Source organism: Microbulbifer thermotolerans (assembly GCF_001617625.1).
Taxonomy (GTDB): Bacteria; Pseudomonadota; Gammaproteobacteria; order Pseudomonadales; family Cellvibrionaceae; genus Microbulbifer; species Microbulbifer thermotolerans.
The window spans coordinates 1,020,539-1,078,209 of record NZ_CP014864.1 but is presented as its reverse complement, the minus strand read 5'-3'; the positions used below and the strand labels follow the sequence as shown (position 1 = coordinate 1,078,209).

Annotated in this window: 51 protein-coding genes (2 of these 51 running past the window's edge); 18 read left to right on the top strand and 33 right to left on the bottom strand. The window is 53.9% G+C overall.

Annotated features, from left to right (window positions below; translation table 11 throughout):
• Both A3224_RS04505 and A3224_RS04500 read right to left on the bottom strand, forming a co-directional pair.
• On the bottom strand, positions 1 to 2,825 hold the 5' end (the start) of the coding sequence (locus A3224_RS04505) for an RHS repeat-associated core domain-containing protein (protein ID WP_067152030.1). Its footprint begins 7,048 nt before the window's first position; the window shows 2,825 of its 9,873 coding nt (coding positions 1–2,825); the start codon lies at positions 2,823 to 2,825; the stop codon falls past the left edge of the window.
• A 437-nt stretch (positions 2,826 to 3,262) separates the two neighbouring features.
• A complete protein-coding gene (locus tag A3224_RS04500) occupies positions 3,263 to 6,166 on the bottom strand; it encodes an outer membrane protein assembly factor BamB family protein (protein WP_197463049.1) in 2,904 nt (967 codons plus the stop codon).
• Positions 6,167 to 7,113: 947 nt separating this feature from the next.
• On the opposite strand from A3224_RS04500, the gene A3224_RS04495 reads away from it, so the two are divergent.
• A complete protein-coding gene (locus A3224_RS04495) occupies positions 7,114 to 7,704 on the top strand; it encodes a hypothetical protein (protein WP_407939274.1) in 591 nt (196 codons plus the stop codon).
• A gap of 602 nt (positions 7,705 to 8,306) precedes the next feature.
• Here the strand turns inward: A3224_RS04495 and A3224_RS04490 are convergent.
• Complete coding sequence (locus A3224_RS04490; RefSeq protein WP_067152026.1) at positions 8,307 to 8,885, bottom strand: hypothetical protein; 579 nt, start codon at positions 8,883 to 8,885, stop codon at positions 8,307 to 8,309.
• A 2-nt stretch (positions 8,886 to 8,887) separates the two neighbouring features.
• Complete coding sequence (locus tag A3224_RS04485; protein WP_067152025.1) at positions 8,888 to 9,409, bottom strand: hypothetical protein; 522 nt, start codon at positions 9,407 to 9,409, stop codon at positions 8,888 to 8,890.
• Between the two features lie 251 nt (positions 9,410 to 9,660).
• Between A3224_RS04485 and A3224_RS04475 the strand changes: the two genes are divergently transcribed.
• A protein-coding gene (locus A3224_RS04475) for an IS3 family transposase (RefSeq protein ID WP_407939252.1) occupies positions 9,661 to 10,790 on the top strand; the annotation gives its coding sequence in 2 pieces (ribosomal slippage) (positions 9,661 to 9,919 and positions 9,919 to 10,790; 1,131 coding nt in all).
• A 3-nt stretch (positions 10,791 to 10,793) separates the two neighbouring features.
• Positions 10,794 to 11,777: a transposase gene (locus tag A3224_RS04470; protein WP_067152021.1), complete on the top strand. Its 984-nt coding sequence runs from the start codon at positions 10,794 to 10,796 to the stop codon at positions 11,775 to 11,777.
• 300 nt (positions 11,778 to 12,077) lie between these two features.
• Here the strand turns inward: A3224_RS04470 and A3224_RS04465 are convergent, their stop codons facing one another.
• Both A3224_RS04465 and A3224_RS16790 read right to left on the bottom strand, forming a co-directional pair.
• The gene (locus A3224_RS04465) at positions 12,078 to 12,434 is read right to left on the bottom strand and encodes a hypothetical protein (RefSeq protein WP_067152019.1); all 357 of its coding nucleotides are present in this window, start codon (positions 12,432 to 12,434) and stop codon (positions 12,078 to 12,080) included.
• Positions 12,428 to 12,907 carry a hypothetical protein gene (locus A3224_RS16790; RefSeq protein ID WP_156481425.1) on the bottom strand — a complete coding sequence of 160 codons (480 nt, stop codon included), beginning with the start codon at positions 12,905 to 12,907 and terminating at the stop codon, positions 12,428 to 12,430. Before A3224_RS16790 ends, A3224_RS04465 begins: the two co-directional genes overlap by 7 nt.
• A gap of 452 nt (positions 12,908 to 13,359) precedes the next feature.
• Between A3224_RS16790 and A3224_RS04460 the strand changes: the two genes are divergently transcribed.
• On the top strand, positions 13,360 to 13,932 hold the full coding sequence (locus A3224_RS04460) for a hypothetical protein (RefSeq protein ID WP_331709196.1): 573 nt from the start codon (positions 13,360 to 13,362) through the stop codon (positions 13,930 to 13,932).
• Positions 13,933 to 14,332: 400 nt separating this feature from the next.
• Here A3224_RS04460 and A3224_RS04455 read toward each other — a convergent pair whose 3' ends face one another.
• On the bottom strand, positions 14,333 to 14,968 hold the full coding sequence (locus tag A3224_RS04455; protein WP_067152017.1) for a hypothetical protein: 636 nt from the start codon (positions 14,966 to 14,968) through the stop codon (positions 14,333 to 14,335).
• 231 nt (positions 14,969 to 15,199) lie between these two features.
• On the opposite strand from A3224_RS04455, the gene A3224_RS17460 reads away from it, so the two are divergent.
• Positions 15,200 to 15,622 carry a hypothetical protein gene (locus A3224_RS17460; protein ID WP_323054285.1) on the top strand — a complete coding sequence of 141 codons (423 nt, stop codon included), beginning with the start codon at positions 15,200 to 15,202 and terminating at the stop codon, positions 15,620 to 15,622.
• Positions 15,606 to 16,178: a hypothetical protein gene (locus A3224_RS17455; RefSeq protein ID WP_331709195.1), complete on the top strand. Its 573-nt coding sequence runs from the start codon at positions 15,606 to 15,608 to the stop codon at positions 16,176 to 16,178. The genes A3224_RS17460 and A3224_RS17455 overlap by 17 nt, the downstream gene beginning before the upstream one ends.
• Positions 16,179 to 16,588: 410 nt before the next feature.
• Here the strand turns inward: A3224_RS17455 and A3224_RS04445 are convergent, their stop codons facing one another.
• Complete coding sequence (locus A3224_RS04445) at positions 16,589 to 17,086, bottom strand: PaaI family thioesterase (protein WP_067152015.1); 498 nt, start codon at positions 17,084 to 17,086, stop codon at positions 16,589 to 16,591.
• Between the two features lie 273 nt (positions 17,087 to 17,359).
• On the opposite strand from A3224_RS04445, the gene A3224_RS04440 reads away from it, so the two are divergent.
• Together A3224_RS04440 and A3224_RS04435 are read left to right on the top strand one after the other, a co-directional pair.
• Positions 17,360 to 17,809 (top strand): hypothetical protein, encoded by a 450-nt coding sequence (locus tag A3224_RS04440; protein ID WP_067152012.1) that lies wholly within the window; start codon positions 17,360 to 17,362, stop codon positions 17,807 to 17,809.
• 331 nt (positions 17,810 to 18,140) lie between these two features.
• Entirely contained in the window at positions 18,141 to 18,995 is an 855-nt protein-coding gene (locus tag A3224_RS04435) for a hypothetical protein (RefSeq protein WP_067152011.1), read from the top strand.
• Between the two features lie 279 nt (positions 18,996 to 19,274).
• Here A3224_RS04435 and A3224_RS04430 read toward each other — a convergent pair whose 3' ends face one another.
• From A3224_RS04430 to A3224_RS04400, 10 genes are all read right to left on the bottom strand, one after another.
• The gene (locus A3224_RS04430) at positions 19,275 to 19,580 is read right to left on the bottom strand and encodes a hypothetical protein (RefSeq protein ID WP_156481424.1); all 306 of its coding nucleotides are present in this window, start codon (positions 19,578 to 19,580) and stop codon (positions 19,275 to 19,277) included.
• A 66-nt stretch (positions 19,581 to 19,646) separates the two neighbouring features.
• Positions 19,647 to 20,273, bottom strand: a complete 627-nt coding sequence (locus A3224_RS16445) for a DUF3885 domain-containing protein (RefSeq protein WP_082817379.1) — start codon at positions 20,271 to 20,273, stop codon at positions 19,647 to 19,649.
• A gap of 136 nt (positions 20,274 to 20,409) precedes the next feature.
• The gene (locus A3224_RS16785) at positions 20,410 to 20,883 is read right to left on the bottom strand and encodes a hypothetical protein (protein ID WP_156481423.1); all 474 of its coding nucleotides are present in this window, start codon (positions 20,881 to 20,883) and stop codon (positions 20,410 to 20,412) included.
• A gap of 432 nt (positions 20,884 to 21,315) precedes the next feature.
• Positions 21,316 to 21,699, bottom strand: a complete 384-nt coding sequence (locus A3224_RS04425) for a hypothetical protein (protein ID WP_067152007.1) — start codon at positions 21,697 to 21,699, stop codon at positions 21,316 to 21,318.
• Between the two features lie 96 nt (positions 21,700 to 21,795).
• Positions 21,796 to 22,149 carry a hypothetical protein gene (locus tag A3224_RS16780; protein WP_156481422.1) on the bottom strand — a complete coding sequence of 118 codons (354 nt, stop codon included), beginning with the start codon at positions 22,147 to 22,149 and terminating at the stop codon, positions 21,796 to 21,798.
• Positions 22,130 to 22,462: a hypothetical protein gene (locus A3224_RS04420; RefSeq protein WP_067152005.1), complete on the bottom strand. Its 333-nt coding sequence runs from the start codon at positions 22,460 to 22,462 to the stop codon at positions 22,130 to 22,132. The genes A3224_RS16780 and A3224_RS04420 overlap by 20 nt, the downstream gene beginning before the upstream one ends.
• Before the next feature lie 90 nt (positions 22,463 to 22,552).
• Positions 22,553 to 22,867, bottom strand: coding sequence for a hypothetical protein (locus tag A3224_RS16440; RefSeq protein WP_074900445.1), 315 nt, complete (start codon positions 22,865 to 22,867; stop codon positions 22,553 to 22,555).
• A gap of 1,035 nt (positions 22,868 to 23,902) precedes the next feature.
• Positions 23,903 to 24,139 carry a hypothetical protein gene (locus A3224_RS04410; RefSeq protein ID WP_067152001.1) on the bottom strand — a complete coding sequence of 79 codons (237 nt, stop codon included), beginning with the start codon at positions 24,137 to 24,139 and terminating at the stop codon, positions 23,903 to 23,905.
• Positions 24,140 to 24,607: 468 nt separating this feature from the next.
• On the bottom strand, positions 24,608 to 25,807 hold the full coding sequence (locus A3224_RS04405; protein WP_067151999.1) for a pyridoxal phosphate-dependent aminotransferase: 1,200 nt from the start codon (positions 25,805 to 25,807) through the stop codon (positions 24,608 to 24,610).
• Positions 25,804 to 27,246 carry an amidase gene (locus tag A3224_RS04400; protein ID WP_067151998.1) on the bottom strand — a complete coding sequence of 481 codons (1,443 nt, stop codon included), beginning with the start codon at positions 27,244 to 27,246 and terminating at the stop codon, positions 25,804 to 25,806. The genes A3224_RS04405 and A3224_RS04400 overlap by 4 nt, the downstream gene beginning before the upstream one ends.
• 434 nt (positions 27,247 to 27,680) lie before the next feature.
• Here A3224_RS04400 and A3224_RS04395 point away from each other — a divergent pair, with 434 nt between their 5' ends.
• The 4 genes from A3224_RS04395 (at position 27,681) to A3224_RS04385 (ending at position 31,200) form a co-directional block, all read left to right on the top strand.
• Positions 27,681 to 28,295 (top strand): DUF2799 domain-containing protein, encoded by a 615-nt coding sequence (locus A3224_RS04395; RefSeq protein ID WP_175487724.1) that lies wholly within the window; start codon positions 27,681 to 27,683, stop codon positions 28,293 to 28,295.
• A 346-nt stretch (positions 28,296 to 28,641) separates the two neighbouring features.
• On the top strand, positions 28,642 to 29,796 hold the full coding sequence (locus tag A3224_RS16775; RefSeq protein WP_156481421.1) for a DUF6152 family protein: 1,155 nt from the start codon (positions 28,642 to 28,644) through the stop codon (positions 29,794 to 29,796).
• A 453-nt stretch (positions 29,797 to 30,249) separates the two neighbouring features.
• Complete coding sequence (locus A3224_RS16770) at positions 30,250 to 30,702, top strand: hypothetical protein (protein WP_139223097.1); 453 nt, start codon at positions 30,250 to 30,252, stop codon at positions 30,700 to 30,702.
• Positions 30,703 to 30,714: 12 nt separating this feature from the next.
• A complete protein-coding gene (locus tag A3224_RS04385; RefSeq protein WP_067151991.1) occupies positions 30,715 to 31,200 on the top strand; it encodes a DUF6644 family protein in 486 nt (161 codons plus the stop codon).
• Between the two features lie 21 nt (positions 31,201 to 31,221).
• Here the strand turns inward: A3224_RS04385 and A3224_RS04380 are convergent, their stop codons facing one another.
• Both A3224_RS04380 and arfB read right to left on the bottom strand, forming a co-directional pair.
• Entirely contained in the window at positions 31,222 to 32,289 is a 1,068-nt protein-coding gene (locus tag A3224_RS04380; RefSeq protein ID WP_067151990.1) for an Ldh family oxidoreductase, read from the bottom strand.
• A gap of 204 nt (positions 32,290 to 32,493) precedes the next feature.
• Positions 32,494 to 32,910, bottom strand: coding sequence for an alternative ribosome rescue aminoacyl-tRNA hydrolase ArfB (gene arfB, locus A3224_RS04375; protein ID WP_067151988.1), 417 nt, complete (start codon positions 32,908 to 32,910; stop codon positions 32,494 to 32,496).
• A gap of 105 nt (positions 32,911 to 33,015) precedes the next feature.
• Here arfB and A3224_RS04370 point away from each other — a divergent pair, with 105 nt between their 5' ends.
• Complete coding sequence (locus A3224_RS04370; RefSeq protein ID WP_067151986.1) at positions 33,016 to 35,019, top strand: BCCT family transporter; 2,004 nt, start codon at positions 33,016 to 33,018, stop codon at positions 35,017 to 35,019.
• 13 nt (positions 35,020 to 35,032) lie between these two features.
• Positions 35,033 to 35,563: a GNAT family N-acetyltransferase gene (locus A3224_RS04365; protein ID WP_231902456.1), complete on the top strand. Its 531-nt coding sequence runs from the start codon at positions 35,033 to 35,035 to the stop codon at positions 35,561 to 35,563.
• Between the two features lie 213 nt (positions 35,564 to 35,776).
• Here A3224_RS04365 and A3224_RS04360 read toward each other — a convergent pair whose 3' ends face one another.
• The 3 genes from A3224_RS04360 to A3224_RS04350 form a co-directional block, all read right to left on the bottom strand.
• The gene (locus A3224_RS04360) at positions 35,777 to 37,483 is read right to left on the bottom strand and encodes a sodium:solute symporter family protein (RefSeq protein ID WP_067151982.1); all 1,707 of its coding nucleotides are present in this window, start codon (positions 37,481 to 37,483) and stop codon (positions 35,777 to 35,779) included.
• A gap of 9 nt (positions 37,484 to 37,492) precedes the next feature.
• Positions 37,493 to 37,810, bottom strand: a complete 318-nt coding sequence (locus A3224_RS04355) for a DUF4212 domain-containing protein (RefSeq protein ID WP_067151980.1) — start codon at positions 37,808 to 37,810, stop codon at positions 37,493 to 37,495.
• Between the two features lie 132 nt (positions 37,811 to 37,942).
• Positions 37,943 to 39,256, bottom strand: a complete 1,314-nt coding sequence (locus tag A3224_RS04350; RefSeq protein WP_197463047.1) for a DcaP family trimeric outer membrane transporter — start codon at positions 39,254 to 39,256, stop codon at positions 37,943 to 37,945.
• A gap of 277 nt (positions 39,257 to 39,533) precedes the next feature.
• Here A3224_RS04350 and acs point away from each other — a divergent pair, with 277 nt between their 5' ends.
• Entirely contained in the window at positions 39,534 to 41,492 is a 1,959-nt protein-coding gene (acs, locus tag A3224_RS04345) for an acetate--CoA ligase (protein ID WP_067151979.1), read from the top strand.
• A 228-nt stretch (positions 41,493 to 41,720) separates the two neighbouring features.
• A complete protein-coding gene (locus tag A3224_RS04340; RefSeq protein ID WP_067157432.1) occupies positions 41,721 to 42,425 on the top strand; it encodes a response regulator in 705 nt (234 codons plus the stop codon).
• 95 nt (positions 42,426 to 42,520) lie between these two features.
• On the opposite strand, the gene A3224_RS04335 is transcribed toward A3224_RS04340, so the two are convergent.
• Positions 42,521 to 46,024 (bottom strand): PAS domain-containing hybrid sensor histidine kinase/response regulator, encoded by a 3,504-nt coding sequence (locus A3224_RS04335; RefSeq protein ID WP_067151976.1) that lies wholly within the window; start codon positions 46,022 to 46,024, stop codon positions 42,521 to 42,523.
• A gap of 148 nt (positions 46,025 to 46,172) precedes the next feature.
• On the opposite strand from A3224_RS04335, the gene A3224_RS04330 reads away from it, so the two are divergent.
• Together A3224_RS04330 and A3224_RS04325 are read left to right on the top strand one after the other, a co-directional pair.
• Positions 46,173 to 46,463, top strand: coding sequence for a DUF1540 domain-containing protein (locus tag A3224_RS04330; protein ID WP_175487723.1), 291 nt, complete (start codon positions 46,173 to 46,175; stop codon positions 46,461 to 46,463).
• 244 nt (positions 46,464 to 46,707) lie between these two features.
• Entirely contained in the window at positions 46,708 to 48,078 is a 1,371-nt protein-coding gene (locus tag A3224_RS04325; protein WP_067151973.1) for a glutamate decarboxylase, read from the top strand.
• A gap of 90 nt (positions 48,079 to 48,168) precedes the next feature.
• Here A3224_RS04325 and A3224_RS04320 read toward each other — a convergent pair whose 3' ends face one another.
• The 9 genes from A3224_RS04320 to mrdA all read right to left on the bottom strand — a co-directional run.
• Complete coding sequence (locus A3224_RS04320) at positions 48,169 to 50,334, bottom strand: prolyl oligopeptidase family serine peptidase (RefSeq protein ID WP_067151970.1); 2,166 nt, start codon at positions 50,332 to 50,334, stop codon at positions 48,169 to 48,171.
• 440 nt (positions 50,335 to 50,774) lie between these two features.
• Positions 50,775 to 51,773, bottom strand: a complete 999-nt coding sequence (gene lipA, locus A3224_RS04315) for a lipoyl synthase (protein WP_067151967.1) — start codon at positions 51,771 to 51,773, stop codon at positions 50,775 to 50,777.
• Positions 51,766 to 52,482 carry a lipoyl(octanoyl) transferase LipB gene (gene lipB, locus A3224_RS04310; protein WP_067157426.1) on the bottom strand — a complete coding sequence of 239 codons (717 nt, stop codon included), beginning with the start codon at positions 52,480 to 52,482 and terminating at the stop codon, positions 51,766 to 51,768. The genes lipA and lipB overlap by 8 nt, the downstream gene beginning before the upstream one ends.
• Positions 52,482 to 52,757: an HP0495 family protein gene (locus A3224_RS04305; protein ID WP_067151963.1), complete on the bottom strand. Its 276-nt coding sequence runs from the start codon at positions 52,755 to 52,757 to the stop codon at positions 52,482 to 52,484. The genes lipB and A3224_RS04305 overlap by 1 nt, the downstream gene beginning before the upstream one ends.
• A gap of 172 nt (positions 52,758 to 52,929) precedes the next feature.
• Positions 52,930 to 54,075, bottom strand: a complete 1,146-nt coding sequence (locus tag A3224_RS04300; RefSeq protein ID WP_067151960.1) for a D-alanyl-D-alanine carboxypeptidase family protein — start codon at positions 54,073 to 54,075, stop codon at positions 52,930 to 52,932.
• A 42-nt stretch (positions 54,076 to 54,117) separates the two neighbouring features.
• Entirely contained in the window at positions 54,118 to 54,975 is an 858-nt protein-coding gene (locus A3224_RS04295) for a septal ring lytic transglycosylase RlpA family protein (protein ID WP_067151957.1), read from the bottom strand.
• Between the two features lie 188 nt (positions 54,976 to 55,163).
• Positions 55,164 to 56,153 (bottom strand): lytic murein transglycosylase B, encoded by a 990-nt coding sequence (gene mltB / locus A3224_RS04290; protein ID WP_231902455.1) that lies wholly within the window; start codon positions 56,151 to 56,153, stop codon positions 55,164 to 55,166.
• 53 nt (positions 56,154 to 56,206) lie between these two features.
• On the bottom strand, positions 56,207 to 57,352 hold the full coding sequence (gene rodA, locus A3224_RS04285; protein WP_231902454.1) for a rod shape-determining protein RodA: 1,146 nt from the start codon (positions 57,350 to 57,352) through the stop codon (positions 56,207 to 56,209).
• A protein-coding gene (gene mrdA / locus A3224_RS04280) for a penicillin-binding protein 2 (protein ID WP_067151948.1) crosses the window boundary here: on the bottom strand, positions 57,345 to 57,671 show its end. The gene runs 1,572 nt beyond the window's last position; only the last 327 of its 1,899 coding nucleotides appear in the window; its start codon lies beyond the right edge, outside the window — the gene reads right to left on this strand; its stop codon occupies positions 57,345 to 57,347. The genes rodA and mrdA overlap by 8 nt, the downstream gene beginning before the upstream one ends.

Genomic DNA, 57,671 nt, shown 5'->3' with positions numbered 1-57,671 from the left:
TGCTCCAATCCGGGGAAGGCTCGGGCATAAAGGGCGTCCACAAAGGCGGCGCTGCCCTGGGTGGGTGGGAAGTTGGCTTTGCCCGTATCAGATTTCAGGAAGGCATTGGCCACTTCCTCCACGCCGGCACCATTGACCAGCGCAAAAGTCCAGAAAGTGAGTACATCGCGGCTCAGGTTCAACGGCGGCTGCAAAAGCAATTTGTACAGACGCGCAGCCGTCTGGTATTCGGGCAGCTCACTCTCACCTGGCTGCCAGTTCTCATCCTCCAGTTTTTCGCGCAGCAATGATTCGTCGCTGCTCTCCCAAACCAGCTGATCCGGGCCCAGGATACCGCGTCCCAGGGCGTAGACCTGACTGCTGCCAACAGTGGTGAAATAAAGGGTGCCATTACCGGCCAGCACCGGCGTCTCGGCGATACCGGCGCCAGCGGCATAGGTCCACTGGATAGCACCGTTCTGCGCCTGCACCGCATAGAGCACACCGTCCATCGAGCCTTGGTAGAGAATGCGATTTTCGTCCAGTACTGCGGAGGCCACCAGATCGCCACCGGTCTTCAGGCGCCACTGCTCCAGGCCCAGGGGCGTGAGCGCATAGAGATTGTCATCCAGGGAGCCTACGTAGATATTGCCGTTGACGGAATCGACCGCAGGCGTGGCCTTGACTAGATCCCCGGTTGAGAAAGGCCAGCCGGACACCACCGAGCCATCTTCCGGATTCAGGGCGTAGACCCTGTTGCCAGAGCCCACATAGATGGTGCCATCGGCGCCGACCGCGGGCGCCGAGTCTATCTGGCTCAGGCGTTCTATGGTCTTGTCACCATAGGCATTGATGCCACTGCGCTCGCCGTTGGCATTTTCCACCGAGACGCGCAGGCCTTTTTTCTCGGGGTCGAAGAGCACCGAGCGCATCGCGTCACTGAGCGCCAGGTGCGCGTAGGTTGCGGGGTCGGTTTCGTCGGGCGCCGTCCAGCTGACCGCGCTCTTGTCCAGCACTTCCTGGGCGCCGCTCTCGCGGTCAGTCAGGGTAAAGATGGAATCCGGGTCCAGACCGCTGCCGCTCACAAGCAGGCAAGCTCCGTCGCAGCCGGGTTCTGCACTGAGCAGGCTCGGCGGCAGCACAGCCACGGTTGCGACTTCGCTGGCAGCACTGCAATCGTAAGCGTTGCAGGCCCTGACTCGGTAGCTGTAAGTACCGGATGGTTTGTCGGTGATCTCAAATTTTGCAACCGAACTGCCGAGCTTTAGCACCCGCCATTCATTCGCCGAATCAGCACCGCCCTCTATCTCCTCGAACTGGTAGTAATCGGGCTTGGGTTCGCTGGTCACCAGTTGCCAGGTCAACGAATAGGTGCCGGTAAGATCGAACTCACTGTGCTTTTTCTGCAACGTCAGGCCGATGGGTGCCTGGGGCGCAGATAGCACCACATCCACAGAGATCTCGCCACTGAAGTCGCCACAACCGGCCGCGTTGCAGGCCGCCACGCGATAGCGGTAACTGCCCTGAGTCTGATTGGGCAGATAGACAGACAAGGCTCCGCTCGGTACGGATACATCCTTGAAATCGTCGTCGACGCCCACCATCAGCTGCTGCAGCAGGTAACCGTGGGTAGCACCAGCCACTTCGTTCCAAGAGACGGTGTAATAGCCGCTTACATTGTCCGGTATCGGCGCCAGCTGATCGTCGATCCTAATCTGGGTCGGAGGCTTGGGCGGCTCCAGCGCAGTAAAGTGGACATCGTGGTGGGTTTCGGCCGTAGCACCTTCGTCGTCGGTCGCGCGGGCACCGAGGCGATAGTCACCGGCGGCGGGCACCGCCCACAGATATTCATAGACATTCCAGCCGGATTCGGTGCGGCTGTATGTTCCAGAGCCGACAACGGCACCGCCGACGAGAAACTCAACGGATGCGATTCTGCCGTCGGAATCCCGCGCCCTAGCCACCAGTGTGATGTCTTCACCGGCAACTATCTCTTCCGGCAATGCGTCCAGATCGAAACCGACCTCCGGAACAGCATTGGTGCTGACGCTGACAGGAATTGTGGCTGTCCCCTCCTTGCTCGCGTCATTTTCGGCCACCGCAATCAGCTTGGTGGTACCGGCCGATACCGACGGCCAGTTAGCGGCATAGCAGCCGCCGCACTGGTTGTCTGGGTTTACCGGATAATCGAGCAAATTGTTGGAGCTTACCGAATTGCGATAAAACTTAACCGATACAATAGGCCTGTCGTCGGTGACCTGAACTCTGAGCGTCTGGAAATCGCCGGCCCTTAGCAAGGCGCCAGCTGTCGGCGTGCGCCAGGAGACTTGCGGATCGGGAATCGGCTGCACATTGACAGTTTTGACCGCGCTGGGGTCGCCGCATTGCAGGGCGTTGCAGGCGAATACACGATATTGATAAGAGCCCACCGGCCGGTTGTTGACCGAATAGCTGCGCGGGGAGGAAACGGAACTTTTTTGCGCATAGCAGATGCCGTGTTCTTTTTTCTTCGTGTTGTAGGGGTTATTGTCAGCGCACCAGTCTGGCCCCCCGGCTTTCTTTTCCTGGACTAGATAGTAATCAAAATCGCCGGTCTTGGGGGCTTGCCAGCCTATGCTATAGGCGCCGTCTTCGGCTTCTAAATCGTTTGGTAAGGAGTTTATTGTTGGTTTACCAGGATTTTCCGGTTTGTTAACAACTATAGATTTTACAGAAACATAATCATAGTCATTCGGATTCTGACCTTCTATTTGATACCGCACGACGACTGTCAGTTTGTACTCATAAGTGCCGTTACTTCTCTCGATAGGAACCTCTACCGGTTCTTTAAGCAAATTATTATACAATTGATCTACTTGCTCATGTAGCAACACTACAGAACCATTTTGCGAGTACTCTTTCAGCGTATAAGAAACAACTCCGCAAAACATAGGTATACTTATGCAGTTTGTAACGTCAACAGAGTCCACAGTTATCGTATAAACACCATCATTGCTTTCTGCTCCATCATCAATACTAAATTGCCCTGGTGGCCAACTAGCGTGCGCAGACACTGAAATGCCAGAAAACAGAAGAATCAAAGCACTCAGCACGAATCTGAAACCACGTATCAATCCATTTTGCATTTCGATTTAGCCTTATCGATTCTTTTGCGGCACTCGGTGCCTTGCCTCAAATTATTGGTATCTTTTTTTGGGAGCGTGGGGTCGGCGGACTCCTATCGCTGTTATAGGTGACTCCTACGGGGCCTGCCCCTCCAATCAGGGGCTCGGCGCTCCCAGCGTTATTCGAGGTTTCTGTTCCAGAGGAGACGTTCACCCGCTGGCTGGACATTGGCATCCAGCGCAAAAACTTTTTTCTCTTCCGTATGCACTATCAGACTCTGCCCGGATAGTGCGGGGCGGGCGGCGATTGTCTGTTCGCCAGGCAGCCGAAAATGCCACAATTGCGCACCGCTTTGCGTATCCAACGCATAGATATGTCCGCTGTAGGTGGTGATATAGGTGGTGCGCTTGTCAGCACTTAATATAGGGCTTGCGACAACGGCACCCGCAGTGTCGAAGCTCCACAGAATCGTCTTTTCCGAATTAAGGGCGTAGACACGGCCCTCACTTTCAAGATGGCCGCTGCCACCAGTATTGGCGCCGACGATAATGCGGTCGCCGGTGATGGCAGCCTTGCCCATCACCAAGCCAACATCTTCCAGGACCCAGGCCACCTGGCCGGAGGGGCCAACCTTATAAAAGTTGCCATCGAAGGCACCCACATAAGCGCTGCCGTCGTCGGCTACGGCGAGGGAGGTGGCTATCTGTTCCTGCACCGGAATGCTCGGCGCCGTCCAGCGTTCCGGCGGAGGCGGTAGATCCAGTTTCACCGTGACACTTTGGCTGATTTCGCCAGCGGGACCAGTTGCGGTCAGTGTATAGCTGGTGGTGATCTGTGGATTGACGGCTAGTGAGCCCTGGCTCTCCAGGCCCTCCGCAGTTTGCTCGCCGCTGTCGCTACTAACCACGACTTCCCGGGCGCCTATTACCTTCCAGCGCAGCTCCACCGGCTCGCCCTTGCTATCAATAGTCGACGGCGACGCAACAAAGGCTTCTATCACCAACGGCGGGAAGCTGCTGCCGTCTTTCGGATCGCTGCCCGCAGCGATTTCGTCGGCGTCGCTGACGCCGTCGTTGTCGCTGTCCCGCTGAGAGGGCGCACAACCGTCGCCGTCGGCCGTCTGGGTACCAGGGGTATCGGCACAGAGATCAGCGTAGTCCGCCACTGAGTCGCCGTCGGTGTCGATGGCAGTGATGATCGTGGTCTCGCTACTGTTGCCGGCCAGGTCTTGAACCGACGCGCTGAGTGTCATTTCGGCGTCAGCGGAAAGCGGTTCGGTGAGAGTGCAAGTGGCGATATTGCCGGCGATTTCGCAACTGGCTACTGCATTGTCCGTTGCAGTGACGATGAGACTATCAGGATCCAGGGCCAGATTGTCGGAAAGCAGCAATTTCAGTTCCGGTCGCGGCTCCCGCAACAGGGCGCCATCCGCCGGGGAGATAAAGCTAATTTCCGGCGGCGTCTGGTCCAAGTTGATGGTGATGTCGAAAGTGGCAATATTGCCAGCGATATCCATAGCCGTGCCACTTACCACCTGCCCGGCACCATCGCCGGCGAGACGCATTGGCTGCGGGCAACTGGCGATACCACTCAGGTTGTCGCTGCACTGGTAGCTGACGATGACTGGCGCATTGTGCCAACCGTTAGTGTTGGGAGGCTCAGAAAGTTGCACACTAACCGTCGGCGCCGTGGTGTCGAGACTGAGCCGCACACTGGAGCTAGCCACATTGCCGGCGATATCCGTGGCGCTCACCGTTATTTCTCGATTGCGCCCCTCTCTCGATTCAACGCGCTCTTGCGGGCAATCAGCTACGCCGCTCAGGTTATCACTGCATTGGTAATCGAGAGCCACCGGGGTCTTATGCCAGCCGGCTGCGTTGGCCGGCGGAGAAATACTGGTGACGATTTCCGGTGGAGTCAGATCAAGACTAATAGCGCTATGTAATTCTGTGCTGTTGCCGGCGATATCTACGGCAGTGGCGACAACCAACTGATCGGCGCCCTCCGTACTCAGGCGCTGTGTCTCCGGACAGTGGGCTATACCGCTTAACCCGTCCTCGCAATAGTAGCTAATGGTGGCAGTTTCCCGGTGCCAGCCGGCCTCGTTGGCGGGCGGTGTAATGGTGGAGGTCAGCTGCGGCGCTGTCTTATCGAGACTAACAGTCACTTGCGTTTCGGCGCTATTACCGGCCCTGTCTAGAGCTATACCGGTAATCTTCTGGGCGGCGCCCTCCTCGCTAACCAGCACCGGTTCGCTGCAACTTTCGAGTCCGCTCAGTGCATCGCTGCAGGTAAAAGTCACTGTAGTATCGGTCCTGTGCCATCCGGCACTGTTGGCCTTCGGGTCTACCGATGCAGAGATCAACGGCAGGCCGTTGTCCACACCAACGACCTCCAGTGTCACACCACTTTGCCAGTGGCCGAACAGCTTGAGGGTGAGAGTATTTTTCAGGCCCAAGGTAAGGGGTAGCTGGATTTCGTGGGCCTCGTCGCAGGGATTACCGAAGCCCGGACGCCAAGGAGCGTAGCTGTTCCAATATTTATTTCCGTGTTTTCTGTCGCCCTTGCGACAGAAGAATTTTTGTAGTGCAAAATCCTGCGGGTTCAGCAGTTCTCCGCCATTCAGCCACACCCATCCGCTAGTCACCGGCAGGAGGTTGCCGTCACCGTTGCGCAATCGCAGTAGATAATGAGCGCCGGCCACCGGGGCCTCAAATACAATTTCCTGTTCCTGGGGCCAGCCGAATAGCGGAATCAGAGTGTGCGGCCCCGTTACCTGAAACTCATTGAAGTAGGGATTTTCGTCACCAACGCTGAGCACTTCCAGGCGCAAACCACTACCAGCGCGCCCTTGCAGTCGCACGGTCAATTCATTAGTAAGTTCGAGATATAGTGGAACTTCCACCACCCCGTCGCCCTGTGGCTTTCGGCAATGGGATTTCCAAAAGGGGCAGTCGAAAGGCTTTTGCCAGCGCGAGTCGCGCCAATGCAGCTCGGCGAGGTTAACGACCTTTTTTCCGTTAACAGTAATCCAGCCGGATTTTACCGGGTGCAGCTCACCGGGACCGTTGTGAATACGCAACAGATAGTATTTCCCCGGTAGCGGAGCCTGAAATTTGATGACCTGCGTCTGCGGGAGGCCGCGCTCGCGAACAAGATCTCGCGGGCCAGTGAGGGAATATTCGGATGCCTGAGCCGTCGATAGAAAAAAAGTAAAACCCAGTACGCACAAGGCAAGAGCCCGCGCGCGGAAAGACCATCGCGACTGCATATTCCCCCCAAAACGAAAATCAAAAATTTTCCATTATTATGCCGGCATTTAAAATTTAATTTTCCGGCCGCAGCTTTGGCGGGAAATATAACCACAAATCGAGGCAAATTTCCAAGGATGGAATACGCACAAAAATTAAATTCGCGCCATTCTTTGACATTAGTACCAACTGGTTCGCGGATTGACAATCGCATTTCAAGTATTGCCGCACAGCAAAGGAAGCACTTATTAACTGGGCAGGCCAGATGACCTGGACTCTACTTAGCGAGATGCCGGAGCCAGCCCGGATTTTGCACCACATCAGATACAAGAATGGCGGAAAGTCTTATCATCACTGGCGCTCAAGACAGTCCGATAAGAAATTCCGCCGTGACAGATTGCGACATTCTCTATCGCATAGAAAATACTGTTTATCCATACCGGTATATAGATTGTCAAAATGGGACACCCGTGCAAATCCCTAATCTCTCTTGAAGCTAGTCCCTACTATCACTGCGTCTCCCGCTGCATGCATCGCGCATTCCTGTGTAGCTGGGATGAGCGCACCGGGCGCTGCTTCTAGCACCGAAGGCAGTAGATCGAAGATCGACTGTTGGAACTGGCCGGGGTATTTGCGCTGGATATCTGAGCTTATGCAATGCAGTCATGAGTAACCACTACCATGTGGTACTGCATATCAATGCAGCACAGGCTGATGCCTGGACAGTGCGGAACTGGTCCGACTGGAGGAGGTAGCTGCAGAATGGCGAGCAAGGCTAATGGATATCAGCTGGTTTATGCGGATGCTCAATGAATCCATTGCCCGCCAAGCCAATCGAGAGGATGGCTGCACCAATCGCTTTTGGGAAGGTAGATTCAAATCCCAGGCACTGCTCGACAAGCGAGCTCTGGCGGCCTGTATGGCCTATGTAGATCTGAACCCTATCCGGGCCAAAATGGCTGATACGCCCGAAACTTCAGACCACACTTCCATACAACGGCGTATTTCGGCAGCTCGGGATGGCAAACAGCCGCAGCGGCTCTTTCCCTTTGTTGGTAATCCGCGAGAGTCCATGTCAGTGGGACTGCCGTTTCAGTTACAGGACTATCTGGAGCTGGTGGACTGGAGCGGCCGTTGCCTTCGTGAAGACAAGCGCGGCGCTATCGACGAACAACTACCGCCAATTCTCGAGCGGTTGCAGATCGACCCGCGGCACTGGCTCTACTTGAACCGAAACTTCGAAAGCCGCTTCAAATCTCTGGTTGGTACCGCCCATTCAGTGCGCTCTGCCTGCAAGCAGTTCGGAAAACGTTGGGCCCACGGAATCCGAGACTGCGCGCGCTATCTCTCCCCGCCGATCACTTCCTAAAGTTTTGCCTTTCTTTGAAAAAACTTCATCGCGAGCTTCTGCGAAGGACTGCTGCACCACAACAAAACGGTTTGGCGCAATTCCACACGGAACGTCAGCGCTACTTACTCGAATAGCAAGCTATGGCAATAGCGGACTGAATATGCAGCAACTTTCCCACCAATTTTTCAATTAGTGGGTGTCCAATTTTGTTTCTATCTATCTCCGCCGATCACTTCCTAAAGTTTTGCCTTTCTTTTGAAAAACTCCATCGCGGGCTTCTGCGAAATACTACTGCGCCATAACAAAACTGTTTGGCGCAATTCCACACAGGACGTCGGGTCTACTTGTCCGTATAGCAAGCTCTGGCAATAGTGGACTGAATATGCAGCAGATTTCCCACCAATTTTTCAATTAGTGGGTGTCCAATTTTGTTGATTAGTGGGTGTCCAATTTTGTTGGCCAAATAGCACATTTTGGCAACAGCGGACTGAAGCACATTTTGGCAACAGCGGACTGAATATGCAGTAGCATTCTCATCAATTTTTCAATTGGTGGGTGTCCAATTTTGTTTTAGATGGCTCTGCCGGGGCTTCAGTTCTACTTTTCAGCTTTAATCAGATTCAGTGATTACTACTTTTTAATTGTCGAACAGTCTTCTCAACGGCCTTTAACGGAAAATAGGAATAAACCACAATAGACTGTTTATTCGTAATATCACTAGCATCCTGATAATCAACTAAAGCCTTATCCTCAACAAGCCCAGGAATTACTGGATCCCTAATTGCTTCCCAACGAACAGCTCTAAAATCATGGAATGAGTTCGGCTCTGCAATTTCTAAAGCCAAAGATCCCACGTAGCTTACCGGCTCACCGTTGCTATCTACATCTTCGCCCCTCGAAAGAAAAAGCAAGTATGGCACTCCAATCTTCAACCCTGCCCGAGCAAAGAAGCAAACTGAATCACCTTCATATTCTCCAGAGATAGCCCGTTCTGCATGAGCACAATACTTAGGGGGAGTTTGGAAACCCGTCTTGGTAAAATCCCGAGCAGCAGTCTTCCCTTCATAAATAAACCCTATGGTTACCACATCCGCCTGAGAAATCACCTTGTCAAAGGTGAGAGGCCGAACAGTAGTTGCCTCAACCTTTAACTGAACAACCACAGTCAAACAGAAAATCGTCAGAAAACTCCATTTCATAATTATTTACCCCCCAAAGCCTTATAGCTCCGATAAGCCTTATAACCGTAATTTTCCGCCTCCAAGTGAGGGTAGACTGCCGAACCTACATCCACTCCCATCGTATGAGCTGCCTCGTGTCCCATCGCCCAAACAACACTGCCAGCAGGAGACGTATTTAGGTTACCAAGAATAGTTGGATTTGAATCCGGCCCCATGATTACCGCAGCTTCCATGGGAGTGAATGCTCCACGGTAGAGAACAATTTTACTGCTGTCTTGGAAATATTCTCCGCCCATCTCAAAGCGGCTAACATTATCGACTTGAGTACAAGGGCCATCACATATAACGCGGCCAAAATTGTTGTCGTACATCATATACTCATCGACATATTCAAAAGATGTACCGTCCGCAGCCTCTATCCCAAACATCCCTTTATTTTCCCAAACCCAATTTGCGTACTGCTCTCGCCCTTCAACCGTACTCAAATCGAAATCAGGAATTTTCTGTCTGGATTGAGCAGCTGCACTTATCGCAAACGCCATCGCCGCAGTAGCCGCCCCATTCGCAAACTTCCCACCAGTAGCCCGAGATGCGATTCATGGACACCCACAAAACAAAAAGCTTTCAACGCCAGTCATATTGCAACATTCTCTACCTTATAGAAAATACTGTTCATCCATACATATTAATGGATAGCCCAAATGGGACACCCGCGCAAATCCCTGTGACCTGCTCCCCACTTTCTAGTCCACTTCAATCCTAGTAATGTTCATCACCAATGAGGACGATGAACATGAAGAAACGTTTTACTGAAGAACAGATTATCCCAATCTTGAAGGAAGCTGAGGCCGGTATCCCGGTGAAAGAGCTTTGCCGCAAGTACAGTATTTCGGATGCCACTTTTTACACCTGGCGTAAGAAGTATGGAGGTCTGGAGGTATCTGAGGCCCGGCGGCTCAAGGCCTTGGAACAGGAGAATGCCCGCCTTAAGAAGCTGCTGGCGGAGTCTCTATTGGATCAGGAAGCATTGAAGGCTGCCCTTAAGGGAAAGTACTAACCGTCGGCAACAAGCGCGAGGCCGTACAAATCATGCGGTCGGAAACGACTATCTCAGAACGTAGGGCCTGTTCGCTCGTCGGGTTATCTCGCGCGTCCATGCGATACCAGTCCAAAAAGGCTACAGAGTCTGAACTGGCTGAACGTATCAAGGAAATAGCACTCGAGCGACGGCGATTCGGCTACCGGCGAGTGCACCAGATGCTGCGTCGGGAAGGGCTGAAAGTGAACCATAAGAAGGTCTATCGGTTATATCACGAGGCGGGACTAGCCGTCCGCAAACGTAGGCGTCGCAAGGGCGTTATGGTTGAGCGACAGCCTCTATCGCTACCGGAAACCCCGAACCATACGTGGTCGATGGACTTCGTGATGGATGCTCTGGCCAATGGCCGTCGTATCAAGTGTCTGACCATTGTCGATGATTTCACCAAGGAGTGTCTCGATATTCAGGTAGCCAGCGGGATATCTGGAGAGCAGGTGGTGAGGAGTTTGGATGCCATAGCGGCCTTCCGTGGTTATCCCAAAGCCATCAGGACAGATCAAGGGCCGGAGTTTACCGGCAAAGCGCTTGATCAGTGGGCCTATCGCAACGGGGTTGAGCTAAAGTTGATCCAGCCAGGGAGGCCGACACAAAACGGATATATCGAGAGTTTCAACGGCAAATTTCGGGATGAATGTCTCAATGAGCACTGGTTTCGGGACTTGGCTCATGCTCGGGGGCTGATCAGCCAGTGGCGGCAAGACTACAACGAGCAGCGGCCACACTCATCGCTGGGCTATCAGACACCGGCGGAATTTGCTGCAGCGTTCAGGTCGCACAAAAAAGAATCTATCAACACGAACATTACTAACACGAGGTTGGATTAAAAATTGGGGGCAGGTCACCTGATCTCTCTCGATGCGACGCCCTACTATCATTGCGTCTCTCGGTGCGTGCGCCGTGCATTCCTGTGTGGCAGGGATGAGCGCACCGGGCGCTGCTTCGAACATCGGAGACAGTGGATCGAAGATCGGTTATTGGAGCTGGCCGGAGTATTTGCATTGGATATCTGTGCTTATGCAGTCATGAGCAACCACTACCATGTGGTACTGCATATCAATGCCGCACAAGCTGAAGCCTGGACACTGAGAGAGGTGGTAGACCGATGGCATCAACTCTGTAAAGGCTCCCCACTCTCCCAACGTTATGCCCATAACGAAACCTTGAACGCTGCAGAACTGGCCCGGTTGGAGGAGGTAGCTACAGAATGGCGGGCACGGCTGATGGATATCAGCTGGTTTATGCGGATGCTCAATGAATCTATTGCCAAGCAAGCCAATCAGGAAGATGGCTGCACTGGTCGTTTCTGGGAGGGCCGATTCAAGTCTCAAGCATTGCTCGACGAACGGGCCTTGGCGGCCTGTATGGCCTATGTGGACCTGAATCCAGTTCGGGCCAAGATGGCTGATACGCCCGAAACCTCAGACCACACTTCCATACAACGGCGTATTGCGGCAGCTCGGGATGGCAAACAGCCACAAGAATTCTTCCCCTTCGCTGGTAACCCACGAGAACCGATGCCAATAGGACTGCCGTTTCGGTTACAGGACTATCTGGAGCTGGTGGACTGGAGTGGCCGTTGCCTTCGTGAAGACAAGCGCGGCGCGATCGATGAACAACTGCCGCCGATTCTCGAACGGCTACAGATCGACCCGCGGTATTGGCTCTATCTGAACCGTAACTTCGAAAGCCGCTTCAAGTCTCTGGTTGGAGCTGCGCACTTGGTGCGCAGCGCCTGTGAGCAACTCGGAAAACGCTGGTCTCACGGTATCCGTGACTGCGAGCGCTACCTATCCCCGCCGATCACTTCCTAAAGTTTTTCCTTTCCTTGAAAAATAACATCGCGGGCTTCTGCGAAGGACTGCTGCGCCACAACAAGGCTGTTTGGCGAAATTCCACATAGGACGCAGGTTCTACTTGCCCGAATAGCAAGCTATGGCAATAGTGGACTGAATATGCAGCAGATTTCCCACCAATTTTTCAATTGATGGGTGTCCAATTTTGTTACAACAGGCTTCGTAAAGTCAGAGCCAAAACGACAAAGCTCCGGCAGATGGCTCTGCCGGAGCTTTCTGAGTTTTACAAAAACTATTTAGTGGTGCGGCCACCTTGACTCAGTTTCTCACAGCCTTGTAATGCTCCACCAACTCGGACGTACATGTGTCAAAAACAAAAACATAGCTTTCTTCACTCATGGCATAACGCCCATCTACTCTATTAATTGGAGAGAGTATTATTTTAGACTTCCCTCGGGGTGAGACTATCGCGGGTTTCTCCACATTAAAGTAAGGAAACAGATCAGCAACTTCCTCCTTTAGCAAAGGCGACACAACCTCGCGCTTAATCTCATTTGTGTATTCAAAGCTGCATTTCCTGAAAGCATTATTTTGGGCGCAGCCAAGAACAGAGACCGAACTCACCCCAAACACCGCCAGTAAACCCACGAGCTTTACAGATTTACCATTCAGCATTGATCAGCCACCTTGCATTGACCTTGATAGTAGGTTGTCCGATATGAGCTTCCGCAACTATACCAGATGGCTCCGGGAACTCTATACCTTGCACTGCTGATATAGTCGCTCGAAGATGGAAGGCTAGTCCCGCCAGGGTGCGGATGCCAGTCAAAGGCATGTTTAAATCCTTGATAGGGAATCGGATCAGGAAGGTTCATACATGTAGAGCTACCATTAGAACAAGGCTGCCCCTGAACAGTTGTCATGTAGTACTCAGACTCGCCCACCTGATAAACGCGGATCATTTCAGTCTCACGACCAGAAGCCACAGCCTCATTAAATATTCTGGTTGCTTCTACTTGGAAACTTTCATCTGCCATCAAGGCTTTTACGATCGCCCTATCTTTGGCAGAAATTTTACTAATATCCACTCCAGCAGCTTCTATTTCAGCAAGATATTCTTCGTAGGCTGAAAAGTCATGGACACCCACAATGAAAAGTCATGGACACCCACAAAACAAAAAGCTTTCAACGCCAACCATATTGCAACATTCTCTACCTCATAGAAAACACTGTTTATCCATACAGTCACGCAAATGGAGAAAATGGGACGCCCGCGCAAATCCCTGATCTCTCTTGACGCTACGCACTACTATCATTGCGTCTCCCGCTGCGTGCGTCGCGCATTCCTGTGTGGCCGGGATGAGCGCACCGGGCGCTGCTTCGAACACCGAAGGCAGTAGATCGAAGATCGACTGTTGGAACTGGCCGGGGGTATTTGCGCTGGATATCTGAGCTTATGCAATGCAGTCATGGGTGACCACTACCATGTGGTACTGCATATCAATGCAGCACAGGCTGATGCCTGGACACTGCGGAACTGGTCCGGCTGGAGGAAGTAGCCACAGAATGGCGTACACGGCTGATAGATATCTGTTGGTTTATGCTGATGCTCAATGAGTCCATTGCCCGCCAAGCCAATCAAGAGGATGGATGCACCGGTCGTTTCTGGGAAGGTAGATTCAAGTCTCAGGCTTTGCTCGACGAGCGGGCCCTGGCTGCCTGTATGGCCTATGTGGATCTGAACCCGATCCGGGCCAAAATGGCTGATACGCCCGAAACCTCAGACCACACTTCCATACAACGGCGTATATCAGAAGCTCAGGATGGCAAACAGCCACAAAAACTCTTCCCCTTCGTTGGTAACCCACGAAAACCTATGCCAATGGGACTGCCGTTTCAGTTGCAGGACTATCTGGAGTTGGTGGACTGGAGCGGCCATTGCCTTCGTGAAGACAAACGAGGCGCTATCGACGAACAACTACCACCAATTCGAGAACGATTACAGATCGACCCTCGGCACTGGCTCTACCTGAACCGAAACTTCGAAAGCCACTTCAAGTCTCTGGTTGGTGCCGCCCATTCAGTGCGCTCTGCCTGTGAGCAGCTCGGCAAACGCTGGGCACAGGGTATTCACGACTGCGAGCGATATCTATCTCCTCCGATCACCTCCTAAAGTTTTGCCTTTCCTTGAAAAATAACATCGCGGGCTTCTGCGAAGGACTGCTGCGCCCCAACAAAACTGTTTGGCGCAATTGCACACAGGACCTTGTGGTCTACTTGTCCGTATAACAAGCTCTGGCAATAGCAGACTGAATAGGCACTAGACTTCCCATCAACTTTTCAATTAGTGGGTGTCCAATTTTGTTTTTGCCGGACGAGGACCAGCAGGTGCTGATCGTGATGATGGACAGTTTGATGAAGAAGGCCAGCCTAACTAAAGTCATGGGCAAGACGGCCAACCGATAGGGCGAGCCGCCAGATACGACAAAGCCCCGGCAGGGCAATCTGCCGGGGCTTTGGTGTTTTTACGGATAAAAATTTGGATCTATTCAGATGCAGAGGCTCTTCTAGATTTATTTTCTAGAAGACAAATCAAGCAGCTCTTTCTCAAAAATTTTCCAAGAGATACGCCAATAAGACAACGCCTCTAGGTACTCTTTAGGAACTTGGCCGCTACTGAACTCAACTTTCTCAGCTTTCAGAGACGATAAGAATGGGGCTTCTACAACAGCCTTAACAGCAGCCTCCCCTGTTACTGTTTCCCATAATGAATCAAATTCAAATATCTTACCATGGAAGCCACTGGCATACAAAGAGCCCCCTTCAGTACACGCTTCGTAACCAACCAAATCCCTCTTTCCCATCGATAAATAGTCAACGCGGGCATCCAAATATTCTGAACTCAAAAAGAGTAAATATTTATTTCCGACCAATAACGGATAAGCGGATCTAAACACCACCTCTGCACCCTCACCTTTAAAGTTTGAGAGCACCTCCGCCCTGTACTCTAATCCGCAATCATAATCTTTACCGTCAATACTGATAATGATCTGATCCGCACCAACAATTCTTACCTTAGAAATTTTCGCCGATTCATAAAACAGCTCTTGCAAGCTTTTCTGTCTCACCTCGTATGCAAATAAGTCTACAGAAAAAAGCAAAACAAAAAATCCAACAAGGCTTGCCGTCGTTATCTCTGTCAATTTCATTTTGAATTTCTCTTCCAAATATCTACAACACCGCGCGCCATTCGAGTATCCTACTTCTGAGCAATAATCTTACCGAAGCCACCATCCTTCCAACGAGCCTGATTTCCCGGCTCCAAATGATAGATTTCGTGCGCTTGAATTCATGCTCCCATAAAACAAAATGCTTTCACTGCCAATTATATTGCAATATTTCCTACCGATTATAAAATACTGTTTATATATACAGTAAAAATGGGAAATCCGCGCAAATCCCTGATCTCTCTCGAAGCTACGCTCTACTATCATCGCGTCTCCCGCTGCGTGCGCCGCGCATTCCTGTGCGGCAAGGATGAGCGCACCGGGCGCTGCTTCGAGCATCGGAGACAGTGGATCGAAGATCGCCTATTGGAATTGACCGAGATATTTGCGCTGGATATCTGTGCTTATGCAGTAATGAGCAACCATTATCATGTGGTACTGCATATCAATATTGGAGAGGCTGAATCCTGGACGCTAAGCGAGGTGGTGGATCGCTGGCATCAACTCTGTAAAGGCTCTCTGCTCTCCCAACGTTTTAACCTTGAACGCTGCGGAACTGGCTCGGCTGGAGGAAGTAGCCACAGAATGGCGTACACGGCTGATAGATATCAGTTGGTTTATGCGGATGCTCAATGAGTCCATTGCCCGCCAAGCCAATCGAGAGGATGGCTGCACCGGTCCTTTCTGGGAGGGCCGATTCAAGTCTCAGACCTTGCTCGACGAACGGGCCTTGACTGCCTGTATGGCGTATGTAGATATGAACCCAATCCGAGACAAAATGGCCGATACACCCGAAACCTCAGACCACACTTCCATACAACGGCGTATTTCGGCAGCTCGGGATGGCAAACAGCCGCAGCGGCTCTTTCCCTTTGTTGGTAATCCGCGAGAGTCCATGTCAGTGGGACTGCCGTTTCAGTTACAGGACTATCTGGAGCTGGTGGACTGGAGCGGCCGTTGCCTTCGTGAAGACAAGCGAGGCGCGATCGACGAACAACTACCACCAATTCTAGAACGGTTGCAGATCAACCCTCGGTACTGGCTCTACCTGAACCGAAACTTCGAAAGCCGCTTCAAGTCCTTGGTTGGCGCCGCGCACTCGGTGCGCAGTGCCTGTGAGCGGCTCGGAAAACGCTGGGGGCAGGCTATTCGTGAGTGCGAGTGGTATCTCTCACCGCCAGCTTCTCCCTGAACTTTTATTTTTTCTGCAGAGTCCATCGCCGGCTTGTGGCGAAAGATCTCTCTTTACGCCAAATACCACGTTTGGCGCGAGATACCACCAAAATCAGACAGCTTCCCCACCTCGTAAGCTTCCGTATAGCTGTGCTGCTGTCTTCGAGCCAGTTTTCTCTGCCTTCCTCAATTTGTGGGTGTCCAGTTTTGCTTGGCATTACAACAGGCTGTCACAACCATAGGAGCCGCCCTCACTATAGCCCAACCTCCCCTTCTCCCTGATCGCCCAGCCAGCGGCTCCAGTTCAGCTCCAGCATGTTTACGCCGCCCAGGTAGTTTCTTCCACCAGGTAATAGACGAGGTGCGGCCCCCGGTCTCAGAGTTATGCATCAGACTAACCAGACACATTGACCTGCACCACACATTTCCCTAGGCGCGACCGTGTGCCTGGGCCTTCAGTTGTTCAGCATCCACCCGAACGAAGATCGAATCCGCAGTTACCGTCAGCACATCACCCGCCCAGACTTCGCAGATCACCCGACTCTTGCGCCCTACTTCACCCTCGACCCTGGCTTTAAGGGTCAGCTCCACACCCATTGGGGTCGGTTTGATGAAGGTGAGGTTAAGCTTCCCGGTAACGCAATCAATGCGCGGCAAGCTGCCTGGCTCACGGCCTTCTGCACGATAGTGGTAAGCCATGGCAGTCCAGTTGGAATGGCAGTCCACCAGCATGGCCACCAGACCACCATAAACCAGCCCCGGCCAACCGTGGAATTTCGGATCCGGCGTGTGCCTGCAGACCACGTGAACCCCGTCTTCATCCCAATAGCTCTTCAATTGCAGTCCCTCAGGGTGGGAACTTCCGCAACCGAAACAGACTCCATCCGGAGCGGCCATATCCTGCAAGGCGGCGGGAACACTGCTCATAGCCAAAGACTCCTTCGCAAAACCACATATTCAAGCGGTTAAAAAACCGCAACCGGGTTTGCATCATACCTAAAAATCAAGAGCAAATGGCATAAGCTTATAATCATCACTGACACTGTAGTGAAACAGGACCACTTGGTTCTTTTCGATTGACGTAGGGTTCTCTGGGGTAGTTCAAAGTAAGCCTTTATAACTAGGGGTAGTATTGGCTGTAGAGGTTCCTGCGTTTACGGTCAGGGTTTACGAGTAAAACAGCAAAGACAAAGCTCTCCTATGGAAAAAATCGATCGGTTTTCATCCAATTTGCTCAAAAGCTCCGACAATAGCCAAGCCCCATACCTCCAACTGATAAAAGGCAATGAACCATTTAGTGGCCAACTCAAAGGCGCTCTGATTGTAGCCCAGTATCACTTATACGACGGCCACTACCTGCTGTTTATCACAGACGATATTCCATATGAAGAAACCTTGCGTATCTACCTGATTGCAAGTAATGCCGAGGTTCTGGACTCGCTGGAATTCGGCGGCTACCTCGCCAACGGGACACTGGAGGATCTGAACATTGTTGGCGAGCAGGCCATTGAGTTCAACTTCATCCACAAAAAGCGCTGCAGGTTGACTGTGAAATCTGACAGCGGATGGACAAAGCCACTCACCTTCACGCCTGGAGTACGGCGACCCGGCGGGTTGAAGAAGCGGTATCTGGATCTTGAATTCTTCTAGTGGGGAAGAAAAGGACCGAAAAGAGAGAAGGCTCCCAGGCAGATTCTCTATGCAAAGTTTATAACCCTGAAAACTGAAAAGACTTCCAGAGCAATGGAAACACAGACAACTACTAAGACAAAATGCCGAGAAGAATCTTTCATGCAATTGAATCAGAATATATATTTGCAATTTATCAATAACTTGCAGATAGATACCATGATATTCCCCGACTTTTAATTCGGGATGAAGGTCGAAAATCGGCAGGTAGTGACTGAGCGCCCACATCTGAAGGAACCGTAAACATGCAGCCTATGCCAGGGAATATCGACCAGCACGGAGAGACTGAGTAATGGCAAAACTCGCAGCAACAATCCCGCCCGTGCGATATAGGCGGACACCCTCTTCGTTTCTCAAGCGACTGACCCGCCCCTTTACCGCGCCGTTCAGGGAAATACTCGGTGGCCCGGACCTTGAGCACTGTGATCACCGACGTGTGGACTGCGGCGTCGTTGATGTGGAATTTTTTCTACCTGCCGCATCCTTTGGTGGCGAGGCAGAATACCCTACAAATGTGGATCTTAAAAACATTCCCGCTCCAGAAATGGCATACGAGTACCGTACTGAGCATGACATTCTGAGACTGGGTGTCAGTAACTGGAAATATGGGCGTCCCAAGCTGGAACCTACACGGTTTCTGCCTGTTCCCCAGGGCCCTTACGTCATCGTCACCACATCCTGGCAACTAGAAAGAATCAAAAACGGCTTACGCCTTGAGGTAGGCAATACAGCGATGCTTGAGCAATACCTGACGGACGATTACTACGCTCACCTTGAATCCGAAGGAGGGCGAAACTGGAAAATCAGAGCAAGAACACAGAATGAACTTGAGCCGCGCGGATGGGATCAGGAATCAATTGATGAACAAATAGCTACACAGCTTTTCGATCCACCAAAGAACTATGAATCAATGATGTTCAATGGTGTTAACTGGCTTAGATACATCTGGGCACCCCGCCAGAACTACCCGAAAGCACTCAGTTACACTTGTGTGCTCACACCATCCTTTCTCCTGACGGTAAGCTTTGGCCTAACAGAAATGACAGCAGCTTCCCTTAAGCACTGGTGGAGCCCACTGGTCGAAGACTCAGAGATTCTGATACAAGGGGTGAAGCTTCACTATAAAAACCTGTCCGATACCATTTAAGCCAACCGGAAACACTTTGCCATCTGGCTGCGCTCATGTGCCATCGGATATATTGGGATCGGATTCTATGCATTACTGTTCCTTTAATCAGGGCTTTGTGCTCAGAGATTTTGTAGAGAAGCCACTCTTGCAAGCCCTGTGAGAGCCATTCCGGTGGCGGCGGTTCATGGACACCCATAAAACAAGAAGTTACCTTTTTACGTATAACGCTCTCGGCATGGACCGGAGCAAGCACAGCTTGCGGATGTCCAGCCCGAAAGGCGAGTATGCCCAATCTGGTTAAGTGGCATGCCTGACTTGCCCTGTAATTTTAAAATTAGAACCTGGTAACCCCGATATAATACTCAAGGTTATCCCTTTATCCTTCAAAACACGACGAAACTTACTACAAGTTCTTTTGCTCCATACGCCAAGATATGCGGCTTCGTCTGACTCTGCCTGTAAGTAGCCCTCAAACACCTCTTTTAGTTCCTGCAAAGAGAAATGTGCTTTTACATCACTCCATTTAGCGACTGCTATATGTGTCTCTCCCTTAACTAGGAAAGGGAGCTCAACTTTATCTTGGTATAGTGTTATTTCTTCCATGCCATTTAACACCGCCATAATTTGCTGACGGAAGCGCAGCGTAAGACGGTCAAATTGATGGCCTTGTTAAGGGTTTTTGCCAAATACTGCATCCATAGCTTCCTTATCGTAATCCAGTAGATATTGCTCAAACTGATCATACAGCTCTTTAAGAAACTGTTTGTTTGGGCCAGCTATATCCATGCCTCGATCATCATAGGGAAAAACCATAACCTCTTTACTTAGATTGAACAAATATATATCCGCCATTGGATTTGGATTAATACATCCAAAGTCCGAGGATAGAGCACACCATAAGGCATTAATAATATATTCGGAAGGTGCGTTGAAAGCTATGTAATGCCATAGAGAATCAGAATAATCTTCATCTCCAAGCCATTCTTCGTCGAACTCTGTCCAATGTTCTTTACCAGATATTGGATATAGCCCCGCCTCTCGCAAAGGTCTTAGAGTTGACAGGCTGGACAACAATCTTTTTCCGCCATAGACCCTTGTGCAAACTGTTATATCTTCACACCCACTAAAAATCTGACTACAAACCCCCATTGCTTTACGGTGTGCTGTAAGAAATTTATTTAAGTAGTTACCACCTTCAGAAAGCTCAAATCTAAGACCACCTTCATAATTATAAAAGAGAGGCCTTTTGAAAGCCTTTCCGTCAAACGTATTTTCAATCTGTTCTCGAATATTCATGATGCCTTAACGCATAGCTAAACAGCGCACAAAGTGGATCTGATTTGTGCAATAATTTGCGAAGCAAATGCACAAACGAGCGGGGCTTTGGGAGCCCAGTGGAGGCCGAAGGTCGGAACGGTGTTTGAGCGAATTGTTATGTGTTTTCATACTTTTCAAACACTACACGCTCTAAGCAAGAGTGCAAACTTTTCTCTAAGATCATAAAGCCTTTATTTGTATAAAGTAAGTAATTTGGATTTGGCTTGTATTCGGCTAATTGACCATCAACAACAGAGAATAGACCAATAATATCCTCTGGAGGAACGCCATCATCTTTATTTTTTACTCTACCATCTATTACTACTACCACACCGTCATGCTGCCTTAACGCCTCATCAATTAGTGGCTTGGCATTTATTCCATTCTCTTCAATTGTTCGATGCAATAAATTTAGGAACACTGGATTAGGTCTGAATTCTGTAATTCTCCCATCATCTGCGCTTCCAACTACTTCGCCTAAAATTGCTTCTGATATTAAACCCTTATCAAAGACAAAATCATGAGAAAGTATTGAAATATACCGCCTTATATTCCCTTCTTTATCTCTTACTTCAAATAAATTACTCATGTTGCTACCTGTTTACACATAACGCCGCGAGCAGCGGCAGCTTGCTTTGGGAGCTTTATGCGCGAAAATGGGAGCGAAGCGACCTGCGTATAAAGTGCACAAAGTGAGCTGTCCGGTGGAGGCCCACAGAGCCGGAACGAAATGCCTAGCCTTGTTAATGGCCGGTTACCGGACAGTTGATCCCTGACACCAATTCCCGAATACCCACTGCAATATAGCTTGCACTTAACCTAATCCATGGCGAAAGGAACCAGAACACGAAACTTGCGGATTTTACAGTGTTTTGCGGGGAGACGACTTGAACGGTGGTAAACACTTGAAAGCAACTCCCTTCTTTAGTGCCTGAGGCCTTCCGGGCTCTTAGCTATTAACGCCAAGTTAAGCAGCAAAACGGAGGCCGCAGTGGTTTAAATTGTCCGATTGAACGCCTGGTTAGCACGGGAACGGATTGATCTGAACAACAGTGACGTAAGCAATGCGCCCCCCGCGCCACCAGGTACCTCTGGTGCCGACTTTAAGTCGTTTGTGATGGTACTCACGGCGCTCTTCACTGAGAACCCACATATTGGCGTAGCCTCTTTTCGGAATATTTCCCGGAGTGGCGTCTCTGATAACGTGGCCATTTGCATCAAGGATTTCAGGCCAGATCATGTGTGTACCCTCAACCTGTGGGTCGTCACCATCATAGAGAAAATCAACTCTCATACCTTGGCCAGGCTTCGCGTTTTTTATTTCCTCAGCCAGATCAATTTCGTATTTGACAATGAAGTCTGGCTGCCTTCCAGATTTCTCTTCGTAAGGTATATGTTCTTTCATAATTGAGTACTAACGCCGCCAACACGGGCGCAATGTAGCGGCGGCGCCGCGAAATGGAGGCCCAGCCAGCTTTACTGGCGATCGTGCTTGGCTTTGTTAAGCATGGCTGAATTTCTTGCGAAATATTAAGACTGACAATCTTACGCCTATTAGTATACCAAGCCCAAACGAGGCTGGCATTGCAGCCAAAAATAGACATTCTTGATTGCCCTCAATGATTTCAGGTAAATATGGAATAGACCCTACGAGCATAAACCAACCGCCAAAGTGAAAGAACTGGAGCGGCTGTTTGAAATTAAAATGGTTAAGTCTCCAGTTTGGACGTGACCATGTTTTAGCGGACATTGGGTTAAATGCTTGTAAGCCAATGACAACTTGTAATCCGACGATACCAAAGAGGAATGCGGCAGGCGTCGCGTTCCTGGCCTTGTTAACTTTTGATGGCATCATGCTTGGCCACCCCTATGTAACTAAACTCAACCATTTTGCTAAATGCATTATTGCAGAGTGTAATATCTTGGTTGGACAACTTGGCCTTTACTTCAGCTCCAGCTTTACTCTTTGGTATAGCAAAAGAATTATGCCGGTCAATTACAAGATAAAGTTCATCTTCTGTAAAGTATGAGTCTATGAACTCTTGTACTTCTAACTCTTTGAAGTCGCTACCTTCTCCCACAAACGACCACTCGTTACCAGATGACTTATCCCAATCGATTTTTGATTTCATATGGATTGTAGCTATGTAGATACTTTTTGCTTCCATGATTCTCAATAAAAGTTAACGCTTTTGTTTAGCGGCGCCTCGACAGGCGCGTCCGGTGGAGGCCGCCGACCGAAACGAACTACAACAAGATTAGGTTCGTTTTGGGTACACGTGATAGCGGTCGGCGCCCGTTTTCTCGATTACCACCCGGTCGCCAGAAGCCAAATTATGAACCTTGAAAAATTCACCAACCCAAGCCCGACGGCGAAAAATTTTCTTATCGCCAGCGATATCAGTACGAACTGGAGACGTTATGCCGCTATGGACTTCGAGGAGCCTCGGAGCGAGGCTGCTGTCGTTGCTGCCTCCGATAGAATCTGGTGGAAAAAACTCGATCACCGAAGACAGGTAAAGGTGATTGTTGTTGATATTGCCTTGGGTTAGCTCAATTTCGACAAATTCCACTTGATGTTTCCCTGTACTTTTAACGCCGTTGTAAATTGCAGTTTTGGAGGAGCCTATTTGTGCCATCTAGCACAAAAAGGGGCGACGGAAAAACTGTCAATTTGACAACTTTATTAGCGCCTAGTCCTGATCAAAAACCACAACTGCCTTTGATCTTTATTCATTTAATAAGACTGTTACAGCGCCCAGCTCTGAATGCCAATTTCCCGCGCCATAACAGTATTTAAGTTTCATTTATTCGTGAGCTTTAAGCCCTGCTGCGGCCTTTTTACTACTTTCTTGAGGATCGCATATCATAAATTCTCTGCCAACTAATAGGTCTTCGTAGTTCCCTGAAAATGAAATAAGGAACTCTTCTCGATAGTCTGTCCAAGAAAAAGTTGCGTGGTCCAAGATTCGAGTCTCGCTAGGTAGACTATTGACAGCTAATACCGTCCCCAATGTACGTTTATCCGAATCAACTACAAGCCAAATTACTACAGCAACTGATAGTGGCATTAACATATAAAGATACTTCTTCATGTATAGAGATAACGCCAAAAGCAGGCGCGCCGCTTTTTGGCGTCGCCCTGCCTTTTCTTGTATGGTCCAATATCTATATCAAACTACTCTCATCGATGTTAGGTTGAAGCCCGTAGCTAGCGGCAACTAGTTACCGGGGTGGCAGTCCGGTGCATGCCAGGTACTCGATACCGTTAACAAGCTGGGACGCTACCCCGACCCGATTTTATCTCGAACAGTCGAATGGGCTTCGAGCTCGAATTTAGCAAGTAACAGTGCTTGTGACAACTCACAAAGAAAAAGTGGGCGTTAACGTAGGAGTCGATGTTGAAAAGTACCAATTGGACTTCTTTATTTGGAAAAGAAAACATTCATGGACATCCATCAATATTCTGTCCATCAATATTCCTAACTGGGCGGTTGATGTAAACATTATTTAAAGGGAAATCTGGTTATCCGTGCCCACAGCAATATGCCCTAGGCTTTCAGTATATCCTTCATGGGCAAGGTTAGCGCTTTGATTTCCAGCGCCTGTCAATCGCCCAATATTGCCAGCTCTACCTCTGAAAACAGCCGAGATGCCTTGCGGCGCGCAGCGTTCTGACGCTGCTCGACAAGCTTCTCTATGGCTTGCTCGCTGACCGACTCAGTTCCTGGCGAGTACAGCTCAAACCAGCTCGCTGTCACAACAGCAATAGACAGCGACTCGGCAGTGATAAAGTCGCACAACTCCACGTATACTTGACAGGCTCTTTCGAACACTCCGCGCATCGCTGTTAGCAGCTCTTCTATTTCACAGATGCCCACCTCTCACATAGAAAGCCCCAAAATACAGCGGAAAATTTATCAAAAAATACAATTTTGAAAAAACAGAGAGATAGCTACTCCGCCCTAAAGATATTCAAAATATGGAGGTCATTCCCATGATTGGTTGAAAGTTTTACACGCAGGCACTGACAACTCGTGAAACAACACTTTTTTATAGAGGGGGGTACGGTTTCCAACCTAAAGCTGGTCCGTGTGCGGCACTAAGGAAAGCGCTATTACCAAATTAAATTTGAGTTGCACGCCCGCGGCGCTGAAAAGCCCTCACAGCTGACCACCCGTAACGAGCCAAACCGCAGGGCGGATCAAAAGCGGAGCTACAGGGAAGTACTTGTGCGTTTTCGAAATATCCGTCCTATTGCCTGAGCGCCCCGAAACATACCGTTGTTTTCACGCGAATTAATCAGAGGTTCCCTAGCCAAAATCCTGCCGCGCCATCCAGGGAATTATCCGCTCGAAGGCCTTTTCAATATTGTCGATGGAAGTGGCGTAGCTGATGCGCAAAGCGCTGCGGCAGGATTCGCCGAAAGTGTCTCCGGCGATGGTGCAGACGCCTGTTTCGCGCAAAAGGCGCAACGCGACATTGCTGCCGTTGACGCCGTCCGGCAGCGAGGGAAATAGATAAAAAGCGCCCTCGGGTATATACCCCTCCAGGTAAGGGGTTTTCTCCACCAGTTGCACCAAACGATCACGCCGCTGTTTGTAAGTTTCGACGATGCGATCAATAAACCCGCGCTCTCCCTGGAGCGCGGCGACACCGGCCCACTGACAGGGTGTGTTGGCAACGGTAGTGGTGAACATATGGTAGCGCCGCAGCTTCCTGATGGCCCCTTGGCTTGCAATCATCCATCCAATACGCATACCCGCCATGCTGAAGGTCTTGGAAAAACTGCTGATCACCATCACGTGGTCCAAATCGGAGCAGCAAGACAAAACACTGGCGTATTCACGGTTGTCATACACCAGGTGATCGTAGACCTCATCGCTGATCACATAGACGCCCCGGTAGGCGGCCTCCTGCACGATCATCTCAATGGTTTCGCGCGGGTAGACAGTGCCGGTGGGATTGCTGGGGGAATTAAGCACGATCGCGTGGGTTTTATTGCCAATGGCATCGATCACTTCCACTGGGTCCAACTGGTGGTTATTCTCCGCGCGTGTGGGAATGTATTTCACCTCGCCGCCGTTCATACGGATCAGCGGCGCATAAAGCATAAATGACGGGTCCGGGACAATAAATTCGCGCCCCGGCGCGGATACAGCGGTGAGCGCCAAATAGATGGCCTCGGTAGCGCCGGTGGTGACAAGAATATTTTCTGGCGAGATCCCGCGCCCATAGCGCGCATTGTTGTAAACCGCCAAGGCCTCCAGCAATTCCGGCAGGCCGGCGTCCATGGTGTAGCCGGTCTGGCCCGCCTCCAGCGCATCCACCGCGGCCTGTATCACATGGGGCGGCGCCGGTGCGTCCGGCTGGCCAATGGACAAATGAATAACGTCGTCCATGGTAGCTGCCAGATTAACCATCTTACGGATTCCCGGCACAGGAATCGTCAGCAGTGCCGGGTTCCACAGCGGGTCCTCGGATTCATAGAAGTCGAAATCCAAACTGTTCACATCGCCTCCCCCCCTGCTTCTCCTGCAGAAAACAGCCGCGGACGCATATCGGTCAGTGGCGCCGCCAGCTGGTACGCCTGACCGGCACGCAACACTGTGGCGTCTTCGAAGCGCCGCCCCACCAGCTGTAATCCGACGGGCAGTCCCGCACTGGAAAAACCGCAGGGCACAGACAGCGCCGGCTGCCCGGTGAGGTTGAACGGGTAGGTAAAGGGGGTCCAGGATGGCCAGCGAGTGCTGGTCCAGTCTTCCGGCACCTCGCGACCAGCTTTGAACGCTGTGATTGGCAGCGTTGGTGTCAGCAGCAAATCGTAGGTGCGGTGGAAAGCGGCCATACGCTCACACAGTGCCGTGCGCTCATTCACCGCAGCCAAGTAATCAAGCACCGTCAGCTGTGCGGCCTTTTCTGCCACTGCCACCAGCTGTGGGTCCATCAGCGCCCGTTGGCGTTTGTCGAGCTCGCGCAGCGCGTTGGCAGCGCCACTGTAAAAGAGATGCCCGAATGCCGCCAGAGGGTCGTCGAAGCCCGGGTCCACTTCGGTGACATCGGCCCCCAGCGATTCCATCAAGCGTGCGGCGGCGCGCACCTTCTCTTCTATTTCTCGCTCTACCTGCACATAGCCGAGGTCGGCGCTAAAAGCGATACGCAACCCTTTGAGTAACTGCCCGGGCTCTCCCCGGATAGCCTCGACGTAGTCAATGTTGCGCCTCGGCACCGCGTGGACATCCCGGTAGTCCGTCTCCGTCAGCACATTCATCGCCAAAGCGCAGTCCGCCACCGTCCAAGCCATAGGACCGGCATGCGCCAGGGTGCCGAAGGGGCTCGGCGGCCAATGGGGTACCTCACCGAAACTGGGTTTTAGGCCGACAATGCCGCAGAACCCGGCGGGAATACGAATAGAACCACCGGCATCGGTCCCCAGCGCCAGCGGCCCCAAGCCCAGGGCCACCGCCGCGGCGCTGCCGCCGCTGGACCCGCCGGCGGTTTTCTCCGGCGCCCAAGGGTTGCGGGTTACGCCATCTATGGGGTTGTCAGTCACACCCTTCCAACCGAATTCTGGTGTTGTGGTCTTACCCAGGGGCACACAACCGCTGCGCGCCAGCGCCGACACCGCAGGTGCCGACTTGCCCAGCGTGGCTGCCGGATCAATGGTTTTTGATCCTTTGCGCGTCGGCCACATAGGAGTCAGAAACACATCCTTGATCGCCACTGGTATGCCATCGAGCAAACCTTGCGGCGCCCCCGCCCGGTAGCGCGCCTCCGAGGTCCGCGCCGCTGCGCGAGTGGTGTCCCTGTCCACCAGGCAGTAGGCATTGACTATCCTGTTGCAGCGTTCTATCCGGTCCAGCAACGATTCTGTGACTTCCAGCGGGGAAAAAGCCCTTTTTTTGTACCCTTCCAGCAATTCCACCACACCCATACTGGCGAACTCACGCATCGGCCCTTCCTCTTTTCCCTGCTAGTCTCCCCATCCTAGTACGCGCAGACCGGCCTTTATCGAGTAGACCCCCAGATTCACGTGGACACCGCCGCCCCGTGCACCCACCAAAGATGACGCCAAAGGTACCTCTGATTAATTCACCCGAATGCTGTAGCTGATTCCGGGACGCTCAGACAATGAGATGGACATTTCGAAAATGCGCGAATACGCCCCTGTAGCTCCGCCGGATACGCCCTTGTATAGAGCGGTTCGAAATGTCCATTTCAGAACCAGAGCTTCTCATCTGGGTGAAAAGTACCTTTGTCGCCAGAGGGCAAATTATTCAGAGGTTCCCAAAGTCTCATTTTTTGTGAAGAATTCAGGTTGTAGTCAGCTCGGCAAGATAAATTGCCGGTTGCAGAATTCCGTTTAAGGGGCAAGAACAAATGAAAATGACAGCCTGGATAATTCCCTTCACAGCCCTGATCCTGGTCGGCGGCTGCGCCACAATGAGTGAAGAAGAGTGTCTGACGGCGGACTGGCGCGCAATCGGCTATGAAGATGGGGCGGCGGGTTTGCAGATTGCACAGTTGAGCAAGCGTCGCGAAGCCTGCGCCAAGCACGGTGTGCGACCGGATACCGCCTCCTACCGGACTGGCCGCGACGAGGGATTGCAACTCTACTGTACCGAACACCAGGGTTTCCGCCTGGGCCGTGCCGGGGGCACCTACAGTGGTGTCTGCCCCGCTGATCTGGAAGGGCTTTTTCTCCGTGGCCACAGCGCCGGCCGCGATATTTATCTGGCCCAGAGCGCCGTTAATCAGGTGGCCTCAGCCATCAGCGATTTGGAAAGAGAACGGGAACATATTCTCGATGACATTACTGAAATGAGCGCACACCTGGTCAGTGACGAGGCCACCAAAGAAGAGCGGGTGACCCTGCTCGCCGATATCGCCCGTCTCAAGGAGCGCCACACGGAGCTGGAGCTGGATATCGAAGACCTGGAACAGGAGCTGGCGCTGCGCGAGGCGGAATATCAGGAAGTGCTTGCCCGATCGCCCTACTAAACGCTCTCTGATAAGTTTTTCTGCTGACGGAAATGATTCATCAGACCCATGATATGAAGCTCTGATTTTGAAGCCACTTTACTGCCAGGAAGCAAATCAAAGCTTCTCTGATTAATTCACACCGGGAATATAGTGGGCTTCTGAACGCCCACCCCTTCACCTAAACCTCTTATCTGGCCTCGAGCTATCTTTGCTTCCAGAGAGAGCTGATCGGAGGTTCCTTGGATGCATCTCTTTACCCAGTCATGCATAAATTTACACATATTTACTTTTCCTATCACTGTAGTGCGAATGACTTCACTTAGAATAAAAGAAACATCCTTACCATCCGAATCTGCAACATCAAATGAAAAAATTTCTTTTCAAAAATATATGTATTGGAATTGCGTGCACCGCAATGTTCGCCAACAGTGCCATGGCCCACCATGGTGTAAATGGTCAATTTGACACCTCTAAACAAATAAAGATAACAGGAAAAATAACAAAAATAAGGTTAGTCAACCCGCATGCGTACATCTATTTCGATGTTAAAAATAGCGCAGGCAACGCCGAAAACTGGCGCTGTGATCTAGGCACAGGAAGCGCATTAAAGAGAGCAGGATGGTCTTCCAGCCTCTTTAAAAAAGGAGAGGAAATCACCATTATTGGTGCGCCAGCACGCAGTGAAGATCTCGCCTGCCATGCAAACAGCATACATTTTACCAACGGGCTGACAATTAACCGAAATTCTGTTTTTGACAACTCTGGAAATTTAGTTAAACAACCCAGAAAAATCACTCTACCGGATGGAACACCAAACATCGGCGGCAACTGGGTAAGCGACCAGCGCAAAGAGAGACCTCGCCCCCAAAAACCTTCCTCAAAATCAGCTCCGCGACAAGATCTGGCAGCCGCGCCAGAAGATGGGCGTCCTCCTAGGGGGGAGCGCCCGCCCATGGGTGAGCGTCCGCCACGAGACCCGAATCGGCCACAGTTCAAACTAACAGAGGCAGGCGAGCAGGCCGTTGCAGGTTACCGATTTGAAGACAGCCCTCGCCTGCACTGTAAAGCAACCAACATCATAGATGACTGGACATTCGACCAATTAGTGAATCGCATTGATCAGACCGAAGATGAAATCACCATTCATTATGGTTTCATGGACATCGTTCGCACGATTCACCTCGACTTGGACCAGCATCCAGCAGATATTGAGCCCAGTGTGGCAGGTCACTCAATAGGCAAGTGGGAAGACGGCGTATTGATTGTAGACACCATAGGCTTTGCTCCTGGTTACATACATGCACCACCGCATCCGAATGGCGCAGCCAAAAACAGCGATCAACTCCATATCGTTGAGCGTTTTCATCTCAGTGATGACGGGCTATCACTCCACCGTTCGTATGAAATAGAGGATCCTTTGTACTTGCAAGAGAAAGTACACGGCGAAGACGTTGTGAAGCTGACAGAATCGCAATACTTCCCCTATGAATGCGACGACCTAACCTATGAGAAACGCTAATTAATCTCTGATTAAATCGCATGCGCTCTGTCGTTGGTTTCAGAGCGCTCACGCAGCGCTTTTTTGAAAACGCAGGAGTAGTTCCTGTAGCATCTATAGATATATTTATAGACGCTACAGGAAACTATTCGCACATTTTATAAGGAACCTCTGATTAAATCACTTTCTGGTGGCAGAAGCTCTTCGCGGGCGAATGTGAAGATCAGGTGATAGGACGGGCATTTCGAAACCATCGGATACAGGGATGTATCCGTCGGAGCTACAGGGAAGTACTCGTGCGCTTTCGAAATGTCCGTCCTATTGCCTGAGCGCCCCGGAAGCTACCATAGTGTCCACGCGAATTAATCAGAGGTTCCATAAAAAGATTCCATCTCTTAGTAGCCTCATAACAAGAGATAACCCTTATCCGAATTATTCATAGCCACCCCTAAGCGTATAAACGAGGTAATTTTGTTGACATTTTTAGATTGGGCTGAGAGCTCATCATTGGGTTTATGGGTATCAGATTCTTTATGGGGTTATCCAATTGTATTAACCCTGCATACCATTGGTATGAGTATACTGGTAGGCATCGCCCTAATGATTAGCTTTAGACTTCTCGGATTCTGTTCCAGGCTGCCACTCAGAGATATGTATAACTATTGGAAAGTAGCGATTGCAGGGTTTTGCATTAATCTTCTGTCTGGAACCGCTTTATTTTTCGGCGGCGCGACTCTTCTATGGGAAAACCGGCCATTTCTACTAAAAATAACACTCATCGCAACCGGTTTGCTGTTGAGCCACTATTTAGCCACAAGAACGATCTCTGGCAAGATCACTTCAAAGCATAAATTTATAGCAGGCGCATCAATTTTTGTATGGATAGCGGCACTCGTTTCAGGCCGACTTATCGCATATATCGATTAGAGGGAGATTATCATGCAAGATGTCATTAACTGGATGATCTCTTCAAGTACATATGATTATATCAATGCTCACAGCTGGGTCTGGCCAACCCTGGAAAGCTTGCATTTTATAGGATTATGCTTGCTATTTGGTTCTTTAATCGTAGTCGACTTAAAGATTATTGGATTCGCCCAAGAAACTCCTTTTAAAGCTGTTGACAATTTTATCTTTGTAACGCTAATTGGACTTACGATAAACATCGCCACAGGAATCTTTTTTTTGTTTGGTGATCCCAGCCGTTATTTCATCAACCCGTCTTTTAAAATCAAAATATCATTGATTTTTTTTGCGATAATAAATGCCCTATATCTTTCCTTACGATTACGGAGCATCAAAAGGGGAAATAATCAAAGCAACGTGATTTATTTCCCTATAGATGTAAAGATCGTTGCCGGACTTTCTCTACTGCTATGGACAGGGGTAATGATTTTTGGTCGACTGATCCCGTATATGGAATAGTGTAAACGTGGAAATCTCTGATTAATTAATTTCCTGGGTTAGGGGCTTCGGTACCGGGACACCGTACCTGTCCGCCCAGGGCTGCAGGTCTTCCATAATCGACGGGTACAGCATCACCCCCTCTCTCAACTGCTTATCACGCATGGCCCAGGCCCTCTGACCGGGCACGCGTACCGGAGAGCAGCCCTCGCTGCGGCTGTTCTGCCACAAATTGCACAATGCCGCGGTCTGGCGCAGAAAGTCCGCGCGGGGGCAAAATGCGCGGGGGTCTATCAGCTGAAGGAATACCGAGTTGGCCTCGCCGTCGCCTTTCGCAGATGCGTCGTCTCGACCGTAGCCACCGAGCGCCATGGATAGAACTTCCAGCATCGCCGACAGCGCCGCACCTTTGTATCCGTGATCGACCCCACCAACGGGCAGAATACTGCCGCCACTATCGAATACATTCGGATCGTCGGACACATTGCCGTCCCGGTCTTTCAGGCATTTTACCGGCAGCTTAGTGCCTTCCCGTTTTGCCCTTGCTACATAACCACCAGCAGTCACTGACATGCTGATATCAAACAGCAACGGGTATTCACCGGCAGGGGCGGCGAAGGCCAGCGGATTGGCGGAAAAGAGCGGGTCCACACTGCCCTGGGGAGATACGGTATTTTCCGCCGGTGTTGAGCAAGTGAGAATTGCCACATAACCGGCCTCCACAACTGGCGGCAGATAGGCTGCAAGGCAGGCGATATGCTGACTGCGACGTATGGTGGCGGTAACCACCCCGTGATCCGGCACCCGCTGCATCGCTTCTATCAGCGCCTGCCTCAGCACCCAGGGCCCCGGCAGAAAATCTGCATCCCAATTAAAACAATTACCGCGGTCCGCGAGCACTGTTGGCGCACCTTCGCGGCGAGTCTCATTACTCTCCAGCCAGCGCAGGTTGCTCACCACACGGTTCATGCCGTGGGTGGTAAAGCCGAGCAGGTCCGCCTCTAGAAAAACGCCTGCCATCACCTCTGCGCGCTCTTCGGCCAAGCCGGCACACTGGAACAGACGGGCGGCAAAATTTTTCAACGCCTCTGCACGATAACGCTTTGTCATACAAATTCCTCTCAAATAACCGCTGATCATTTCAGTGCGAAATTTACAAGAAGCGCCGAAAGGGGTGAGAAACTCAATGAATGGAACTGATAGTTTGAAGCCGTTGGATACAGGGGCCTATTTCAAGGTTTTCATAATATCCATGCCATTGCCCGAGAGCCCCAAGAGCAATTACAGCGCTCACGCAGATGAGTGTAAAATTTTCTAATAATCGCTGACTTTTCCCCGCAATGCCTTAACCTGACCACGGCGCACCTTTGTGTTCAAACGCCGTTCTTTCGCCGCTCTGCCCGGTTTGGTTGGAATGCGTTTTTTGCGTCTTTTACTCACCTTGTCAATGAGCAGCCGCAGGCGCTGCAGCGCATCTTCACGGTTTTTTTCCCGGGTGCGAAAGCGCTGGGCTTTGATCACCACTATACCATCCGAATTGACTCTCTGGTCATTCAGCTGCAGCAGGCGCTCTTTAACTTCTTCCGGCAGAGAAGATGCGCGAATATCAAAGCGCAGATGAATTGCGCTGGATACTTTATTGACATTCTGTCCGCCGGCACCCTGGGCGCGCACTGCGCTAATCTCGATTTCCGCTGCCGATATTTCCAAGTTTTTAGAAGTATTAGCCATAGAACGTCCATTTCATCTTTGTCAAATGCCTATACAATGGTATCTGCGCAACATAACAACCTACAAAACCGCCCTCATCCCTGCAGTATTCGTGGATAGCGTATTATGAAAACCCGACAGAGTGGTCACACAGGTCATTTCAATCCCCCCGTATTCTACACGGCTACTGGAGCCCTGGCGCTACTGGTGGCCTACGCAACTATTTTCTCCAATGACGCCAGCGCACGTTTCAAAGCGCTACAGAGCGCCATAGTCACCAATATGAGCTGGTACTACGTGCTGGTGGTGGCAATCATTCTGATCAGTGTGGTTGTTATTGCGATTTCCCGCTTCGGAGAAATCAAGCTGGGACCGGAACACGCCGAGCCGGAGTATAGCTACGGCTCCTGGTTCGCAATGCTGTTTTCCGCCGGAATGGGCATAGGACTACTTTTCTTCGGTGTCGCCGAACCGGTCATGCACTACCTGAATCCTCCGGTAGGCGAAACTGGCACAGTGGAAGCCGCGCGCCAAGCGATGATACTGACCTTTTTCCACTGGGGGCTACACGCTTGGGCAATTTACGCCATAGTCGCATTGATTTTGGCTTATTTCAGTTACCGCCACAAACTGCCACTCACCCTGCGCTCGGCGCTCTACCCTATTATTGGAGAGCGCATTTACGGCCCTATTGGCGATGCAGTGGATGTCTTCGCCATTGTTAGCACCGTTTGCGGCGTAGCGACGACACTCGGCTACGGCGTGCTGCAAATCAACTCCGGACTGAACCATTTGTTTCATGTGCCCATAGGAGAAGGGGTTCAGGTAATTCTAATTATCGCCACCACAATCCTCGCCACTATCTCCGTGGCAACAGGCTTAGATAGCGGAATCAAGCGGCTTTCCCAGCTGAATATCGGACTTGCGGGGCTCCTCATGTTAATGGTGCTGCTACTCGGCAGCACTGTCTACCTGTTGCAGGCATTTGTGCAGAATATCGGCAGCTATTTGTCGGTGATGGTCAGCAAGACCTTTAATCTCTATGCCTATAACCCCACCGACTGGCTCGGCGGCTGGACCATCCTCTATTGGGGCTGGTGGATGTCCTGGTCGCCCTTCGTCGGCCTGTTCGTCGCGCGCATATCCCGCGGGCGCACTATCCGGGAATTTACCATCGGCGCCATGCTGATGCCCGCGGGAATGACCCTGCTGTGGATGACATTCTTCGGCAACTCCGCGATCGATATGATTCTGAACGAAGGAATGACGGCCCTCGGTGAAGCGGTCAGCAAAGATCAGTCCCTCGCGCTATTCCACTTCCTGGAACAATTTCAGCTACCGAGCCTTTTCTCTTATGTCGCTGTCATCATGGTAGTCATCTTTTTTGTAACGTCTGCGAACTCCGGCGCCCTGGTGGTCAATATGCTGGCTTCCCACGGCCGTGATGATACCCCCCTTTGGCAAAAAGTTTTCTGGTGCGCACTGATTGGCATAGTGGCCATTACCCTACTGCTAGTCGGTGGTTTAGCCTCTCTGCAAACAGCGGTGATCGCCAGTGCCTTGCCCTTCTCCGCCATATTGCTAATCGCCATCTACGGATTGGTTTCCGCCCTGCGTACCGATACTGCGAAACGGGATGCGCTGACCGCACCGGTAGCCCCGATCACCGCGCGCAATCCCGTCCCCTGGCAACGGAGATTGAGAAACCTTGTACACCTGCCGTCCCTAGATGAAGTAAAGGAATATATACGCGATGTGGGAGAGCCGGCACTGCGAGAGTTTGCCCAGGAGCTGGAGCAAAACGGTCTGGCCACCGAAGTGTCACGCGGTAAAAACAGCGATGTTTACCTGAAAGTTTTTCAGGGTGACGAGGTGGATTTCCTCTATGGCATACACCCCAAAGCACACCTGAAACCCAGTGCCTTGACGCCGGAACACATGGACTTGGAAGCGCAAAAGCTGGACGACACAACCGACGACGGCTCGGATGACAAATACTTTCGCACCGAGGTGCACCTGCATGAGGGCGGGCAGGATTACGATGTGATGGGTTGGACCAAGGACCAGTTGCTCACGGATATCCTGGCGCATTACGAACGGCACCTGCAGTTTTTGCACACGCTACGCTGACAAAGAACAGATCGTGAAAACGAACGCTGTTATGATCCCGCTGCAAACACAACGGCTGACCTTGCGCCAACTCACGCAAGAGGACGCCCCATTGATGCTGGCGGTGCTGAACGACCCCGATTTTCTGCGCAATGTGGGAGATCGCGGCGTGCGCACCGAAGCAGACGCGCGCCGCTATATCGCCGATGGAATCATGGCCATGTACCGGCGTCGCGGTTTTGGACTGTATAAGGTGGAACTCAAGGACGGCACGCCCCTCGGCGTCTGCGGCCTATTGAAGCGGGAGGGCCTGGGCGCCCCGGATATCGGCTTTGCCCTATTGCCCGAATACCGCCGACAGGGTTACACCCTGGAAGCGGCGCGCGCGGTGATGCGCTACGCCCGCGATGTTATCGGTCTGACACGTATTGTGGCCATTGCCCTGCCAAACAATACGCCCTCATTGCGCCTGCTGGAAAAACTGGGGCTCCGCCCGGAAGGCATCATCAGACTACCGGGGGAAGATGAAGATCTGCTACTGATGGTCTGGGAGAACCAAGAATAACCTGAGGGCCGCGCAACCTAAGGCACCGCCGATTAAGTCGCTTCGTGACGGTGAAGATTATTTAACGCCAGATAAGAAGCCCACCCCATTGCCCGAGTACTCCGAAGCCTCTGCAACTTCCGTGTGAAAGAACAAGGGCTCCCCAATAAAAAAGGGCGGGCACTCCCAAGCAAAGTGCCTCGCCCAAAAGGATGGAAATTTATCAATCAGCCATCAGTGCGCACTGGCTTCTCCAGCGCCTTTGGGGAAACGGATATCGGCAACCATTTCCTGCACGGCTTTGGGCGCTTCTGAGGTAAACCGGGCCACAACAATCGCCACTGCAAAGTTCAACAGCATTCCCAGGGTACCGATGCCTTCCGGCGATATACCGAACCACCAGTTTTCCGGCGTATTGGCAGCGGGGTTGATGAACTTAAAGTAAATAATATACGCGGCGGTAAAGGTAATACCGGAAATCATACCCGCAATGGCGCCCTCCTTGTTCATCTTTTTGCTGAAGATCCCGAGAATAATCGCCGGGAAGAACGAGGATGCCGCCAAGCCGAAGGCAAAAGCCACCACTTGAGCAACAAAGCCCGGCGGATTGATTCCCAGATAGCCCGCGATACAGATTGCCACCGCCGAGGCAATACGCGCATAGCGCAACTCCTGCTTGTCACTGATATTGGGCATCAGATTGCGCTTGAGCAAATCGTGTGAGATCGACGTCGAAATCACCAGCAGCAGTCCCGCGGAGGTAGACAGTGCCGCGGCGATGCCCCCTGCAGCCACCAGCGCGATTACCCATGCGGGCAGATCGGCGATTTCCGGGTTAGCGAGTACCATAATATCGCGGTCGATTTTCATCTCGTTGCGCGCATCCCCGGAATAGAACATCTTGCCGTCACCATTCTTGTCTTCCCAAGCAATCAGGCCAGTGCTCTCCCAGTTAGTAATCCAGCTCGGCGCCTCCTCGTAGGCAGTGCCCTGGGCATCCGGACCGTTGATGGTATCGATCATATTCACCCGAGCAAAGGTGGCGATGGCCGGCGCGGTGGTGTAAAGGAGGGCGATAAACAACAGTGCCCAGCCGGCGGACTTGCGCGCATCCCGAACCTTGGGCACGGTGAAGAAACGCACAATCACGTGTGGCAAGCCAGCGGTACCCACCATCAACGCGGCGGTAATAAAGAAGACGTCTATAGTACTCTTGGTCCCCGACGTATATTCTGCAAAACCCAATTCCGTAGACAGGCCATCCAACTTATCCAGCAAATAGGTGCCGGAACCATCGGACAATTCCGCTCCGAAGCCAATCTGCGGAATCACATGCCCGGTCATCATGATGGAAATAAAAATGGCCGGCACTAGATAGGCACAGATCAATACGCAGTACTGGGCCACCTGGGTATAGGTGATCCCCTTCATACCACCGAGCACCGCGTAAAAGAACACAATCGCCATACCGATAATCACACCGGTGGTGATATCCACTTCCAGGAAGCGTGAGAAGACCACGCCAACACCGCGCATTTGTCCCGCCACATAAGTGAAGCTCACAAACACCGCACAGATCACCGCCACTGTACGCGCAGTATTCGAGTAATAGCGGTCACCGATAAATGCCGGCACCGTAAACTTGCCGAATTTGCGCAGGTAGGGTGCCAGGCACAGCGCTAGCAGCACGTAGCCGCCGGTCCATCCCATAAGGTAGACGGCACCGTCATAGCCCATAAAGGAAATCAAGCCAGCCATGGAAATAAAGGATGCCGCGGACATCCAATCCGCCGCCGTGGCCATACCGTTGGCCACTGGGTTGACGCCGCCGCTGGCGACGTAAAAATCGTGCGTAGAACCGGCACGCGACCATATGGCAATACCGATATAGATCGCAAAGGTTGCACCGACGATCAGGAATGTGAGGGTTTGGATATCCATGGTCTGCTCCTACTGGCCGAACTCTTCTTCGAGTGCTTCTTCAAACTCATCCGGTTCTTCGTGGTCCTCGTGCACATTGTATTTTTTATCCAGCTTATTCATTTTGTGCACATAGACGGCTATTAACACCAGAAACACATAGATGGAGCCTTGCTGGGCGAACCAGAACCCTAGCTTGAAACCACCGAGGCGAATGCCGTTTAGTGCATCGGCGAATAGAATTCCACAGCCAAAAGAAACCGCGAACCAAATGGCCAACAGCGACAGCATTAGGCGCAGGTTTTCCTTCCAGTAGTCATCCGCGTGTTGTTCGCTTTCAAAACTCATCGCTTTTCTCCCGCATTTATTTCACTATTTACTTTTGTTTTATGCCCCATTTGGGAGCCGCCCGCGATTGCAATCAACACCCCGGCCGAGGCAATGGGTGGTCCATACCCTGCTACTCCAGAACAGAAAACGTCAGAAAACATATTTCACTGAAAACTGAAGTCTCTGCAGATCACCTTCATCGTCAACAAGCGAACCGCCGCTATTCTCAACTTCCTTGCTGGCAAAAATATATTCGCCACCCAGTGTCAATTTAGGCACTGGTGAATAGAGCAGATTCGCATGCAAACTACGATAGGCCGAGGGCGTGGTGTCGGAAACTGAGCCGGGGTTGTCGGCTTTGGAGGCGGAAAGCACCAGATTACTGCGCCACTGGTCGTTCCAAAAATGGCGCAGGGCGATAAAACCGCCGGTCTGATCGATCAATTCGATATCGCCGTCCGCTTCAATTATACCGGCGCGGTAACTATTAAGACCCATATAACGTCCCAGCGCGTTGCCGGAACTCAACATAAAGCGGATATCATCGCGGCCAAACTGATATTTGCCCGAAACACTGATGGCATGACCTCGCACCGATTCAGTATCAGTTCCATTATCGTAAGCCAGCTCCCGGCTCATGGAGGCCACCGAGTAGCTGAAATCTCCAGCGCTGTTGTTATAGCGCAGAACGATGTCCGGCGTACCGCCATCGTCATAGGGGTTTTCAGAGCCGTTGTAAAGTGTGGTGGAGGGGTTTTCCGCCGCCAGTTGAATCGACCCGGAGCCGATTTTTTGGGTGTAGCGCAGCTGCGGCTGGCGTTCGAAAATCGTGCCCACAGGACCTACAAAATCCAGCCCCTCCGGCAGCGCCCCCACATTAAAAAAGGTGGACCAGGTTTGTCCCGCAAGCAAAGACCGGGATGCATCTATCTGCCAATCCACATAGGCGTGGCGCAGGCGCTGTGCATAGGAATTACTGATGCGCTCATCGCCCTGGCTACTGGCCATGGCATCGATTTCCAAATGGGTATTGATCTGGCCACCGGCCACCGGAGTGTGGGTTTTAATAAAGAGCCGCGAGGATTTAGCGTGGGCGTCGAACTTGCCATCGCCGCCCTCGCCACCTACCGGTATAGTGGAGGGAACCAGAAAATCTTCGCCAATACCGGCCGTGGCAGAACTGCCGTCAGAATAATCGCTGAACATGGTGTCCAACTTCATAAACCCGCCGATCTCTATCTGCGTGCCGCTCTGTTGCTGAGGCGGTTCCGGGTTTTCCACCACTTGGTTCCGCCGTTGTTCCGCCTCTGCGGCGAGCTTGTCGATCTGTGCCTGCAGCTCCTCGATTCGTGTCTGCAGCTCCTCGACATTCGTCTGAGCGCTGGCTACCGCCGGTAACAGACTGATCATCATCGTTGAAAACAGGCCCGCGGTGCGGACGGATTTTATTTTTATCGTCGACATAAGCGCCTCCAGAGCACGGATTGTCGAATTACTGTTTTGTCGCTAGTGATAAAACTCCTTCTCGGTCAAATTGGGTATTAACCATTGGTCTAAATCCGGTGGAATCTCGACCAATGTCTAAGGAACTTCCACTTAAACCGCATGACGTTGTAGCCAATTCCGGTGCGCACAGACGGCAAACAGCCCGCCCCTCCAGGAGTTCGACTTATGTCTAATACGCCTGCCGCCAGCGGCCATGCAAAATGCCCGGCACCAGAACAAGATCATGAGGTGAGCCGTGTCCGAGGAATCTGTCTATCCCGTCCCCGCGTCTTACGCGGAAAAGTCTCTGCTGAACGAAGAGGCTTACTTCGAGCTGTACAACCGCTCCATTGAGGATAACGAGGCTTTCTGGCGCGAACAGGGCCAGCGCCTCGACTGGATGAAGCCCTATACCCAGGTCAAGGACGTCTCCTTCGCCAAAGAGGACTTACATATCCGCTGGTATGCGGATGGCACACTGAACGTATCCGCCAACTGCCTGGACCGCCACTTGGCCGAACGGGGAGACGAAACCGCCATTCTTTGGGTAGGTGACGAACCGGGTGTTTCCAAAGAAATCAGCTACCGGCAGCTGCACCGCGACGTCTGTCGTTTCGCCAACGGTCTCAAATCCCTGGGTGTCCAGAAAGGCGACGTGGTGACCATTTACCTGCCGATGATCCCTGAAGCGGCAGTAGCCATGCTGGCCTGCGCGCGCATCGGCGCCATCCATTCGGTGGTTTTCGCGGGCTTTTCCCCCGAATCCCTGGCCGGACGCATGGACGACGGCAAGTCCCGCGTCGTTATCACCGCCAACGCCGGCAAGCGCGGCGGCAGAACCGTGCCACTGAAGGAAAACGTCGACAAGGCCGTGGAGCTCTGCAGCGAAACTGCGGTGGAAAAGGTGGTGGTAATCAATTACACCGGCGACCAAACTATCTGGCACGACGGCCGGGACTGCGATTACGCGGAACTCGTCGACAAACAGAGCGAAGATTGTCCGGCGGAAGAAATGCAGGCAGAGGACCCGCTGTTTATCCTCTACACTTCCGGCTCCACCGGCAAACCCAAAGGGGTGTTGCACTCCAGCGGCGGTTACCTGACCTATACCTCACTGACTCACGAATATGTGTTCGACTACCGCAAGGGAGAGCGCTACTGGTGCGCGGCGGATATCGGCTGGGTAACTGGCCACTCCTATATCATCTACGGCCCGCTGGCCAATGGCGCCACTACAGTGATGTACGAGGGCGTCCCCAACTACCCCGATGTAACCCGGGTGGCGCAGATTATCGACGAACACCAAATCAATATTCTCTATATAGCGCCTACGGCAATCCGCGCGTTGATGGCCGCAGGTGACAAGCCTACAAGCGGCGCCAGCCTGGAAAGCCTGCGCCTGCTCGGCACTGTAGGAGAGCCGATCAATCCCGAGGCCTGGCGCTGGTATTACAACAGCTTCGGCCGCGGCCGCTGTCCTATTGTCGACACCTGGTGGCAGACAGAAACCGGTGGCGCCATGCTGACACCGCTGCCCGGCGCAACGCCGCTCAAACCCGGCTCCGCCACGCGGCCCTTCTTCGGCATACGCCCGGCACTGGTGGACAACGAAGGCAAAATTCTCGACGGCGCCACCGAAGGCAATTTGGTGATACTCGACAGCTGGCCGGGCCAAATGCGCACGGTATTCGGCGACCACCAACGGTTTATCGATACCTACTTCAGCACTTTCGAGGGAATGTACTTCAGTGGCGATGGGGCGCGCCGCGATGAAGACGGCTACTATTGGATCACCGGTCGCGTGGACGATGTACTCAACGTTTCCGGTCACCGCATGGGCACCGCTGAGCTGGAAAGTGCGCTGGTTGCGCACGAAGCGGTGGCCGAGGCGGCGGTGGTGGGCTATCCCCACGATATCAAGGGTCAGGGAATCTACGTTTACGTGACCCTAAATTGCGACCGCGAACCCAGCGAAGAAATGCGCCAGCAACTGCGCAATTGGTTGCGCAGCGAGATTGGCCCCATCGCCACACCGGATGTCATTCAGTGGGCCCCGGGCCTGCCGAAAACCCGCTCCGGCAAAATAATGCGGCGTATATTGCGCAAGATTGCCGCGGATGAGTGCGACCAGCTTGGCGATATCTCCACCCTGGCCGACCCGTCGGTAGTACAGCAGTTGATAGACGGGCGCGAGTCACTGGCACAGACCGCCTAGCCCGCACTACCCCTCCGCGAAATCGGCCGCTGGCCGCGATCCAGGAACTTTAGGTTCCGCTACTGGTCGCAGCCAGCGGCCGTGCCTACATGCGAAAAGCGCCGCCGGGATCATACTCGATAGTTATAAATTATAAGAAAGCGGCGGTTCCTGAGCGTACACTTTGCAGTCTTATACACAGCCTCCATTCTGCCAGGAGGATTTAATGATGATGAGGGAGCGATGAGTATGCACACCAATAACGACCATACTGTGCACAAATTCATTATCGCTGACGACCATCCGCTGTTCCGCAGTGCCCTGCGCCAGTCGATCCAGCGAACATTTCCCAACGCCTTGCTGTACGAGGCGCAGGACATGGAAAGCCTGCAGCGCTGTGTCAGTGAACACCGGGACTGTGACCTGTTATTGCTGGACCTGCATATGCCCGGCGCGCGGGGCTTCAGCGGGCTGATATTTCTCAACGGTCAGTATCCCGGCCTGCCGGTGATGGTTGTGTCCGCCAACGAGAAGCCGGAAGTAATGTGCCGCGCCGTCGATTACGGCGCCTGCGGCTTTCTGCCCAAATCAGCGCCGGTGGAAATGATCGACGAAGCCCTCTGCCAAGCCCTGGCGGGTGAAATCTGGCTGCCTGAAGGCATCGCCGACCAGTGCGCCGCGGCCTCCTCTGAACTGGCAGTGGCGGACGTGGTGGCTTCTCTGACGCCACAACAATTCCGCGTGGCCACCATGCTTTCCGAAGGGCTGCTGAACAAGCAGATCGCCTATGAAATGAATGTGACCGAGGCAACGGTCAAAGCCCACCTGACGGCCCTGTTCCGCAAGCTGGACGTCAGCTGCCGCACCCAGGCGGTACTGGCCCTCAACAGCCTGGATCTGGAGCCTCCGGGGCAATTCACGCCGCCCCCGAAGCAAACGCCAGTGCACGCCTGACGCAGTTGCAGCTAAAGATTGAGAGCCCCCTGCGGCAGAAGTAATGACTGGTCCGCTCCCTGGCGCTGCAGATATTTCAGCGCCAGATGAGAAGCTCAGCTATCGACCGCTTGTGGCTGGCGCCTGGCCAGGCGCCGCACCAGATTGCGCAGAGCCGCCGGTTTTACCGGCTTGGACAGATAGAAATAACCGCGGCTGACGGCGGCATCTCGCACTTGTTCGGAAATGTCCGCGCTGATCAATATCCCCGGCAGTGGCTGTCCCCAGTGTTCACTCAACCCCTCCAGCGCGCCTATACCCGTGGCATCGCAGTCCAGGTGGTAATCGACGATCACCAGCTGCGGCGGCTGGGTGCCGGGCCAGACGGACAGAGCCTCTTGCAGAGAGCGCGCCGCGCTCACTCGGCAACCCCAGCCGCTGAGCAGGCTCTGCATCCCGCGCAGAATGGAATCCTCATTGTCAATGCAGAGTACACGAATCCCGGATAGGTCGGCCCCCGCGATCCGCGGCTGCGGCGCCTTGGGCTTGTCCGCCAACGCAACGCCCAGAGGTACGCGAATCGAAAACACCGCACCCCGCCCCGGTGTCGACCGCACGCGGATGGGGTGCCGCAGTAAATCCGCGCTGCGCTTGGCGATGGCCAGTCCCAGGCCCAGCCCCTTGTCCGCGGGCCTGTCGGCGGAAGACAGGCGCACGAACTCCTCAAATATCTTCTCCTGGACTTCACACGCGATCCCGGGCCCTGTGTCCCACACTTGGATTTCCAGTTCGCGTCCGCGCCGGCGCGCTCCCAAGAGCACTTTTCCGCGTACGGTGTAACGCAGCGCATTGCTGAGGAAATTCTGCAGAATACGTCGCAACAGGTGTCTGTCGCTGTATACCCAGGCTGCAGAGCGCACGTAGCGCAACTGCAGCCCCCGGCTGGCGGCGATGGCCTGGCACTCAACCGTGAGAGCGTCGAGCAGCTCTCCCACCGCAAAGTGCTCATATTTAGGCGTCAGGTTGCCGGAATCCAGGCGGCTGATTTCGCGCAGGGCGCCTATCAACTGCTCGGCGGCACCGAGGGCGCTGTCGATATGACCGATATCCTCCAACATTTCACGCGAGACGCCAGTGCCAGCCTTCTGTTGTGCCGAGGCGATAAACAGGCGCGCGGCATTGATCGGTTGCAGCAAATCGTGGCTGGTATGGGCGAGAAAACGGGTCTTGGCCGCGTGCAGCTCGCGCATCTGCGCTTCCACCTCGGCGCGGCGTCGGTTCTCCGCCTGCAGCGCCTCATTACTGGCGCGCAGCTCCGCCGTGCGCTGCTCCACCCGCTCCTCGAGTGTGCGCCGGTTTTCTTCCAGCGCGTCTACTGCGGCGCGGTAATCGCTGATATCGGAGAAGGTGGTCACGAAGCCACCGCCGGGCATCGGCGTTCCGCGCACTTCAACGATGGTGCCGTTGGGCAGTCGGCGCTCAAAGCGGTGGGCACTGCCGTGGCGCAGCAACTGCAGGCGCCGCTCTATCTCCACTTCAATATCCACACCCTTGCCATAGAGCCCCCGCTCAGCATTGTGGCGGTACAGCTTTTCTACCGGGCAGCCGATATACAACAAGCGCGGCGGGTAGTCGAACAGCTCGATGTAGTGCTGATTCCAGGCCACCAAGCGCAAATCCGCATCCACAACACTAATGCCCTGACTAAGCGTTTCCACCGTTGTCTGCAGCAGCTCTTGGGAGAAGCGCAGTTTCTGCGACGTGCCATCCACCAAGCGGGCGATGTCTTCCAGCTGAAAAGGCCGGTTGGCGCGCAGCAGATCCATTACCTGGTGCGCAGTGGCCGAGCCCACAATGCCCGCGAGGATGCTCTCCGCCTCGGCCACCGCAAAACGCGGCACTGCGTCATCCGCCAACAGGCGCTGACCGCTGCGCTGCTCAAAACCGCTCCAAATCTGTTCCAAGCGCTCGAGGCCGACAAAAGGCTGCATCAGGCTTTTTAACTGCCCCACACCAATCGCTGTCAACTCCAGATCGGCGCCGCGATCCAGCTCACTCAGCTCGACAAAGGCCTGCGCCTGGCGGATATCTCGCTCCCGTGGACGGCACAACAGGGACACAGCCGCGAACAACAAGATGTTGATCAGCAGGCTCCAAAGAACGCCGTGACTGAGCGGGTCGAGCAGAGTAAGGCCGAAAAGCTGCTGCGGCCGCAGCCACTGTAACCCAAAGAGACCATCTGTCAGCAGCACGTGCTGCGGAAACACCGCCGGCAGCACCAGGCAGTAGAACCAGAGGCCGTAACCCGCCACCAGCCCGGCCAACACCCCTAAACGGTGGGCCCGACGCCAGTAAAGGGCGCCGATCAGCGCCGGGGCCAGCTGTGCGGCGGCGGCAAAACTCAGTAAACCGATGGAAGCCAGCGGCGCCACACCGGTAATCGCCCGGTGCATGCCCCAACTCATCAACAGCAGTACCAGAATGCTGAGGCGGCGAATCAGGCGCAGATGGTTGCCCAGCGCCGCCGCGGACAGGGAGGTAAAGCGGCTGAGGAACAGCCACAGTGGCGCCACCAGTTCATTGGAAATCATCACCGCCAGGGTAACCGCAGCAACGATGACCATACCGGTGGCCGCGGAAAAGCCGCCGATGTAGGCCAAGAGAGTCAGGGCATTACTGCCGCTGGTGAACGGCAGTGTCAGCACCAGACTGTCCGGCTCCAGCAGTCCCTCCGCCAGCAGCGGTCGCCCGGCGAGGGCGATCGGCAAAATTAACAGGGAAAAAAGTCCCAGATAGAGCGGCAACAGCCAACGTGCGGTGCGCAAATCGCGGCTGTCCTGAAACTCCACCACCGCCATGTGGAATTGGCGTGGCAGACAAATAATGGCTGTGGTGGCAAGAAACGTCTGTATCAGGAAATTGGCATCCGGCACCAGCGGGTCCAGGCGCAGGTCCACCGCAGTGTAGCGCTCATGGCCCAACAGTAACCACAGGGCCAGCCCGGCCACAGCGGAAAAGGAAAACAGCTTGACTACCGACTCCAGTGCTATGGCAGCCACCACACCGCGGTTGCGCTCGCGCCCCTCCAGATGGCGGGTGCCGAAAAGCATCGCGAACACACCCATCATCAGCGCCGTGGCAAATGCGGAATCCAGACCACCGGGGGCACCGGCTGCCGGTCCCTCGCCAATGGCATCCCAGGCCATGGTCAAGGCGCGCAGCTGCAGGGCGATATAGGGCAGGCTGCCGACGATGGCCAGCAGGGTCACCAGGGCCGACAAGCCCTGGCTTTTACCATAGCGGGAGCCGATAAAGTCGGCGATGGAGGTGACTTTCTGCCGCTCACTGACCAGCATCAGCTTGCGCAGGAAGGCGCCGCCAAACAGGAACAGCAGCATCGGCCCCAGGTAGATGGGCAGATAGCTCCAGGTGCTGTTGACCGCCTGCCCCACAGCGCCGAAAAAGGTCCAGGAGCTGCAGTAGACAGCCAGTGTCAGCGCATAGATTACCGGGCGGTAGCGGGGCAACCACTGCTTGCGCCGCTCGGCCCGCCAGGCCACCAAAAACAGCAGCGCCACGTACAAGAGGGCAAAAACGAGCAAAAAGGGCTTGCCGATCATTTTTTACTCCGCGCTGGCGTCGGTTCCCTTTATACCCGACAGACGCCCTCCCGCGCTATTCGCTATTCGTCGGCTCCACATTGACAAGGCCCAAAGCTGAGCTAGGCTCCAACGTAAAAACATCCCCACCTGCCGAGAGAACGCCACCATGATCATCGCCACAGATATGCCCGAAGTTACCCAGTGCGTCGTCTCCCAATGCGCCTTCAACGCCAATTCCTCCTGCCACGCCAAGGCGATTACTATTGGCACCGGCACGGAACCAGACTGCGACACCTACTTCGGCAACCACAAGCACACGCAAAGCCAGCGCACTGCCGGTGTCGGCGCCTGCAAAATGACCGACTGCAAACACAACGACGACTTCGAGTGTGCCGCGGACAGCATCCAGGTGGGTGACAACGGCGACGGGATCAATTGCCTAACCTACACCCACTAGCAAAGCGTTGAAATATTTTTCAACAGCCTACCTGCCAGCGCGCCCCCACACCCCGACAAGTTGTCGGGGTGGCGACACACTCTTCTCCTTCTTTCGGCTCCGCAATCGCAATTTTGTTGCGTGTAACCCAGCCAATCCGCCCCGGCGTTCCCTTCACTGAAGAACTAGCCTTATTGAAAAACGGGTTGCCAATAATCCCCCTCTTACGCCGGCTTAAACGACGATTCCGAGGAGAATCCAACAGATGAGCGCCAAAACCAGGATTGAAACCCCCTTTGACCGATACAACCACGATATCCCCGCAGATCATATTCCCGAAAACGGTGTAGAGCCCCGAACAGCACTGGAAATGGTCAATGCAGAGTCCTGGACAGATGCACAGCCGGCGATGAACCTCTCTTCCTTTGTCACCACCTTCACCGAACCGGAATCCCAGGAAGTCGTTCATCATAACTATTTGAAGAATTACGTTGACCACGACATGTACCCGCGGATCTTCGCCATCGAGCAGCGCATGGTGCGCTGGCTGCACAAGCTGTGGAATGGCCCCGCGGATGCAACCCCTTACGGCACCGCCACCATCGGATCATCCGAAGCCTGTATGCTCGCCGGCTTAGCGCATAAGTGGAACTGGCGCAAAGCGCGGGAAAAAGTCGGCAAGGATACGAGCAAACCGAACCTGGTCACTGGCGGTAACGTGCAAATCGTGTGGAAGAAATTTATGCGCTACTTCGATGTGGAACCGCGCATAGTGCCGCTCAAGGTGGGCGACTACCGGCTGACCGCTGAGCGATTAGAAGAGTTTGTGGACGAAAACACCATCGCCGTAGTCGCCATCGCTGGGCAGACCTTCACTGGAGAAGACGATGACTTCGAAGGCATCCACCAGTGGCTGGACGACTACGAGAAAAAGACGGGGCACTCCATCCCCCTGCATATCGACGCAGCTTCTGGCGGTTTTATCAACCCGTTCCTGTACCCGGATTACAAATGGGACTTTCGTCTACCGCGAGTGCAGTCCATCAACGCCTCCGGACACAAGTACGGATTGGTACCTCCGGGACTGGGCTGGGTAATATTCCGCAATGACAAGGTATTCCACGAAGATCTGATCTTCTACGTCAATTACCTGGGCGGAGAGATGCCCACATCCACACTGAACTTCAGCCGCAACGCCGCGCCTGTGGCCTACCAATACTACGCTTTTCTGCGCCTGGGTTTTTCCGGCTACAGAGACATCATGCAACGCACTTTGGAAAACGCCAACTGGCTGCGGGAAAAACTGTTGGCAAGTGGCTATTTCGAGATTATGAATAAAACCCAGCGCATTCCAGTGGTGGCATTAACCCTGAAACAGGGACTCAACTTCAACGAATACGATGTCTCCGCCAAAGTGCGCGAACGCGGCTGGGTGCTCTCCGCCTACGCCATGCCGCCGGATGCAGAGTCCGTCAACAGCTTACGGATAGTGGTGCGGCCGCACCTAAACAGAGACACCATGCACCTCCTCGCCGAAGACATCATCAGCGCCTGCCAGTGGCTGCAGAAACACGGCGGCAATGAGACGCCACCAAAACTGCACGATCACACTAAAGTTTCGCCGAGCAAGTGCTGAACCACTGATTTATTCACGCGGGCGCTGCAGTGGATTTCTGAGCGCCCCGCTCTGCAACCCGGCAAAGGGGAAGACCCCCGCACGGAGCTTTCAGTTGGGCAGCTCTGATATTCCCATATTGAACAGAGTAAAGCTGAAGATATCCGCATACTGTTCAATGGTCTTTGATACCGGCGTACCAGCACCGTGCCCGGCTTTGGTCTCGATGCGGATCAGGGTCGGCGCCGCCCCCGCCTGCTTGGATTGCAATTCCGCGGCAAATTTGAAGGAATGCGCCGGCACCACCCGGTCGTCGTGATCCGCTGTGGTCACCAGAGTGGCCGGATATTCCACACCGGCGCGCACATTGTGCACCGGTGAATAGCCCATCAGGTATTTGAACATTTCCTCGCTCTCTTCCGCGGTGCCGTAGTCATAGGCCCAACCGGCACCGGCAGTGAAGGTGTGATAGCGCAGCATGTCCATCACACCCACCGCGGGCAGCGCCACCTTTACAAGATCCGGGCGCTGGGTCATCACCGCTCCCACCAGCAGGCCGCCGTTGGAGCCGCCGCGTATGGCCAGGTAATCACGCGAGGTGTATTTGTTTTCAATTAGGTATTCTGCCGCAGCGATAAAATCGTCAAACACATTCTGTTTCTGCAGCTTGGTACCGGCATCGTGCCAACGCTTGCCGTATTCACCGCCACCGCGCAGGTTTGGTACCGCGTAGACGCCACCCAACTCCAGCCACACGGCGTTGGCAATACTAAAACTCGGCGTCAGGCTGATATTAAAACCGCCGTAGCCATACAGGATGGTGGGGTTTTTACCATTCAGCTCCAGGCCTTTTTTATAGGTGATTGTCATCGGGACACGTGTGCCGTCCTTGGAGGTATAAAACACCTGCTTGGACTCATAGGCGCTGCTGTCGAAATCCGCCCCGGACTCGCGGTAAATCTCCGATTTTCCTTCGACAACATCGAAAGAGAAGATGGTTCCCGGCGTCTTGTAGTTGGTGAAGGTGTAGTAGAGCACCTCATCCTCTTTTTTGCCGCTGAGAGAGCTGGCAGTGCCCGGCCCAGGCAGTTCAATTTCGCGGATACGCTCGCCGTTAAAATCGTACTGATACATCCTGGACAGCGCGTCGACCATATAGCGGGCAAAAATATAACCGCCACCGGTGGAGGCACTGAGCACATGCTCTGTTTCCGGAATCAGATCTTCCCAGTTAGCCGGTACTGGGTCGGCGGCATCCACGGTGACAATCTTCTTGTTGGGCGCGTCCAGGTTGGTGACCAGGTACAGTTTGCTGCCGACATTGTCCAGTACATAGGTGTCGGAGTCGAAGTGATCCAGCACCGTAACCAGCGGCGCGTCCGGCTGGCTCAGGTCGCGGATATACAAATCATTGCCGGAGGTAGAGTTGGAACCGGAGATCACCAGGAAGCGGTCATCCTCAGTCACATAGCCGGAGACATAGCGGCGTTTTTGACCTGGCTCGCCGCCGAATACCAGTTGATCCTCGGATTGCGGCTGGCCCAGCTTGTGGAAGTAGAGTTTGTGCTGATCCGTTTTCGCAGAGAGCTCGCTGCCCTCGGGCTTGTCGTAGCTGGAATAGAAGAAGCCCTCGTTACCCTTCCAGGAAATACCCGAGAATTTGACATCGACCAGGGGCGCTTCAAGTATTTCCTTGGTTTCAGCATCCATCACGATAATCTTGCGCCAGTCACTACCACCTTCGGAAATAGAGTAGGCGGCAATGCTGCCATCCTTGGAGAAGCTCAGTCCCGCCAGTGAGGTTGTACCATCTTCACTGAACTGGTTTGGATCGAGGAATATCTCCGGCTCGCCATCGCCCTTCCGGCGCCACACCACATACTGGTTCTGCAAACCGTCGTTGCGATAGAAATAGGTGTAGTCCCCCTCCTTGAACGGAGAACCGACCTTCTCGTAATTCCAGACCTGTTCAAGGCGCGCCTTGAGTTTGTCTCGGTAGGGAATCCGCTCGAGATATCCAAAAGTAACTGCATTCTGCGCCTCGACCCAGGCCTGGGTTTCCTCACTGCGGTCATCCTCCAACCAGCGATACGGATCCGGGACCGGCGTACCGAAATAGGTATCCACGACTTCCACTTTGCGGGTTTGCGGATACACGATATCGGCTTCAATTACCGAAGACTTCATATTTGAGTGCTCAGCATCAGAAACATCAGGGGATTCTCCAGAGCAGGCCACCAGGACACCTGCCAACGCCAGAAGTTGTGCTTTTTTCATCTGTTATTTTTTTCCTTTTTGCGTTTGATAAAACGTGTGTATCACCGGATCAAAGATCAAGCGGGCTGGAAAACCCGAGTATAAAAGCTGCGCCCCTTCCGATAAATTACCAAAGTCCCGGAGAGGCTCTGATAAATTCGCTTCCTGACGGTAAAGATACTTCGCACTTAGAAGAGAAGCTCAGATGGAGGGGGGAACATTTTTTGAAACCGCCAGATTCAGAGACGGAAGCTACAGGGAAGTACTTGCGCGTTTGCGAAACGAGCGTTTCATTGTCTAAGCGCCCGACAAGTACTGCATATTCAGGATGGGGACTACATCCTGGAAGCCGCTGATACTTTCGGGCGCTTTAGCTGGAGCTGGCTCAAGGGGAGAGACTTGCGTTCCGCTTGCGCGCGCAGAGCCTTTCCCCCCTGAGAGCGACCCCAACAGCTGCCGCTTTAACCAACCTTTTCCCCATGCGCCTGCTTGTCGGCGTGGTAGGAAGAGCGCACCAGCGGGCCGCAGGCGGCGTGCTTGAAACCGATCTGTTCGGCGTAGCGGCGGTATTCTTCGAACTCGTCGGGATGCACGTAGCGCTTGACTGGCAAGTGCTCCTTGCTCGGCTGCAGGTACTGACCGATAGTGAGCATGTCGATATCGTGTGCACGCATGTCTTCCATTACCTGGAAGATTTCTTCCTTTTCCTCACCCAGACCCACCATCAGGCCGGACTTGGTCAGCACATCCGGGCGGCGTTTCTTGTACTCCTGCAGCAGCTTCAAGGACCACTTGTAGTTGGCACCGGGACGGGACTCGCGGTACAAGCGCGGCACGGTTTCCAGGTTGTGGTTGAAGACATCCGGGGCTTCTTTTTCCAGGATATCCAGCGCGACTTCCATGCGGCCGCGGAAATCCGGTGTGAGAATTTCCACCTGCAGGTTGGGCGAGTGTTCGCGAGCGATGCGAATACAATCGGCGAAGTGCTGGGCGCCGCCATCGCGCAGATCATCGCGGTCCACGGAGGTGATCACCACATAGCGCAGTCCCATGGCGGCGATGGCTTCCGCCAGGTGCTTGGGCTCTTCCGGATCCAGCGGCAACGGCTTGCCGTGGCCCACGTCGCAGAAGGGGCAGCGGCGGGTACAGATTTCCCCCATGATCATAAAAGTGGCGGTGCCACCACTGAAACATTCACCCAGGTTGGGGCAGCTGGCTTCTTCACAGACAGTGGCCAATTTCTGCGAGCGCAGAATACTCTTTATGCGGTCCACCTCCTTGGAGGCGGGAACTCTGACGCGAATCCAGTCCGGCTTGCGCAGCATCTGATCACTGGCGATGACTTTGACGGGGATGCGCTCCACCTTGTCGCCATCGCGCAGTTTCTCGCCGGCCTGCAGGCGGCGGGTGCGTTTTACCGGTATCAGATCGGGCTGGGCCGGTTTGGAATTATCAGCCATTGGTCGTTTCCTGATTTTCTGTTGCCTGCACTGAGGCGCTCAAGTGTGCAAAGGTATCCTCGTCCAACGGCTGCCAGTCCGCCGGCGGCAGCGACAGGATGGACAACAGCTCGCCGACAAAAATCTCCGCTACCTGTTGCCATTCCGGCACCGGCTGCACCAGCTCCGCCATCTGCACCATCTGCATGCCGGCGTAGCCACAGGGGTTAATGCGCAGGAAAGGCGCCAGGTCCATATCGATATTGATGGCGATACCGTGGAAGCTGCAGCCACGTCGCACACGCAAACCGATAGAGGCGATTTTGTTGCCGGTGCGCGGCCCTTCGCTCAGGTAAACACCAGGGGCGTCGGCGCGGGGCGCGGCGGCGATACCGAAACCTTTCAGCATCGCGACGGTGGCGGTTTCCAGTGCGGTAACCAGCTCGCGCACGCCGATTTTCGCGCGGCGCAGGTCCAGCAGTGGATAGACCACCAGCTGTCCGGGACCGTGGTAGGTTACCTGTCCGCCCCGGTCCACCTGCACCACCGGAATATCACCGGTATTCAGGAGGTGCTCTGCCTTGCCAGCCTGCCCCTGGGTAAACACCGGTTCGTGCTCCACGCACCAGATCTCGTCCGCGCTCTCTTGGTTGCGGATATCGGTATAGTGGGACATGGCCCGCCAGACGGACTCGTAGGGGCGGCAGCCCAGATTGCGAACAATTGTCATCAAAGCACCATATGTATGGACGGATGCGCTTTGAGTTCCTCAAACAGTGCTTGCAACTGCGGTTTACCGGTGGCGAGGATATAGAAAGTCATGGAAGTGAAATTACCGCTTTTGCTCTCGCGCAGGGTAACCCGTTCCTCGTCAAAACCGGGCGCGTGCCGGCGCATCACTTCGAGAACGAACTCGTGCACTTGGTCGTCCGCCTCGCGGACCACCTTGATCATGTAGTCTTCGCAGGGAAATTCGATTTTCGGGGGCTGTGGTTCTCGATTCATACCGCTCTCCGGGGCCGCGCGGCAGACTGAGTGAAACCGGGAACGCGGCCGGGCAGCGATTATACAGTGGTGTGCCCGCAGTGGACAGGGAGCCGGAGGGATAACGGCCACACGCGTTGGCGGTATGGCGCGAGCCCCTCTCCCGCAAGCGGGAGAGGGGGAGTGCAGAAAATCAACCAAAGAGGCCCATCACAAAGCGCTTGATGGCGTCCCAGAGACGTTTGAAGAAACCGGCCTGCTCCACTTCCTCGGCAGCCACAGCTTTGACATCGGCGACAGTCTCGCCATCCAGGGTCACGACCACCTTACCCAGCGGCTGTCCCTTGGTCAGCGGCGCTTCCAGTTCACCATCGATAATCAGGTCGGCTTTGATGTCTTCCTCGCCACCGCGGGGAATGGTGACAAACACATCCTCCTCGACCGAAATGCCTACCTGCGATTCCTTACCGCCCCAGACGCGTTCGGTCTGCAGCACCTCATCCTTGCTGTAGACCTTGTGGGTCTGGAAGTAGCGGAAACCGTACGCGAGCAGTTTTTGTGTCTCCGAGGCGCGCTTCTCGTCACTATCTGTCCCCAAAACCACCGCGATCAGGCGCATCCCCCGTTTCACCGCCGAGGCAACAAGGCAGTAGCCGGCTTCTTCGGTGTGCCCTGTCTTAATGCCGTCCACTGCCGGATCGCGCCACAGCAGGCGGTTGCGGTTGGGCTGGTTGATACCGGCGTAGCTGAAGTATTTCTCCGAGTATATTTTGTAGTGCGCCGGGTGATCCGCAACCAGTGCCCGGGCCAGTATGCCCAGGTCGCGGGCGGTGGTCAGGTGACCTTCCGCCGGCCAGCCGGTGGCGTTGACGAAATGCGTATCTTTCATGCCCAGCAACTCTGCCTGCTGATTCATGACTTCCGCAAAGACTTCCTCGCTGCCAGAGACATGCTCCGCCAGGGCGATACTGGCATCGTTGCCGGACTGGACGATAACACCCCGCAGCAGGTCTATGACCGGCACACGGTCACCCACCTTGACGAACATTTTCGAACCGCCCTTGCGCCAAGCCTTCTCGGAAATGCGCACCATATCCTCTTCCTTGATGGTGCCCTTCTCAATCTCGTCGGAGACGATATAGGCGGTCATCATCTTGGTAAGGCTCGCCGGCGGCACCTGTTTGTCGGCATTGTGTTCCACCAGGACCTGGCCCGTATGAGCGTCGAGCAACAGGTAAGCCTCTGCGGCCAGCTGCGGCGGTGCCGGGATCAACGACTGGGCATGGGCCAGACCGACACAGAACAGCAGGAAAGTGCAGGCAAAAAGGCGGTTCATCATGGATAAGCGTTTCATTATTCCTCTGTAATTCCCAAGGTTCTTTTAGTCATAAACAACTTGCGGCTGCCCCAGCCGGTTTTGTTCCACTGTCTCGCGTGCGGCCACCAGAGCGCGCTGCTGCGCGATGGGCCCTATGCGCACCCGATAAAGCTTCCTCCCGCCCCGATCCACGGGAGTGACCGATACAGGATAGTCAATCAAGGCGGCCAACTGAGCGCGCACATCGTCGGCCTTTTGCGCACTTCCGTAAGCCCCCACCTGCAAATAGGTATTGGGCGGCAATTTAAAGCTGGCGTCCTGGGCGAGGGCCGCGCGCGCCGCCACATCGCGTTCCACTGCCAGGGTGTCACCCGCCGGCGGCAGCGAATCCGGGTCCAGCGCCTCCACTTCCACCCGCGCCACGCCCTTTTCGATAAAACCGAGTTTTTGCGCGGCGGTGTAGCTCAGGTCGATGATGCGCCCGGGCACAAAGGGGCCCCGGTCGTTGACCCGCACAATCACACTGCGGCCGTTTTCCAGATTGGTAACCTTGGCGTAGCTGGGCAACGGCAACGTCTTGTGCGCGGCAGACATTGCGTACATATTGTAGACCTCACCATTGGCGGTGCGGCGGCCGTGAAATTTGGTACCGTACCAAGAGGCGTGTCCGCGTTCCCTGTAGCCTTTGACCTCGCTGCGTACCCTGTAGGTGACTCCGTTGACCGTGTATGGGGACTTGTTGCCAGCTTCGCCGATAGGTTCACGCACCGGCGTCGGTTCGGGCGCCGCCAGCATATCCACCGGCACCGGCGGGCCGCTGTCAGCCACAGGATCTGTGTCAGGTTGGCGGGGCTGGTTGCTGCAGGCCGCCAGCACGAGGATTGCCAATGCCGCCCCCAGGCGCACTTGATATCGATACATAATTCCCCCCGGTCGCGGCACGAAGCTGCCGCCCCCAAGCCATTATTCTGCGCTAGTGCTGATAAATTAAATTGCTTCGATTGCCAGTCTGGTATTTGGTTCCTGATGCCATTTTTCTTGGCACCGCCCTGTACAGCATCAAAACAGAGCGTTGTGCATTTGCTTTTCCGGCACTGCCATCCGGGATATTAGGACCTGCCTCCCCGCGCCTTGACGATTTCCTGGGACAGATCGTAGGCCGCCATGGCATAGAGGCGGCTGCGGTTGTAACGGGTGATTACGGAAAAGTTGTTGAGACCGATCCAATACTGCTTGCCCCGCTCGGTATCCAATGCAAACACACTGGCCGGCATATCTGGAGAGACCTGAGCCGTAGTGGGAAAGCCTTTTTCCGCCAACTGGCCAACGGTCCATTTGGGGTCCAGGCTTTCATTGACGATGGTCATATCGGCATTGGGGCGCGGATTGGCCAGTACCGCCACCGGCTCGCCGGATTTCCAACCGTGTTCGCGGAAATAGTTGGCGACACTGCCGATGGCATCCTCGGTATCGGTCCAGATATCGATACGGCCGTCGCTATTGAAATCCACCGCATAGGCGCGGTAGCTCGATGGCATAAACTGCCCGAAGCCCATAGCGCCGGCATAGGAACCTTTCAGCTCTGTGGGCGCCATTCCCTGCTCGCGGGTCAGCAACAGGAAGTTTTCCAACTCCTTGGTAAAAAACGGCGAACGGCGCGGATAGTTGAACGCCAGGGTAGCAAGGGCATCCAGCACCCGGTAACCGCCCATATTGCCACCGTAGCGGGTCTCGATACCAATGATGGCAACGATAATTTCCGCAGGTACCCCGTATTTTTTTTCTGCTTCCGCCAACACCCTGGCGTTCTTGTCCCAGAAATCGACACCGCCGGCAATACTCTGCGGCGTCAGAAAAATTTTGCGGTATTCATGCCAGGGCTTGGCCTTCTCCGCAGGACGCTTAATGGCCTTGAGAATCGATTTTTTCAGTTTGGCCTCGCGCATGAGCGCAGTAAGCTCCGCGCGGTCGAATTCGTGTGTTTCCACCATATAATCGACGAACGCCATGGCCTGCACATTGTCACCGTGGCCGGACTCCTGAGCGCAGGCGGCGAGTACCAGCCCCATACCCGCCAATAATCCTGTGGTCCACTTCAAAACAACCGCTCCTATTTTCATGGTACTTCTCTTACATCCACCTTTTTCGCCGGCTAGAAAGTGACCCTGCGCCTTTCTGTGCCTATGGCCATCAAAATCCCGAATCCCGCCATCAGGGTGATCAGCGAGGTCCCCCCGTAGCTCACCATCGGTAGTGGCACTCCCACCACCGGCAGCAGCCCGGTAACCATGCCGATGTTTACAAATACATAGACAAAGAATGTAAGCGTAATACTCCCCGCCAACAGCCGACCGAATACCTGCTGCGCCATAAAACTAATATAGATACCGCGCGCAATGATCAATACATAGAGCAGGAGCAGCAAAAGCGCCCCGCGCATACCCCACTCTTCCGAGAGCACGGCGATAATAAAATCCGTGTGGCTTTCGGGCAAAAAATCCAACTGCGATTGAGTGCCCTGCATATAGCCCTTGCCCAAAAGGCCACCGGAACCAATAGCAGCTTTAGACTGGAATATGTTCCAGCCTGCGCCGAGGCGATCCGCGTCCGGATTGAACAGCGTGAGAATCCGCTGGCGCTGATAGTCCCGCAGTCCCCACTGCCAGATGGGCCAGGCGGCAACCAGCATCGCCACCGCGGCGCCGCCGATCATCCGCCAGCTGAGCCCCGCGAGATAGAGCGCAAACAGGCCCGAGGCCGCGATAAGGATAGAGGTCCCCAGATCCGGCTGGCGCACGATCAACGCCGCCGGCACCGCGACGATGGCCAAGGCGCCAACTACGGTTGCGAATGTCGGCGGCAAACTGCGCTTGTGCAGGAAGGCCGCCACTGACATGGGCACCGCCAGTTTCATAATCTCCGAAGGCTGGAAGCGAAACCCGCCCAGCTCCAGCCAGCGTTGCGCACCCTTGGCGCCAGCGCCGAAAAAAAGCACCGCCACCAGAAGACCGCACCCTCCCAGATAGGCCCAGGGAGACCAGCGCCGATAGACATCCAGCGGTATCTGCGCAATCACAAACATGCCGACAAAAGCCAGAGCCATGAACACTGCCTGGCGTTTCACATAATGCACTTCACCGGCCGCCGCACTGTAGAGCACACCCAGCCCCACCGAGGCCAACACCATCAACAAGACCAGCAACGGGACGTCGATATGCCAGCGGCGCGACAGACTCACCGGGCGGCTGAGTCCACCCTGGGAATCCGGCAGGCGGTGCATGTAATCACGCCTAGCCACGCAGGCGCCCTCCTTCGCTGTCAACGGTTACCGGCGGCAGCCCCGCGGATTTTTCTCCGGGCCGCGACAACCAGTCGAAAAAGACTTCCCGCGCCACAGGCGCGGCGACCTTGCCCCCACCCTCGCCGTTTTCCACCAGTACCGACACAGCGATCTGGGGGTCCTCCACAGGCGCAAAGGCAATAAAGAGGGCGTGGTCCCGGTGGCGCTCCTTCAGGGCCTCGGAATCGTAGCGCTCACCCTGGGCGATACCGACCACCTGGGCAGTGCCCGACTTGCCGGCGACGCGGAAATCCAGCCCGGCACCGGCTTTCTTACC

Coding starts and splice junctions, on each gene's coding strand:
- A3224_RS04495 (WP_407939274.1), top strand. CDS start 7,114: ATGGATATCAGCTGGTTTATGCGGATGCTCAATGAATCCATTGCCCGC.
- A3224_RS04490 (WP_067152026.1), bottom strand. CDS start 8,885: ATGAAATGGAGTTTTCTGACGATTTTCTGTTTGACTGTGGTTGTTCAG.
- A3224_RS04485 (WP_067152025.1), bottom strand. CDS start 9,409: ATGGCGTTTGCGATAAGTGCAGCTGCTCAATCCAGACAGAAAATTCCT.
- A3224_RS04465 (WP_067152019.1), bottom strand. CDS start 12,434: ATGCTGAATGGTAAATCTGTAAAGCTCGTGGGTTTACTGGCGGTGTTT.
- A3224_RS04460 (WP_331709196.1), top strand. CDS start 13,360: ATGCTGATGCTCAATGAGTCCATTGCCCGCCAAGCCAATCAAGAGGAT.
- A3224_RS04455 (WP_067152017.1), bottom strand. CDS start 14,968: ATGAAATTGACAGAGATAACGACGGCAAGCCTTGTTGGATTTTTTGTT.
- A3224_RS17460 (WP_323054285.1), top strand. CDS start 15,200: ATGGGAAATCCGCGCAAATCCCTGATCTCTCTCGAAGCTACGCTCTAC.
- A3224_RS17455 (WP_331709195.1), top strand. CDS start 15,606: ATGCGGATGCTCAATGAGTCCATTGCCCGCCAAGCCAATCGAGAGGAT.
- A3224_RS04445 (WP_067152015.1), bottom strand. CDS start 17,086: ATGAGCAGTGTTCCCGCCGCCTTGCAGGATATGGCCGCTCCGGATGGA.
- A3224_RS04440 (WP_067152012.1), top strand. CDS start 17,360: ATGGAAAAAATCGATCGGTTTTCATCCAATTTGCTCAAAAGCTCCGAC.
- A3224_RS04435 (WP_067152011.1), top strand. CDS start 18,141: ATGGCAAAACTCGCAGCAACAATCCCGCCCGTGCGATATAGGCGGACA.
- A3224_RS04430 (WP_156481424.1), bottom strand. CDS start 19,580: ATGGAAGAAATAACACTATACCAAGATAAAGTTGAGCTCCCTTTCCTA.
- A3224_RS16445 (WP_082817379.1), bottom strand. CDS start 20,273: ATGAATATTCGAGAACAGATTGAAAATACGTTTGACGGAAAGGCTTTC.
- A3224_RS16785 (WP_156481423.1), bottom strand. CDS start 20,883: ATGAGTAATTTATTTGAAGTAAGAGATAAAGAAGGGAATATAAGGCGG.
- A3224_RS04425 (WP_067152007.1), bottom strand. CDS start 21,699: ATGAAAGAACATATACCTTACGAAGAGAAATCTGGAAGGCAGCCAGAC.
- A3224_RS16780 (WP_156481422.1), bottom strand. CDS start 22,149: ATGATGCCATCAAAAGTTAACAAGGCCAGGAACGCGACGCCTGCCGCA.
- A3224_RS04420 (WP_067152005.1), bottom strand. CDS start 22,462: ATGGAAGCAAAAAGTATCTACATAGCTACAATCCATATGAAATCAAAA.
- A3224_RS04410 (WP_067152001.1), bottom strand. CDS start 24,139: ATGCGCGGAGTGTTCGAAAGAGCCTGTCAAGTATACGTGGAGTTGTGC.
- A3224_RS04400 (WP_067151998.1), bottom strand. CDS start 27,246: ATGCGTGAGTTCGCCAGTATGGGTGTGGTGGAATTGCTGGAAGGGTAC.
- A3224_RS04395 (WP_175487724.1), top strand. CDS start 27,681: ATGACAGCCTGGATAATTCCCTTCACAGCCCTGATCCTGGTCGGCGGC.
- A3224_RS16775 (WP_156481421.1), top strand. CDS start 28,642: ATGAAAAAATTTCTTTTCAAAAATATATGTATTGGAATTGCGTGCACC.
- A3224_RS04385 (WP_067151991.1), top strand. CDS start 30,715: ATGCAAGATGTCATTAACTGGATGATCTCTTCAAGTACATATGATTAT.
- A3224_RS04380 (WP_067151990.1), bottom strand. CDS start 32,289: ATGACAAAGCGTTATCGTGCAGAGGCGTTGAAAAATTTTGCCGCCCGT.
- arfB (WP_067151988.1), bottom strand. CDS start 32,910: ATGGCTAATACTTCTAAAAACTTGGAAATATCGGCAGCGGAAATCGAG.
- A3224_RS04370 (WP_067151986.1), top strand. CDS start 33,016: ATGAAAACCCGACAGAGTGGTCACACAGGTCATTTCAATCCCCCCGTA.
- A3224_RS04360 (WP_067151982.1), bottom strand. CDS start 37,483: ATGGATATCCAAACCCTCACATTCCTGATCGTCGGTGCAACCTTTGCG.
- A3224_RS04355 (WP_067151980.1), bottom strand. CDS start 37,810: ATGAGTTTTGAAAGCGAACAACACGCGGATGACTACTGGAAGGAAAAC.
- A3224_RS04350 (WP_197463047.1), bottom strand. CDS start 39,256: ATGTCGACGATAAAAATAAAATCCGTCCGCACCGCGGGCCTGTTTTCA.
- A3224_RS04340 (WP_067157432.1), top strand. CDS start 41,721: ATGCACACCAATAACGACCATACTGTGCACAAATTCATTATCGCTGAC.
- A3224_RS04335 (WP_067151976.1), bottom strand. CDS start 46,024: ATGATCGGCAAGCCCTTTTTGCTCGTTTTTGCCCTCTTGTACGTGGCG.
- A3224_RS04330 (WP_175487723.1), top strand. CDS start 46,173: ATGATCATCGCCACAGATATGCCCGAAGTTACCCAGTGCGTCGTCTCC.
- A3224_RS04325 (WP_067151973.1), top strand. CDS start 46,708: ATGAGCGCCAAAACCAGGATTGAAACCCCCTTTGACCGATACAACCAC.
- A3224_RS04320 (WP_067151970.1), bottom strand. CDS start 50,334: ATGAAAAAAGCACAACTTCTGGCGTTGGCAGGTGTCCTGGTGGCCTGC.
- lipA (WP_067151967.1), bottom strand. CDS start 51,773: ATGGCTGATAATTCCAAACCGGCCCAGCCCGATCTGATACCGGTAAAA.
- lipB (WP_067157426.1), bottom strand. CDS start 52,482: ATGACAATTGTTCGCAATCTGGGCTGCCGCCCCTACGAGTCCGTCTGG.
- A3224_RS04305 (WP_067151963.1), bottom strand. CDS start 52,757: ATGAATCGAGAACCACAGCCCCCGAAAATCGAATTTCCCTGCGAAGAC.
- A3224_RS04300 (WP_067151960.1), bottom strand. CDS start 54,075: ATGATGAACCGCCTTTTTGCCTGCACTTTCCTGCTGTTCTGTGTCGGT.
- A3224_RS04295 (WP_067151957.1), bottom strand. CDS start 54,975: ATGTATCGATATCAAGTGCGCCTGGGGGCGGCATTGGCAATCCTCGTG.